Source organism: Comamonas sp. wu1-DMT (assembly GCF_040187805.1).
Classification (GTDB): Bacteria; Pseudomonadota; Gammaproteobacteria; order Burkholderiales; family Burkholderiaceae_C; genus Comamonas; species Comamonas thiooxydans.
Map to the genome: position 1 here is coordinate 52,937 of NZ_JBANEM010000012.1, position 52,981 is coordinate 105,917.

Here is a 52,981-nt window from a genome sequence, read left to right on the forward strand (position 1 = left end):
GCGCCCTGCGCAATCTGCAGATTGCCGGTGACGACGTCTCGTTCGATGTGGAGATGGGCTATCCGGCCCAGAGCCTGCAGCCTGCGCTGCGCAGCCAGTTCATCGCTGCGGCCAGGACGGTGGCCGGCGTGGGCAATGTCTCGGTCAACATCACCACCAAGGTGGCCTCGCATGCCGTGCAGCGTGGCGTGCAGCTGCTGCCCGGCGTGAAGAACATCATCGCCATCTCGTCCGGCAAGGGCGGCGTGGGCAAGAGCACGACCACGGCCAATCTGGCGCTGGCGCTGGCCGCCGAAGGTGCCCGCGTGGGCATTCTGGACGCCGACATCTACGGCCCCAGCCAGCCCATGATGATGGGTGTTTCGGGCAAGCCCGAAAGCCATGACGGCAAGACCATGGAGCCGCTGGAGAACCATGGCGTGCAGGTCATGTCCATCGGTCTGCTGGTCAACAACGACCAGGCCATGATCTGGCGCGGCCCCATGGCCACCCAGGCCCTGGAGCAGATGCTGCGCCAGACCAACTGGAAGGATCTGGACTATCTGCTGGTCGACATGCCGCCCGGAACCGGCGACATCCAGCTGACGCTGTCCCAGCGCGTGCCCATGACGGGTGCCGTGGTGGTGACCACGCCCCAGGACATCGCCCTGATCGATGCCAAGAAGGGCATTCAGATGTTCGAGAAGGTCGGTGTGCCGATTCTCGGCCTGGTCGAAAACATGGCTGCCCATGTCTGCACCAACTGTGGCCACGTCGAGCATATCTTTGGCGCCGACGGCGGCAAGAAGATGGCCGGCGAGCAGAACATCGACTATCTGGGGGCACTGCCCCTGTCGCTGCAGATCCGCCTGCAGGCCGACAGCGGCAAGCCCACGGTGGTGGCCGAGCCCGAGAGTGAAGCCGCACAGGTCTACAAAAAGGTGGCGCGCGATCTGGCCGTGAAGGTGGCTCTCAAGGCCAAGGACTTCTCCAGCAAGTTCCCCACGATCACGGTTAGCAGCAATACCTGATGAACCTTCTGACCTCCATGCGTTATCTGGTGGCGCTCAATGAGCACCGCCATTTCGCAAGGGCGGCGCAGGCATGCCATATCACGCAGCCTGCACTATCCAATGCGCTCAAGGCGCTGGAGGATGAGTTCGGTGCCGTCATCGTGCGCAGGGGGCGGTCGTTTGCGGGTTTCACGCCCGAGGGCGAGCAGGTGCTGACTACGGCCCTGGCCATGCTGCGCGCAGAGGAAAGTTTGCGCCAGGAACTGAGTGCTGCCGCAGGAGCACTGCGCGGCCAGTTGCACATGGCAGCCGTGCCAACGGCTATGCCCATGCTCACGCGCTTCGCAGCCATGCTGCGTCAGCGGCATCCCGGCATCATGCCCGTGGTGCTGTCCATGAGTTCGGCCGAGATAGAAACCGGACTCGAGGATCTGTCCCTGGACCTGGCTTTGGGATACAGCGCCAGACTGCCGCGGCGTGGCCCGCGCCTGCAGTCCTGGCTGCAGTACCAGGAACATTACTATCTGCTGTGCCGGGATACACAGTGCGACAGCCGCCCCTTTGCTTTTGGGCCCGAAATCGCCTGGAGCGAGGTGGCAGCCCTACCGCTTTGCCTGCTCACGCCCGACATGCACAACCGCACGGTAATCGACGAGGCCTTCGCTACCGTGCAGCGCGAGGTGCTGCCCGCCATGGAAACGAATTCCGTGCTGAGCCTGGTCATGGCCGTGGCCGAGAGTATCCCAGGGGATGGAGGTGCCATGGTCACCGTGCTGCCAGGCGCCATGGTGGCCACGGTGCGTCACATGCCGGGTCTGATCGCACGGCCGCTGCGATCGCCCGAGCTGGTCACTCCTATAGGCTTCATGACTCAACAGGGTATGGCGCCCACGCGGGCTCTGTTGGCAGCGCTGGAGCTGCAGGCTGATGCCGAGTGGCGCTTGCAGTGCCTGCGGCACGCGGGTGCTCTGAAGGAGTAAACGTGATCAGGCGGGCCTGTCCTGTCCGCATGGGGGCGTGGCGTGGAGCACGGCACGCACCGCATCGGGTGTGAACGGGGCCGCATAGAACCGCCGGCCCGTGGCATCGAACAATGCATTGGCCAGGGCGGCGGGTCCTGGCACCGAGGCTGATTCGCCTGCGCCCATGGGTGGTTCCTCCTGGCGGGGCATTAGCACCACTTCGATGGGCGGCAGATCGCGGAAGCCGATGATGGGGTAGCCACCCCATTCGCGGCTGGCCACGCCATGGTCGTTGAAAGCCACCTTTTCCATCAGGCTGCGGCTCAGCGTCTGTATGACGTTGCCGTGGATCTGATGACGTACGCCATCGGGATTGACCATCATTCCCGTGTCCTGGCCCACGACTAGGCGTTGCACGGCGATGCGTCCGCTGGTGGGGTCCACGGTGATGTCGATGACCCAGGCGGCCCAGGCTGCACCAAAGCCGGGAAAGCGGCTGTGGATGTAGCGCGCATAGGCCACGCCGCGCCCGTGCAGCATGCCGTCGGCGCCGGGCCGGCCCCGGCTTCCCGTGTGATTTTGCTGCCAACCTGCGTGGTGGGCCGTGGCCTCGATCAGCTCGATGGCGCGCGTGTCGTCCAGATTGCGAACGCGGTAGTCCACGGGGTCTGCATTGGCTGCATGGGCCAGCTCGTCGATCATGCAGTCATGGGCAAAGGAGTTGGGTAGGGCCGAGACGCCGCGCAGCCAGGACGAACGCACGATGGGCGCCATGTCATGGCAGGTGATGCGCTGACTGGCGTAGCGGTAGGGCGGCACGGCCGTGCGGTCGCCCATCTCCAGCGTGCGCGGCTGGCCCGGGATGCGGCCCGTGAGCAGCAGGGCCAGCAGTGGTGCGTCGTTGGATGGGTAGCGCACGGAAAAGTCGTAGGCCTGCAGTTCGCCCCGGGCGTCGATGGCCGCGCTCACGTCCATGAGCTGGGCTGTGCCCTTGGGTTCCCACTGGTGTTCCTGCTCGCGTGTGAGCTGCACGCGCACTGGCGCACCCACGGCCATGGACAGCAGGGCGGCGTCGGCGCAGACATCGTCGGCGCAGTTGCGGCCATAGCAGCCTGCGGCTTCCAGGCGAACGATCTCGATGCGCTCTTCGCTCAGTTGCAGCAGTCGGTCCAGGTCGGTGCGCAGCATGTGGGGGTTCTGCGTGCCTGCCCAGAGCTTGAGCCGGCCCTCGCTGAAATCTGCCACGGCGCAGGATGGGCCAATGGATGCATGCATCTGGTAGGGCCAGACATAGCTGCGGCGCAGCACGGTGGTTGCGCCGGCGAAGGCGTCATCCACCGGGCCCTGATCGACCAGGGCGCGCTGCTGGGCCGGATTGGCGCGGATGGCCGAGGTGAGGTCGGACAGATCTGGCGCGGCCGGCACGGCCTTCCATTGCACGCGCAGCGCGCGCATGGCGGCAATGGCCTGTTCCTCGCGGTCAGCGACCACGCCGACAAAATCGCCTTCGGTGACGACCTGCACATTGCCGGGCAGGTGTGCCACGGAGTCGTGGTTCACGGTCACCAGGCAGCGGCCGATGAAGTCGCCGCCGTCGCGGCCCGGATGCGGTGGGCGGATCACGCGGCCATGGCGCATGCCCGGCACGCGCACATCGTGGACAAAGCTGAGCTCGCCCGTGGCCTTGGCGGGAATGTCCACGCGCGCTGCGCCTCGGCCCACCAGCCGGTAGTCGCTGGCAGGCTTTAGCTTCACATCCTGCTCGGAGGGCGCCAGTTGCAGCTGCAGTTGCTGGCCGCGCAGCAGCTCGCCATAGTCGAGCTGGCGGGCATCGCTGCCATCGGCAAAGCGCACCAGGCCTTCGCGCGCCTGCAGATGGTCTGCGGCCACATTCCATTGACGTGCAGCAAGCGCGAGCAGTTGCTCGCGCGCCTGGGCGGCCGCGCGGCGCAACGGCACGGCCGAGATCTGGATGCTGGCACTGGCAATGGTCGGCCCCTGGTTGGGGGCGGCAGCCGTATGACCCAGCACCATGTCCAGGCGGTCCAGCGGCACTTCCAGTTCCTCGGCCACGATCTGCGCCAGCGCCGTGCGTATGCCCGTGCCCAGGTCCACATGGCCATTGAAGGCCAGGGTGCGCCAGCCCTGCGGTGCATCTTCGTCGGCCAGCACGGCGACGAAGATTTCGGGGGTGGACTGCACGTAGTCGGTGGCCGTGCCGGGCTGGCCGGGCGCAGGGCGCGGCGGCGCCACTGGCTGGCGCACCACGAGCAGGGTGTCGGCGCGCGTGAGCAGCTGCGCGTGCAGGGCTTGGGGCTGGGGCAGGTTCATGGGGTGGTGTTCTTCGCTGGCAGGCCATGCAGGCATGCCGGGTGCATGTTATGCACTCTGGGGCCTGCTGTGCAGGGCCGGCACCATAGGCACGTTGGCGCGGTGGGATCAGCCTGCGGCGAGAGCGTCGGTATCGGCGATGGCTTGACTCAGCGGCATCACCGCCGCGTACTTCTGGGCCATGTCGAACAGGTTGGCCTCGTGCGGGCCCTGGGCGCGGTCGCCGCAGCAGTCGGTCACCACCAGCGGGCGAAAGCCCGACTGCATGGCATCGACCACGCTGGCTCGCACGCAGCCGCTGGTCACGCAGCCAGCCACCACCAGGGTCTGCACGCCGCGCTGGGCCAGCCAGGGCGCGAGCATGGTGCCGAAGAAGGCCGATGGCGTGCTCTTGCGCACCACGTACTCGCCCGTTGCGGGGGCTAGCTCGGGGACGATGGCGCTCTCATGGCTGTCTTCCTTGAGTGTCAGCATGCCCGGCACCTTCAGGCAGAAGATGTTGTGGTCGGCATCGTCGTCCGAGAACACGATGCGGCTGTGGGCCACGGGCCAGCCGCGATCGCGCGCATGGGTCAGCAGCTGCTGCGTCTGGGCGATGGCTTCGGGGATGTTGCCCCCGCCGAATACGGTCGGGTCGGCAAAGCCGTTGACGAAGTCGATGATGAGTAGGCCGAAGGGCGCCTTCAGCGGCAGCGGCGTGCCGAAGCCCTGGCGGGCGTAGGCAGAGATGTCGCCCTGCACGCCCTCGGTGGGGATGCTCTGGGTGCCGGTGGTCGGCAAGGTGGTGGCTGTCATGCGATGTCCTTTCCAAGCTTGAACCTTTTGGCGGCGCGCGCCAGTCCTTCCTCGTCCTGCACCACGCCGTGAATGACTGTGGGCATGCCGTCCAGGGTCACCGTGCAATGGCGCATGGGAATGTCGATGTGGCAGGCCGTAGTACGACTACCCCCTGCCTCGTTGTTGGGGCCCATGGACCACAGGAAGTTGCCCTCGAAGGCACGCGCGTCCATGCCGATGTGGGTTTCCTTGTTGTAGTGGGCCAGCATGGACCAGTGGGCGCGTGGCTGCAGGCCCCAGCCGATGTGCGAGACGGCATAGGCCTCGGGGTCCTCGTAGGAGGCCATGTACTCCTTGAGGATGTCCGCCTGAAGGCCGCCGCCGATGCGCGTGACATAGCCCTTTTCGATGACCAACTCGATGGGCTCGGTCACGTAGTCCTTCATGGGCAGAAGGATGTCGCCCCGGTCCAGGATCACACGGCCGTTGCTTTCGCCCTCGTCGGGCCAGGTCAGCACGAAACCGCTGGGCCAATGGTCCCAGCGGCCGGGCTGATCCACGAAGCCGTATTCGCAGATGGCGGGGAAGCTGCCCAGGCGGCAGCGCAGGTCGGTGCCCGCAGCTGAGCTAATGTGCATCTGCCCGGCCGCCTCGATGCGCTTGGACGCGGCCTGCACGCGCGCGCGGTCGCCCTCGGTGGGCACCATGCGGCACAGCACCTCGGGCGGCTCCACAGCCAGCAGGATCTTGGTGCCGGTCTGCAGGATCTCGTGCTGCTCGGGTGAGAACAGCAGGGTCATCAGGTCCAGCACCAGGTCGCTGGCCTTGAGTGCGGCGATGGCGGCGGGGTTGCCGGTCAGCGGAGTCGTGCCCAGGTAGGCCAGGGAGTCGCGGCTCAGCGACTTTTCGGCGTTGACGGGCGGCAAGTCCAGGCGATTGACGCGTGCGCCCATTTCGCTGGAGGCAGCGATGGCGCAGCGCAGCGTCTGCGGGTGCGTGTCGGCGCCCGTGAGCACGGTGACGGTCTGGCCGGCTTCGAGACGGGACAGCGTGAGCACCTGCTTCCAGGCGTGGATCAGATCGATATCGCTGACGGACATGGTCGGCTCCTTGGTGTCGCGATGAAAGGGAAGGGGCGGCGGGCGGGCATTCAGTCCACCCGTGCACCCAGGAAATCGCCCAGGGCCTCATAGAACCCGGCCTCGTTGTCCCAGGGAATCATGTGGCCGGCAGCGGGTACGCGCACATGCTCGGTCTGGGGTGCCAGGCCCTGCCACTCAGTCACGTCCTCACCGCGTACCACGTCGCCGCGCTCGGCCGTGACCAGCAGCAGCGGGTGCAGGATGCGAGGCAGATCGGCATGGATGTCGTCGCGGCCGAAGTCCTCGAAGCTCTGCACGATGGCAGGCTCATGGCAGGTGTGCAGCCATTGGGCACGCAACTGGCGCTGCTCTTCTGTCCAGGTGGGGCAGAAGGCGCGCATGGCTTCGGCGTCCATGCCCAACGTGGCCTGGCGGATGGAGTCCACATACCAGGGCAGGGTGGCCGGGTAGGCGCGGCGGCCCGGGCCGGACACCGGCGGATCGACGATGACCAGGCGCGTGAGCCCGGTCGGCTGGCTGCGCGCGGCGCGCACGGCAATACGTCCGCCCATGGAGTGGCCGACCAACGCCCAGCGCGGCAGTCCCAGAGCCTGGGCGAAGGCGGTCACGTCGGCGGCCTGGGCATCGAGTCCATAGTCCAGGCCCGGGCCGGATGAGGACAAGCCACGGCCGCGCACGTCCAGCACATAGGTGTCGAACTGGCGGCCCAGGTGCTCGGCCACGAAGCCCCATGTCACGGCCGGGCTGGTGATGCCGGGGATCAGGATGACGGCGTCGCGTTGCGCGCGCTCGCCGTCGGCGCCGCCGTAGCGCAGATAGTGCTGGCGTATGCCGTTGGAGTGGACGTTGCCGCCGTAGAGAAGCGTGCTGGTCATGCGGTTTCTCCTTAGGCCTTGGCCGCCGTGTCGTAGGGGTAAGCACCCGACAGCAGCGCACCTGCGCCCGGTACCACGGGGTCGAGGCCTAGCTCCTTGAGGATGGCGTAGGTGGTGGCGATGGAGGCGGTCAGCACGGGTTTGCCGGTTTCGGCCTCGACCTGGGCCACGGCCGGCAGCGAGGGCATTTGCACGCAGGCCGACAGCACGATCACGTCGGCGTCGGCGTAGTTCATGTCCGCCACGATGCCGGGTAGTTTGGAGGGGTCGTGGCGGCCCACGTCGAGGTTGTCGGGGATTTCCAGCGCACGCCAGTCCACCACCTCGAAGCCTTCGGCGGCGATGTAGTTCTTGACCAGCTCGGTCAGGGGGACCATGTAGGGGGCGACCAGGGCGATCTTCTTGGCGCCCATGACCTTCAGCGCCTCCACCAGCGCACCCGCGCTGGTTATTACGGGCGCGGTGGCGCCGTTGCTGGCCGTGCGCTCGGTCAGTCGGGCCTGCGAGACGCGGTGGTAGCCGTGGCCCATGGCCATGATGGCCACGAGGCAGGCATAACCCAGAACGTCCACGCGCGCATCGCTCAGCTCCAGTGCGCAGCGGTCGCTTTCGGCATCCATGGCGGCCAGTTCTTCCTTCACCACTTTCTTCATGCGCATGCGGCTGGAGTGGAAGGTGAAGCGGTCCTGGGGGCGCAGCGTGGAATGGGCCTGCAGCATGGCCGGCACTTCGGTCTCCATGGTGGTGTTGGAGCTGGGGACGATCTGGCCGATGCGGAACGTTTGGGTCATGACTTGCCTTTGCAGAGTTTTGAGGGTTTCTGATCAGAATCAAATGAGTGTGTACGCTTTATTCTTGCAAAAGATATGCCGACTTGCAAATGAGATTTTTCTCGGTGTTTGTACTTATTTGGTGCGAAATTTGCACCAAAAATGTTGAATTCCAATTTATTCTGCCGCTCCATGGTGCATGCGTGATTTTGGAAATTTAAGCGCATACACCTGAATTAAATGTTTTGTTGCCTGGCACGCTTCCTGCTCTCAAGCATTTATGGACGCGCCGAAGCAACGGTTGCCCCGTCTGGCTTTCAACATTCCTGCAAGGAGAAAAACTGTGTCCCAATCCCCTCGAATCGCCGTTGTCGGTGCCGGTCTCGGCGGGGCCGCTGCTGCCAAGCTGCTGCTCCAGGAAGGCTTCAATGTCCGCGTCTATGAGCAGGCGCCCAGCTTCTCTCGTCTGGGAGCCGGCATCCACGTCGGTCCCAATGTGATGAAGATCCTGCGTCGCATCGGCATTGAGGACGCGCTCAACGAGCAGGGCTCCCACCCAGACTACTGGTACAGCCGCCACTGGCAGACGGGCGACGTGCTGGCCCAGATCCCGCTGGGCGACTACGCCGTCAAGGAATACGGCGCCAGCTACCTCACCGTGCACCGCGGCGACTTTCATGCGCTGCTGATCGAGGCCTTGCCCGACAGCGTGATGGCCTATGGCAAGTTCCTGACCAAGGTGGAGGATCGGGGCAATGTGGTGCTCATGCACTTCGCGGATGGCTCGACCGAAGAGGCCGACATCGTCATCGGTGCCGATGGCGTGAACTCCCGCATCCGCGAAGAGCTGCTGGGCCCCGAGCTGCCCAAGTACGCCGGCTACCTGGCCCATCGCGCCGTATTCCCCACGCCCGAAGTCAAGGCCGGCATGCTGCCCTTCGATGCCTGCGTGAAGTGGTGGAGCGATGACCGCCACATGATGACCTACTTCGTCACCGGCAAGGCCGACGAGCTGTACTACGTGACCGGCGTTCCGGTCGAAAAGTGGGACCTCGACGACCGCTGGCTGCCCAGCAGCAAGGAAGAGATGCGCGAGGCCTTCTCGGGCTGGCACCCTACGGTGCAGGCGCTGATCGACGCCACCGTGGAAGTGACCAAATGGTCGCTGCTGGAGCGCGACCCGCTGCCGCTGTGGAGCCGTGGTCGTCTGGTGCTGCTGGGTGATGCCTGCCATCCCATGAAGCCCCACATGGCCCAGGGCGCGGCCATGGCCATCGAGGACGGCGCCATGCTGGCGCGCTGCCTCAAGGAAGTCGGTGCGCACAACCATGAGCTGGCCTTCGCGCTGTATGAGGCCAACCGTGCCGAGCGCGCCAGCAAGGTGCAGCGCATCTCGCACGACAACACCTGGCTGCGCACCAACGAAGATCCGTCCTGGTGCTTCGGCTACGACGTGTTCAACGTGCCCCTGGTCGAACCCAGGGTCAAGGCCGCTGCCTGATACTCGCTGCCCTGCCGGACAGGGGGTAGATATCCCTCTCCCGTCTGGCAGCAGAACGCCGACATCCTGAACCGCAGTTGCAAGAGCCTCGTCCCATGGGAATCCCAGTTCATTCAAGCAGTCCCTCTCACCTCATCCTCCTGCAGGTCAATGCACGCGCATGCGAGGTGCCGGCCGCGCCAGGGACGGCGCTGCTGCATGTGCTGCGCAATGACCTGGAGCTGAACGGGCCCAAATACGGCTGCGGCCTGGGTGAGTGCGGCGCCTGCACGGTGCTGATCGACGGTGTGGCCGCGCGTTCCTGCGTGATTCCCGTGAAGGCGGCAGTGGGCCGAGAAGTGACCACGCTGGAAGGCCTGGGATCGCGCCAGTGTCCGGGCACCACGCAGCAGGCCTTCATTGACTGTCAGGCCGCCCAGTGTGGCTACTGTCTCAATGGCATGATCATGACGGTGGAGGCCTTGTTGCGTCGCAACCCGAACCCCACCGAGCAGGAGCTGCGCAACGAGCTGCACCACAACCTGTGCCGCTGCGGCACGCATGTGGAAATCATGCAGGCGGCCCTGCGCGCCGTGCAGCTGCGTGCGGAACGGGCCGCGCTGCAGGCGCCCTCCGGCGTTCCATCTTCAAGTGCGGGCGGGGTCCAGCCATGAACACGGCCAACACCCCCCCCCGCCCTGCCTTCCGACCTGCTGCATGGCCTGGCGCTGCGCCCACCTGTCGCGGCCTGGGACGGGCTGCGCTACCAAGGCAGCGTGCCCGCCCATGCGTGGCTGGACCAGGCGCAGGCCATGACCGGCGTGGTGGCCGCCGTGCAGCGCGAGCATTTTCTGGGCGTGGTTGCCGTGGCGCTCGTCCATGCGCGGCAGGCGCTTGCCAGCCTGGTGCCTGTATGGAAGGACGGGCAGGCGGCCTTGTCGGCTCGCCCCGTCTCTCACGCCTCCAGATCGCAGGAATCGCACGAGTCGATCGATACCGGTCGCTACGTCTGGCGCATGGCCGATGTGAGCGCTGGTTCCGGCACGGCACGCGTGGCCGCGTGGAGCCTGGACGGTCATATCAGCCTCTGGCTGCCGCCGTGTGAAGCCGACGTACGCCAGATGATCGGCCGTGAACTGACCACGCTGCTGCAATGCCCAGAATCCGCGCTGAGGCTGTTCAGCATGCCTGCCATGGGCCCTGGCAGCGTGCATCCGCTGGACCTCATGGATGCAGCCGCCGATGCGGCCCTGCTGTCCCATGCCGTGGGCCGGCCCGTCAGCGTGGCCTGCGAGGCAGGGGCCGCGGGTACAGGCGGTAGCCGCGAGCTGGTGCTGCGCGTGGATGCGCAGGCTTCGCAGGCGCTTGAAGCCGGCACGATGGTGCAGGCCCATGAAGGCAATGCATCGCCGCAGCCCGACCTGCTGCTGTCCGACTCCCCCTGGGCCGTGCGCCCCAGCATGGCGCGCCTGCTGAGCCAGCCCGGTTTGACGCGAGCCGTCGCTCTGGCCACCGTGCTCGATGCCGGCGAAGTGCGCGAGCGCAAGGTGGTCGCCAGTCTGCGGCATGCCGGTGTCGACGATCTGAATGCCGCCCAAGTCTTTGCCCATGAAAGCCATTGGCATGAGCAGGCCCTGGGTCTGGGGCATGACCCACTGCAGTGGCGCCTGCAGCATTTGCCCGAAGGCCCGGTGCGCGATCTCGCGCAGCAGGTGGCCGAGCGTGCGCAGGTATCACCGCAAGACGACATTCCGCAAGACACCGATGGCCGCCTGCTGGGTCGAGGCTTTGCCACTGCCCAGCTGCAGACTCTGGATGCTCAGGGCGCCGACCTGCATGCATGGAGCGCCTGGGTGGCCGAGGTGGCCGTGCATCCGCTCACCGGCGAGATTGAGGTGACCCGAGTGGTGGCCGGCCATGACAGTCGCAGTCTACAAGCGGCCCAGGCGGCCAGTACGCGACCCGAAATCGTGCAGCAGGACCCGCAGTTGCTGGCCGATGCGCGCCGGTTGCTGAGCACGGCTCCCGCCTTCGACGACTGGACTGGTTCCGTCGCTTCCGCTACTGGTTTCGATGTGATCGCCAAACCTGGTTCCGATCTGGCGGAGCATGCGCGCGGCGATGTCGGACCCATCCGTCAGGGTGGTCTGGCGCTGGACGGGGTGGCCACGCTGCCCGCCGCCGCCGCCATTGCCAACGCCATCCACCATGCAACGGGCGTGCGCCTGCGCGAAGTGCCCTTTCGGCCCGAACAACTGCGCCTGGCGCTGGCCGGCGAGGGCGCGGGCAAATCATCCATTGCAAAGTCCGGTCGTGGCTGGGGCTGGCTGGCTGCAGGTGCTGCGGGCCTTGTCGGCATGGCTGCCATGGGCTGGCCGCTGAAACCGGCTCTGCCGCTGACCGACGGGCCCGACGTCTCTCTTTATTCGCCCCAGGCCCTGGAGCGCGGCCGCCTGGTGGCTGCCGCGGGCGACTGTGTGGTCTGCCATACGGCGCCGGGTGGTGCCTCCAATGCGGGAGGCTTGGGGCTGGAGACGCCGTTCGGCACCATTTACTCCACCAACATCACGCCCGACAACGAAACAGGCATCGGCCGCTGGTCTTATGCAGCCTTCGAGCGCGCGATGCGCCACGGCATCCACCAGGATGGACGTCAGCTGTATCCGGCATTCCCGTACACGGCCTTCGCCAAGCTCAGCGATGGTGACCTGCAGGCCCTATATGGCTATCTGATGTCCCAGCCCGCCGTGAAGGCCAAGGCCTCCGAGACGCAACTGGCCTTTCCCTACAACCTGCGCCCGGCCATGGCCGGCTGGAATCTGCTGTTCCACGACGCCACGCCCTTCAAGGCCGACCCCGCGCGCAGCGCCGAATGGAACCGGGGGGCCTATCTGGTCGAGGGCGCGGGCCATTGCGCGGCCTGCCACTCGCCGCGCAATGCGCTGGGGGCCGAAAAGAGCGGCATCCGCTATCTGGGCGGCGGCGAGGCCGAAGGCTGGAGCGCCCCTGCGCTCAACCAGCTGGCCGGCGGCAAGCTGCCCTGGAGTCGCGAGGAGCTGTACCAGTACCTGCGCACGGGCTTCTCGGCCCGCCATGGCGTGGCGGCGGGGCCCATGGCGCCCGTCATCCACGGCTTGGCCCAGTTGCCTGAAGCCGATGTGCGCGCCATGGCCACGTATCTGATGGAACTGCCGGGCCAGGCTGCACAGGATGCGCAGACCGCACCGTCCCAGGCTGCGCCCGTCGCTCCTCTGACTACAACTGTGGCCGCCCCCGTGGCCACGCCGGCCCCGGCGATGGAGCGCCAGGTCAACGGCGAGCGCATCTACCAGAACGCCTGCGCGGTCTGCCATGAGGCGGGCAGCGGGCCCACACTGTTCGGCGTCAAGCCTCTGCTAGCCCTGAATACCAACCTGCATGCCGCAAGCCCGGACAACCTGCTCCAGGTCGTCCTGAACGGTATCCAGACACCCGCCGACGATGCGCTGGGCTATATGCCCGGCTTCAGGGACAGCCTGGACGACAGGCAGATTGCGGACCTGATCGGATATTTGCGTCAACGATTTGCACCGGAGGAAAAAGCTTGGCCAGACGATACGAAGACGATTAAGCGGCTGCGAGCGCAGGTGCAGGCGCATGCGCCCTAGGGGCTGCAGCGGGCGGCGGCATGGGCGATGCCGCGGATATGGATCTCTTGCCCTGGAGTCTCTCCAGGGGCCGGGTCCGGACATCTGATGCTGGGGACAGGGGATGGACAGCCACGGACGGGCTATCGCTATGCCGACCGTACGGAATGTACCCATCGCCTGGATGCAGATACCGACATCTGGAATCTTTTTCATCGGTCCATGGAAATGGCGCCGAGGGAGGGGGTCGCTCTGGATGTGTGATGGGTGGAAAGCGCTGCACGAATAGGCCGAGGCCGAATGGCGGTGCTTGCGAGAAGACAGATTCAACAATTGCGATGACTAAAAAAGGAGTCCCTGCATGTCATCTACATATATTTCAGTGGAAAAAGGCATCCAGACTGCGGGTGTGGGCAAGTTTCAGTACCGGCTGTTCGTGATCTTTGGCCTGGTCTGGCTGGCGGACGCCATGCAGGTGCTGTCCATTGGTTTCAGTGCGCCGTCCATTGCCAAGACTTTCGGCAAGACTGTGCCCGAGGCGCTGCAGACCGGCACCTTCTTCTTCATCGGCATGCTGATCGGTGCCTTCGTCTTCGGCAGACTGGCAGACCGCATAGGCCGCCGCCCGGTGCTGATGATGGCCGTGGTGATCGACGCCCTTGCGGGAGTGGCTTCGGCCTTTGCGCCCGAGTTCGCCTGGCTGCTGGTGCTTCGCTTCATCACAGGCATAGGCGTGGGCGGCACGCTGCCCGTGGACTACACCATGATGGCCGAGTTCCTGCCCAGCGACCGCCGTGGCCGCTGGCTGGTGCTGCTGGAGTCGTTCTGGGCCGTGGGCACCATCTTCCTGGCCATCCTGGCGCTGGTGGCCGTATATTGGGGCGAGGATGCTTGGCGCGTGATCTTTTTCGTGACCGGACTGCCGGCGCTGATCGGCGTGGTGCTGCGCTTCTACATCCCCGAATCGCCCATGTACCTGAATCGCAACGGCAAGTCCGAAGAGGCGCGCAAGGTGCTGCAACGGGTGGCCAAGGTCAACGGAAACACGGTCGACATCCCGGCCCTGCAGCCTGAAAAGCAGGAGCGCAAGTCTCTCTTCGCCCTGTTCTCGCAAGATCTGCGCCGTCGCAGCTTCTCGCTGTTCCTGGCTTGGGCGCTGATCTCCATCGCCTACTACGGCGTCTTTGTCTACCTGCCCGTCAAGCTCAGCAGCGAAGGCTTTGCCTTCATGCGTGGCCAGGTCTTCCTGGTGGTGCTAGCGCTGGTGCAGCTGCCCGGATTTGCGCTGTCGGCTTATGGCGTGGAACGCTGGGGCCGCAAGCCTACGCTGATCGGATTTCTGCTGCTCAGCGCCGTGGGCTGCATGCTCTATAGCCTGGGCTCCTCACCCTTCGTGGTGATCGGATCGACGCTGCTGATGAGCTTCTCGCTGCTGGGCACCTGGGGCGCGTTGTATGCCTTCACGCCCGAGGTCTACCCGACCGACCTGCGCGCCAGCGGCATGGGTATGGCAGGTGCTGTGGCGCGCTTCGGCGGCCTGTTCGCCCCGGCCATCATTGCGCCCATCATGGCCACCCACTTCACCATGGCCCTGGCCGTACTGTCGGCGATGCTGGTCGGTGGTGCGCTGTCGATCTGGGCGGTGGACGTGGAGTCGCGCAATCGGGCGCTGGATTGATGACGGCCTGAGCGGCCGGCTCAGCAAAAAGGCCAGAAGGATTGCTCCTTCTGGCCTTTGCTTTTTTGGGGGCTGCGGCAGCTCATTCGGAGTCGCTGCCTTCCAGCATCTTTCTGAGCAGGAAATCCAGCGCCAGACGCTCCGCGGGATTGAGCTTGCCGTATGTGCTTTCGGTGATCTGCTTGGCAAAGGGCTCCATGTCGTGCACCAGATCCTGACCGGCTTCGGTGAGGTTGATGACGACCTTGCGCCGGTCCATGCGGTCATGCTCCACCTGAACCAGTTCACGCTGCTTGAGTCGGTCCACCACGCCGCGTATGGTGGCCTGATCGATCACCGTAGCCTTGACGATGTCGGCCAGTGAGCTGCCTTTGTTGTCACGCACAGAGCACAGCACCACGAATTGCGCCGCCGTGAGCTGAGAGTCGGGAATGTACTGCTGGAAAAGCGCGGCATGCCTTTGATAGACGCGTCGCAACAGGTGGCCGATCTGGTCCGAAAAGTGATAGCCATCCTGTGGCGTCATGGCTGATGGCTGCTGAATCATGGTTCGCGTGAGCTTACCAAAAATCACGCCAAGTACCGTGATTTGCGACAAGCGCGGTGCATGGGCGAGACGCTGTAAAACTGCTTCAAAGCAGCACGTGCGGCAAGGAGGAGCATCAGGGCTTGCGAGTACATCGGCGCAGGTTGCCAGCTCATTCGCGCATTGAATGGTGCAATCAGGAATATGAATTTGACGGCTTGCCGGTCAGGGCTTGAAATGGCAGGAGAGACAAAGCGTCTGCGGAACAGACCGCGCCGCTTCCACAATGAAAGCCAGTTGGGACACCCATGCCAGCCATTCAAGGGAAGATCATTCCCATCACCTTCGACGGAGCCGCCAGTGCCGGTTCCGCACTCGGTGGCCATGAACGCGAAGCCGTCGAGCACGCCATTGCCAAGCATGCATCGCGCCCCGGTTCCCTGATCGAGCTGCTGCACTCTCTGCAAAATGCGCTGGGCTTTATCCCGCGTGCAGCCGTGCCAGTCATTGCCGAGGCCCTGAATCTTTCGCGTGCCGAGGTCCATGGTGTTGTCAGCTATTACCCGCATTTGCGCGAGCAGCCGCATGGCAGGGCGCTGATCCAGATCTGCCGGGCCGAAGCCTGCAAGTCGCGTGGTGGCGATGCACTGTTTGCCCATGCGCAGGCGACGCTGGGCTGCCAGGCCCATGGCACGAGCGCCGATGGCAGCGTGACGCTGGAGCCTGTTTACTGCCTGGGGCTGTGCGCCCAGTCGCCGGCCGTGATGGTCGACGAGAGCGAAGTCCATGCGCGGATGACTGCGGACCGGCTCGATGCCCTGCTGGAGGAAATACAGCAAAAACGACTTGAAACCAAGGCAGATGAAGCGCAAGCAGCTATTGAAAATGAAGCTGTTGCTGCCACGCGCATCTATGTGCCGCGCGATGCCGCGGCCCTGGCCGTGGGCGCGGATGCGGTGGCCCAGGCGCTGCAGCGCGAGTGCGAGGCGCGAGGCCTGGCGGTGGAGCTGGTACGCAACGGCTCGCGCGGCTTGCTGTGGCTGGAGACCCTGGTCGAGGTCGAGACTGCACAGGGCCGCGTGGCCTACGGCCCGGTTCAGGCGGCTGACGTGCCGGGTCTGCTGGACGCCGGCATGCTGCAGGGCCAGTCCCATGCGCTATGCCATGGGCTGACCGAGCAGATGCCTTATCTGGCACGGCAGGAACGTCTGACTTTTGCACGCGTGGGCATCATCGATCCGCTGAGCCTGCGGGACTACGAGGCCCATGGCGGCTGGCAAGGCCTCAGGGCCGCTGCGGCCATGGCGCCCGAAGCCATCGTCCAGCAGGTGCTGGACTCCGGCCTGCGCGGTCGCGGCGGGGCGGCATTTCCGGCGGGGATCAAATGGAAGACCGTGGCGGCTGCAGAAAGTGCGGGAACAGGGCCGCAGAAATACATTGCCTGCAATGCCGACGAAGGCGATTCGGGCACGTTCGCCGACCGTCTGCTGATGGAGGGCGACCCGTTCTGCCTGATCGAGGGTATGGCGATCGCTGGTCTGGCCGTGGGTGCGACTCAGGGCTATATCTATGTGCGCAGCGAATATCCGCACTCGATTGCGGTGCTGAACGAGGCGATTGCACGCGCCAGTGCGGCGGGCTGGCTGGGCGCCAATGTGGCCGGCAGCGGCAAGGCGTTTTATCTGCAGGTGCGCAAGGGGGCTGGCAGCTATGTCTGCGGCGAAGAGACCGCCATGCTGGAGAGCATCGAAGGCAAGCGCGGCATTGTGCGCGCCAAGCCGCCGCTGCCCGCGATCGAAGGCCTGTTCGGCAAGCCCACGGTCATCAACAATGTGATCACGCTGGCGACCGTGCCCATCATCCTGGCCAGGGGCGCGGCCTTCTATCAGGGCTATGGCATGGGCCGCTCGCGCGGCACGCTGCCCTTTCAGCTCGCGGGCAATATCGCGCGTGGCGGGCTGGTGGAAAAAGCTTTCGGCCTCACGCTGCGCGAGCTGGTGGAGGACTTTGGCGGCGGCACGGCCAGCGGTCGGCCCGTCAAGGCCATTCAGGTTGGCGGCCCGCTGGGCAGCTATGTGGCGCCCGAGAACTGGGATGATCCGCTGGACTACGAAGCCTATGCCGCCAAGGGCAATGTGGTCGGCCATGGCGGTCTGGTCGTGCATGACGACAGCGCCGATATGGCGCAGCTGGCGCGCTATGCCATGGAGTTCTGCGCCATCGAGTCCTGCGGCAAATGCACGCCCTGCCGCATCGGCTCCACGCGGGGAGTGGAGGTGATAGACCGCATCACGCGTCAAGGCGGTGCAGAGCATGCGGCCAATGTGGCGCTGCTCGAGAGCCTGTGCGACACCATGCAGCATGGCAGCCTGTGTGCCATGGGCGGCATGACCCCCTATCCGGTGCGCTCTGCGCTGCAGCACTACCCGGCCGATTTCGGTATCGGGCCCGTGCAGACCGTGAACCCCGCCTGAGGAGAGAGCCATGCTGGAACATCTGAAGAACACCGATTGCGGAACGCCTGCCAGCCTGTCCGAGGAACTGGTCACGCTGCATATCGACGGCCGCGAGGTCACCGTGCCCAAGGGCACATCACTGATGCGCGCCGCCGTCGATGGCGGCATCAAGGTGCCCAAGCTCTGTGCCACGGATTCGCTGGAGCCCTTTGGTTCCTGCCGGCTGTGTCTGGTGCAGATCGAGGGGCGCAAGGGCTTTCCTGCGTCCTGCACCACACCTGCCGAAGCGGGCATGAAGGTGCGCACCCAGAGCCCGCAGCTGCAGGAGCTGCGCAAGGGCGTGATGGAGCTCTATATCTCCGACCACCCGCTCGATTGCCTGACCTGTTCGTCCAACGGCGACTGCGAGCTGCAGGACATGGCCGGAGTGGTTGGCCTGCGCGAGGTGCGCTATGGCATGGATGGCGCCAACCACTTCAAGGGCGAAGCCAGGGCCGAGGTCGATACCTCCAACCCGTATTTCAACTACGACCCCAGCAAGTGCATTGTCTGCAATCGCTGCGTGCGCGCCTGCGAGGAAACGCAGGGCACGTTTGCGCTGACGATCAGCGGACGCGGTTTCGAGTCTCGCATCACAGCAGGTCAGGGCGACGGCTTCATGGCCAGCGACTGTGTGAGCTGTGGCGCCTGCGTGCAGGCCTGTCCCACGGCCACGCTGCAGGAAAAGACCGTGGTCGAGCTGGGGCAGAGCGAGCACAGCGAGATCACGACCTGCGCCTACTGCGGCGTGGGCTGCGGCTTCAAGGCCGAGATGAAGGGCGAGCAGGTGGTGCGCATGGTGCCCTGGAAGGACGGCAAGGCCAACGAAGGCCATGCCTGCGTCAAGGGGCGTTTTGCCTGGGGCTATGCCACGCACAAGGACCGCATCACCCAACCCATGATCCGCGCCAAGATCACCGACCCCTGGCGCGAAGTGAGCTGGGAGGAGGCGATAGGCCATGCGGCCAGCGAATTCCGCCGCATCCAGGCCAAGCATGGCAGGGACTCGATTGGCGGCATCACCTCGTCGCGCTGCACCAACGAGGAAACCTATCTGGTGCAGAAGCTGATCCGCGCGCCTTCGGCAACAACAATGTCGATACCTGTGCGCGTGTCTGTCACTCGCCCACGGGCTATGGCCTGGGCCAGACCTATGGCACATCGGCAGGCACGCAGACCTTCAAGTCGGTCGAGCACTCCGATGTGATCATGGTGATAGGCGCCAATCCCACGGCGGCGCATCCGGTGTTCGGCTCGCGCATGAAAAAGCGGCTGCGTGGCGACTCCCGGCGTGCCGGCGCTGGCCTGATCGTGATCGACCCGCGCGAGATCGAGCTCGTCAGCTCGCCCCATGTCAAGGCCGACTACCACCTGCAGCTGAAGCCCGGTACCAATGTGGCCATGATCACGGCGCTGGCCCATGTGATCGTCACCGAGGGTTGGCTGGCCGATGCCTATATCGACGAGCGCTGCGACGCCAAGTCCTTTGCGCAATGGAAGGAGTTCGTCGCCAGGCCCGAGAACTCGCCCGAGGCCACGGCCGACATCACCGGCGTGGCTCCCGAGCTGGTGCGTGGTGCGGCGCGGCTGTATGCATTGGGCAGTGCGGATCATCCGCAGGGAAGGCAGGTCAACTCCGCCATCTACTACGGCCTGGGCGTGACCGAGCATGCCCAGGGATCGACCATGGTCATGGGCATTGCCAATCTGGCCATGGCCACGGGCAATGTGGGGCGCGAAGGCGTGGGCGTTAATCCCTTGCGCGGGCAGAACAATGTCCAGGGCTCCTGCGACATGGGTAGCTTTCCGCATGAGCTGCCGGGCTATCGCCATATCTCGGACAGCATCACCAGAGCCGAATTTGAAGGCGCCTGGGGCGTGAAGCTCAGTCCCGAGCCGGGCTTGCGCATTCCCAATATGTTCGAGGCCGCGCTGGAAGGCAGCTTCTTGGGCCTGTACTGCGAGGGCGAGGACATCGTGCAGTCCGACCCGAACACCCAGCATGTGACGGCAGCGCTGTCGGCCATGGAATGCGTGGTGGTGCAGGATATCTTCCTCAACGAAACCGCCAAGTACGCCCATGTGTTCCTGCCCGGATCGTCCTTCATGGAGAAAGACGGCACCTTCACCAATGCCGAGCGTCGCATCTCGCGCGTGACCCAGCTCATGCAGCCGCTGGCCGGCTATGCCGACTGGGAGGTGACGCAGCTTTTGTCCAAGGCGCTGGGCTATCCCATGAACTACGGCCATCCGCGTGAAATCATGGCCGAGATCGCGGCCCTGACCCCGACTTTCGCGGGCGTGAGCTACGAGAAGATAGAGCGCCTGGGCAGCGTGCAGTGGCCCTGCAACGAGGGCACCGAAGAGGCGGGCACGGCCATCATGCACCAGGATAGATTTGTGCGTGGCAAGGGCCGCTTCATCATCACCCAGTACGTGGCCACCGATGAAAAGGTCACGCAGCGCTTTCCGCTGCTGCTGACCACGGGGCGCATTCTCTCGCAGTACAACGTGGGGGCACAGACGCGGCGCACGGCCAACAGCCAGTGGCATGGCGAAGACAGGCTCGAGATTCATCCACATGACGCACAGGACCGTGGCATCCGCGATGGCGACTGGGTGGGCATTGAAAGCCGCGCCGGCCAGACGGTGCTGCGCGCCACGGTGACAGAGCGCATACAGCCCGGCGTGGTCTACACCACCTTCCATTTCCCCGAGTCGGGCGCGAATGTGATCACCACCGACAGTTCGGACTGGGCCACCAACTGCCCCGAGTACAAGGTGACGGCCGTGCAGGTATTGCCTGTGGCGCAGCCTTCAAGCTGGCAGCAGGGCTACAGGCGTTTCAATGACCAGCAGCTCGGTCATCTGGCCGCAGCCCAGCTGGAGATGGGAAGTCAGTGATGGATGTGAACAACCTGATCCGTATGGCCAATCGCATAGCCGAGTTCTTCGAGGCCATGCCAGAGCATGACGAGGCGCTCGACGGTGTGGCCCAGCATATCCAGAAGTTCTGGGAGCCGCGCATGAGGCTTCGCATTCTGGCGGCTTTGAATGAGCCTTCGGAGGCTGCGCAGCTGCGGCCTCTGGTGCGCGATGCCTTGCACAAGCATGCCGCGCTGCTGAGGCCTGTGCAGGCATAGCACAGTGCGCCAGACGGTAGCGGCATGCATCCATCCGGAATGTGTTGCGGGTATATTGGGTCTGCAGACCCCTGATCTGAGCCGCTGCCCGCGATCGAATGGCCGCGGCTTTTTTTTTGTTGGCCATCTTCATGACTTCCGAATCCGTCAAGAGCTCTTTGATGAGCGCGCATCTGCGTCTTCTGGGCATGGCCCTGATGTGGGGCGCTTCCTGGCCGGCAGGCCGCATTCTGGCGCTCAATATGCCGCCTCTGGCGGCGTCGGCGCTGCGCTTTTTGCTGGCTGCGACCCTGTTGCTGCCCTGGCTGTATTTCTCGGGCGGGCTGGGTGCTCTCAGGCACTGGTCTGTCAAGACCTGGCTGGGCATGTTTGCCGCAGGCGCGACCGGGGTGTTCGGCTACGCCAGTTTTTTCCTCACGGGTCTGCAGCATCTGCCTGCGGGCAAGGCTGCGCTGCTCATCACGCTCAATCCGGTGGTCACGCTGGCGTTTGCGGTGTGGCTTTTCAAGGAGCGCATCAACGCCACCATTGCCCTGGGCATGTTGCTGGCGGCCTGCGGCGCCGTGGTGGTCATCTCGCATGGCGATCCCATGCAATTGCTCAACGGAACGGTAGGGGTGGGCGAGATGCTGATTCTGGGCTGCGTGGCCTGCTGGGTTTGCTACACGCTGATTGGCCGCGCCATGCTGGCAGGCGTGGATGCGCTGGCTGCGACCACCGTGACTTCCATTTTTGGCGCCTTGCTGCTTCTGGCCGCCAGCCTGGTGCTGGAAGGCCCGCAGGGGCTGGTTTCGGCATTTCAGGCCAGCGGCACTGCCTGGACTGCCATGGTCTTCATGGCCTATGGCTCCACGGCCCTGGCTTATGCCTGGTACTTCGCGGGCGTCAAATCGCTGGGCGCAGGTGCGGCCTCGGGCTATATCACGCTGGTGCCGGTGATCGGCGTGCTGCTTTCGGCCCTGCTGCTGGGCGAGAGCATTGAAGGCTCCATGGTGCTCGGCGGTGCCATGGCGGTGCTGGGTACAGCCGTGATGAACTGGGGGCGTCGGTCAACAGCCTGAGGTTGGACCTCATGTTTGATAGCATAAAGCGCTTGTAAAGAAAGCATTTCAAGCCGATTTTGCTGATATGGGTCTGGCTTGTTCAGGGTGCGAAAGCCGCTGCTGCCTGCGGCTCAAGCCTGGATGATCGTGCCTGCGTTCACGATCATCTGGGAGATCACCTCCAACTGATGTTCGGCTGCTGCATCGTCGATCTCGAACAGACGCATGACGGCCAGGCCTCGCAGCGCAGCAAACACCACAGATGCAAAGTGGCTGGGCTGAGGATGGCGCTCGGCGATTTCCGGGAAAACCTTCACGAAGTGTTCGAAGGAGGCGGGGTCATGCTGGGAGCGGTGCGCGTTGATGCGCTCGAATAGCGGTGTGCTCTTGCAGCCGAAAAACATGCTCCAGGTCGCCACATAGCTGGGTTGGGCATAGACGCTTTGCCAGGCCCTGCGCACGAATTCGCGAGCGCGCGGCTCCAGCGGCAACTGCGCGGCATCTTCGGGCCAGCCTGCGCCCGCAGCCGCCAGCGGCGCCATGATTTCATCGACCACCTGCTCCATCAGCGCCTGGCGGCTGCCGAACTGGTGCTGCACCGCCCCCAGCGTGACTTTGGCACCACGCGCAATTTCCTGCAGATTGGTCTGCTGAAACCCAACCTTCTGTAGCAGCCGTATGGCGGATTTGATGATTTTGCGCTGAGTGGTCTGACTGCGTTCTGCCTGGGTACGGCGGGGGGCGGTTTTGCTTCCTGTTTGATTCATGGGCTGCGTGTGTGATTCATAAGGCGTCGATGACGCACCACACCAGATGCTACACGCTCCGGCACTGACGGCTGGATGGGCCTGCTTGGGTAATTTCACCCTCGGGTAATCCATGATAAATAAAGATTAAACGTTTAATGTTTTATGTTTTAGACTCCGCCTCCATTGTTGTTCATCAGCGACCTTGGAGAGCGAGTCAGCTTCCGAGGGCTCTTATTGGAAACCGCCATGTCACGCTCTGTTTACCGCCTTCCCGCCGACGACCGCACCAATGGATGGAGCGCGCTGCTGGGAACTCGCCAGCCGAAGGCGCCGCTGCAGGGCGATGTGGCGGTGGACTGGGTCATCGTGGGCGCCGGCTATGCGGGGCTGGCGGCAGCACGCCAGCTGGCACAACAGCAACCTGATGCTTCCATCGCCGTGGTGGATGCGGGCGTGGTGGGGGAGAACGCCTCGGGCCGCAACTCGGGCTTCGCGATCGATCTGCCGCACAGCTCGGCGCCATCGGACGCCGCGGTCGAGGCGGGCCGCCGCGTGATCCGCGTCAACCGCTTTGCCGTGGATGCACTGGAGCGGGCAGTGACTGAGCACAGCATCTCCTGTGGCTGGCAAAAGCGCGGCCGCTACCACGTGGCAGTGACGGAGGAGGTGGCGCAGAAGTCGCTCAAGCCCTATGCACGCAATCTGGATGCCTGGCAGGAGTCCCATGAATATCTGGATCGTGATGCGCTGCGCCAGCGCATAGGCACCGATTACTACGCGGCAGCGGTCTACACGCCGGGCACGCGCCTCATGAATCCCGCGGCGCTGGTGCGTGGTCTGGCCGACAGCCTGCCGTCCCAGGTGCAGCTGTTCGAGAACTCGCCGGTCATCGAGGCGAAGCTCGAAGGCGCGACTCCCTTTGTCCGCACGGCCCAGGGCAGCATCCGTGCGCGCAAGGCCATTCTGGCGGTCAATGCGTTCTCGCAGTCATTCGGCGTCTACCAGGAGCGCCAGGTACCGATTCTGCTGTTCGCCAGCCTCACTCACCCGCTCAGCGATGCCCAGATCGCCCAGCTGGGAACGGATGTCGCCTGGGGTGTGACGCCCGCGCATGGCGTGGCGGGTTCCACGGTACGGCTGACGCACGACCGGCGGCTGATGATCCGCCAGGGGTTCGAGTATTCACCCAGCCTGCGCACCACTGACGGGCGCCGCGCCAAGGCCAGGGCCATGAACCAGGCGCTGTTGCGCCGCCGCTTTCCACAGCTCGGGGCCATCGAACTCGAGCATTTCTGGATGGGCTGGCTGGCGGTCTCGCACAACCATGCGCCCGCCTTTGGCCGGATTGGCGACAACGCCTGGGCAGCGTCCTGCTGCAACGGCTCGGGCATCGTGCGCCATACCGCTGCCGGCATGCTGATCGCCGACCTGGCGCTGGGACGCAAGAACCCGCTGATCGACGACTTCCTCGTCGAGGGCACTGCCAACTACATCCCGCCGCGCCCGCTGCGCGACATCGGCGTGGGACTCACGCTGGCATGGGATATGTGGCGCGGCCGGGCCGAGCAGTAAGCGTTTTTCGGATCCGCATAGGTAGATATAGATAACAGGAGACAAACCATGCATACCCCTTCCTCCAACGGGCATCTGGAGCGCAAGCTCAAGAACCGCCATATCCAGCTGATTGCGCTGGGCGGCACCATAGGCACCGGGCTGTTTCTGGGCTCGGCCGGCATCATCGAGCTGGCCGGTCCTGGCGTGCTGCTGGGCTATACCATCGGCGGCCTGCTGATCTTCTTCATCATGCGTTTCTTGGGCGAAATGCTGGTCGAGGAGCCTTCTGCCGGTTCGTTCAGCTATTTCGCCAACCGCTACGTGGGGCGCTTTGCCGGTTTCCTGTCGGGCTGGAACTGCGTGGCCCTCTATGTGCTGGTGGGCATGCTGGAGTTGACTGCCGTGGGCAAGTTCATCCAGTTCTGGTGGCCCGATATCCCGGTCTGGGTGACGGCCGCCGTTTGCTTTGTGCTTATCAACGGCGTGAACTTCATCAACGTCAAGGCCTATGGCGAGTTTGAGTTCTGGTTCGCGCTGATCAAGATCGTGGCCGTGGTGGCGATGATCGCCACGGGCATCTACCTGCTGTCCACCACGCACAACCCCACGCAGACGATCAGCAACCTGTGGACGCAAGGTGGTTTCCTGCCGAACGGCTTCAAGGGTCTGTTCATGGCCTTTGCCTTCATCATGTTCGCCTTCGGCGGCGTGGAAATGCTGGGCTTTGCCGCTGCAGAAACCGAAGAGCCGCGCAAGGTCATCCCCAAGGCGATCAACCAGCTCATGGTGCGCGTGCTGCTGTTCTATGTGGGATCGATGGCCGTGCTGCTGTCGCTGACGCCCTGGACTGATCTGGTGGCCCAGCTCAAGGCCGGTGGCGGCACCTACAGCAGCAGTCCCTTTGTGCTGGTGTTCTCGGGCATGGGCGAGCACCTGGCCGCGCATATGCTGAATTTCGTGATCCTCACCGCTACGCTGTCGGTCTACAACAGCATGGTCTACAGCTCCAGCCGTCTGCTGTATGGCATGGCCCAGGAAGGCAACGCACCGAAGTCGCTGGCTGAAGTCAACAAACGCGGTGTGCCCGTGAAGGCCATCGTCTACCCCGGCATCGTCACTGCCTTCTGCGTGGTGCTGAACTATGTGGCGCCTGCCGGCGTGATCGAGTTGCTGATCTCGTTGATCACGGCGGCGTTGGTGATCATCTGGACCATCATCATCATTTCGCACCTGAACTACCGCAAGCTGCATGATGCCAAGGGCACGCAGCGCAGCTTCAAGGCGCCGCTGTTCCCGCTGACCAACTACATCTGTCTGGCGGCCATGGCGCTGGTGGTGGTCGTGATGCTGCTCACCCCCGGAGTACGTGCCTCTGCCTATGCCATTCCGGTGTGGGTGCTGGCGGTCTATGCCATGTACCGTATGGTGTTTCGCCAGCCCGTCCGGCTGGTGCAGACTGCGGTTTGATTGAATGAGGACTTACGCAAACAAGGATGCGCCAGGACTGTTTTTTGAGGAAAAGCTCTTGTCCGAACCTGATTTGCGTAAGTCGTGTGAATGAGGGCTTGCGCAGACCTTGGCGCCAGCCTGTTGTAACCCCTGAACCTTGAGAGCACTTCGATGAACTCCACTGCAACCTTTTATCCCGCGCCCGGCGGCATGCCCTTCTCTTCCGCAGTCCGCGCAGGCGGCCTTCTGATGCTGTCGGGGCAGATCCCCTTCGGCGAGGACAAGCGCCCGCTCACCGGCCCCATCGAAGAGCAGACACATGCCGTGCTCAAGGCCATCGCGGCGCGGCTGGAGGCTGTGGGCAGCTCGCTGGACGATGTGGTGAAGGCCAATATCTGGCTCAGCGACCTGGCTCATTTCGATGCCTTCAACAAGGTCTATGCAAGCTATTTCAAGGAAGGCCGTTACCCGGTGCGCAGCCTGGTGCAGGCCCAGCTGGTTTTTGGCGTTGGCGTTGAGATCGAAGTCCAGGCGCTGGATAAAACTGCCTGATCGCGCCATCATCAACTTCATTTTTTTCAGGAAACCTCCTCATGACCGATTTGTTTGAAAACCCCATGGGCCTGTGCGGCTTTGAGTTCGTCGAGTTCGCCTCGCCTGCAGACGGCGTGCTGGAGCCGCTGTTCGAGAAGCTGGGCTTCACGCTGGTGGCCAAGCATCGCTCCAAGGACGTGGTGCTGTATCGCCAGGGCGGCATCAATTTCATCATCAACCGCGAGCCCAGGAGTCAGGCAGCCTATTTCACGGCCGAGCACGGTCCCAGTGCCTGCGGCCTGGCTTTCCGTGTCAAGGATGCGCACAAGGCCTACAAGCGCGCGCTGGAGCTGGGCGCCCAGCCCGTGGACATTCCCACCGGCCCCATGGAACTGCGCCTGCCCGCCATCAAGGGTATCGGTGGTGCGCCGCTGTACCTGATCGACCGCTACGAAGACGGCAAGTCCATCTACGACATCGACTTCGAGTTTCTGCCCGGTGTGGACCGCAATCCCAAGGGCCACGGTTTCCAGGTCGTCGATCACCTCACGCACAACGTCTACCGCGGCCGCATGGCCTACTGGGCCGACTTCTACAACAAGCTGTTCAACTTCCAGGAAATCCGCTACTTCGACATCCAGGGCGAGTACACGGGCCTGACCTCCAAGGCCATGACTGCGCCTGACGGCCTGATCCGCATTCCTCTGAACGAGGAAGCCAAGCAGGGCGGTGGTCAGATCGAGGAATTCCTGATGAAGTTCAATGGCGAGGGCATACAGCACATCGCGCTGCTGTGCGAAGACCTGCCCACGGCCATCGACAGCTTGCAGATGGCTGGCATTCCGCTGCTGACTGCCCCCAACGACATCTATTACGAGAACCTTGCCAAGCGCCTCCCCGGCCACGGCCAGCCCGTGGGCGAGTTGCAGTCGCGTGGCATCTTGCTGGATGGCACCACCGAAGGCGGCCAGCCACGCCTGCTGTTGCAGATCTTCTCCGAGCCGCTGTTGGGCCCCGTGTTCTTCGAGTTCATCGAGCGCAAGGGAAACTACCGCGAAGGCTTTGGCGAGGGCAATTTCAAGGCGCTGTTCGAGTCCATGGAACGCGACCAGATCAACCGCGGCGTGCTCGAAACCGCCAAGGAGTGAGCACCATGAAGATCGACCGCTTCCGTACGGTGGGCGACAGCGGCTCGATCGGCAACTAGGGGCTGGACTGCGCACCACCGGCCTCATCGACCATGCGGACATGTATCGACTGATGCGGGCCACGCGGCAAGAGCGCCAGGCCCTGCGCCAGGCGCTTTCCGAAGGCTTGCATTTTCCGGGCGCTACGGTGCCGGGTGTCTGCGGCCGCCATGAACTGGCGGTGGGTGCGCCGTAGCCTGAGCGCTTCAGCGGCTTGCTCAAAGCGGGTCGTAGCGCGCGTGCCTGGGGTTGAACCAGCGCAGTTCCTGCTTGCCCAGGCTTTGCAGATGCTCCCGCGCCTGTTGGACAAGAGGCATTTTCAGATCCTTGGGCTGCAGCGGGCGTGACTTGCCGGCTTCTTCCAGTCGCAGCACGCTGGCTTGCTCCCAGGTATCGCTATAGCTGCGCACCACAAGACTCAGGCCGCCCAGCGTAAAGCGGTAGATGTCGTACTCGTAGTAGTACTCGTAAAAGCCTTCGGCATCAGCTTCGCTGGCGTCGATATGGTGGCTGAACTCCACCTGCATGATGTCCGTGTTCGTGCCTCAGGTGCAATCGGTGTGCAGCCGATGCATGCCGCATTTCACGCAGCGAAACAGGTAGCCGCCCACCGGATCACCGGTCTTGCTGATGGCCTGCAGATAGCGCTCCGGCATGTTGGCTATATCGGCTTGCAACTCGGCCTGCAGGGTCTGGATTTCGGCGTAATCGGTATAGCCAAGAAAGGCACAGGGCTGGTTGCAATGCACCAGCCACTGCTCCTGTTGCCAGCTGTGATAGCTGGGCGTGCGTTCGCAGACTTCCAGCAGCAGCACGTGATCCATGACGATGCTGTCAGGTTCGTCGGGATCGGCGCTCACGCCTTCAATGCCCAGGTAGTCGTTGAATTCACCCTCATATTTCTTGGCCGCGCTGCCGTCGGCAATACACCAGGGGCAGAGATAGTCCGGCTCTTCGCGGCTGTAAAACGAGCTGTTGTACTTGAGCTCACGCGCCTGGCCACAGCAGGAGCAGGTACCGCTTTCAGCCACAAACAGATCCAATGCATAGGCATTGGGGCTGAGTCGGAATTTCGGCAAATCCATGGAGAGGTCCATTCAGGTCTGGCGATTCTGGACGATGTTTTGCAGCAGATTTCGGCAGGCATCTTCCACCAGATCGAGCACATGCTCGAAGCCGCTGTCGCCGCCATAGTAGGGATCGGGCACTTCGCGCTCGTCAAAGCGCTGGCAGTAGTCGGTCAGCCGCTTCATGCGCTGCTGCTGGGCGGGTGTGGCGATGCGGCGCGCAGCGACTTCGTTGGCGCTGTCCATCACCAGTACCAGGTCGAAAGCGTCGAAATCCTGCTTCGTCAGCTGCCGTGCACGCTGTCGGCTGAGGTCATAGCCCCGGCGGCGCGCATGTTGCTGGCTACGGGCATCGGGAGCCTCCCCTACGTGATAGCCGTGCGTGCCGGCGGAGTCCACTTGCACCAGATGCTGAAGACCCGCATCCGCCACCATTTTTTCCAGCACGCCGTGGGCAGTGGGACTGCGGCAGATGTTTCCGGTGCAGACCATGAGAACGCGAAACGTAGTGTTTTCGCGGGCTGCAGAAGGTTGTACCCTAATTGTCACCTAATTTGTCCCCTAATGTGGTCTGTGGATAACTGCCCTTATGAGACCTTGACGCGGATGGGTTCCGCGCCGCGAGGGTCAGCATAAATCGCAGCCGTTTTTTCCGATGTGTGGCCCAGCAAAGCCTTGGTATCCACGTTGCCTTGGGCCATGTAGGTGCGCTTTGCGAGCGAGCGGATTTCGTGAAACGTTGGCGCGTCGTCACCCGTGATTCCCGCGAGCTCGCGCGCCTCTTTGAAAGCCTTGGTGATACGGTTCACATGCACGGCGCTGCCCGCCTTCACTTCGGCGCGATAGGTGCGTCGATGATGGACCACATACCGGCTCACGACATTTGAACGGCAAGCGGCCAGAGCATCTGATAGCGTCATTCCCATATCATCCATGCGTAGGCGCAGTGGAATTTCAATCCACACGCCAGTTTTGGCGCGGCGGATGGTCAGAGCATCTGGGCCAATGCATTTGCGCTCGAGTCCTGCGATGGTGTCACGATCCATGCCGGAAAGAAGGGCGACCAGCATTGCGCCAGGCAGCCATTCCGCGACCTGTGGTGCAACCGCAAGGATACTTTTGAACTGCTCCAGGGTAAGGCGCTGGCGCGTTGTTTTGGCTTGCGGCTTTTTGGTCGGCTCGACAGGGTTGAAATCCAGCCAACCCAGTTGCTGCCCGCGATTGCACACCGTCATGAGTCTTGAGCGCAACGCCTGCGCACTGCGCGCTTTCCCTGCGGCTATCTCGTCCTCAATGAATTTGGCGCAGTGTGCGACAGTCAGACCCATGCAGGCAATGCCACCCAGTGCCTCATTGATCTTCTTGTCGAGTGAGCGATTGCTTTTTGCAGTGTTGTACTTTTCGCTGACTGGCATTTGCTCGAGCAATTCCGCAATGCTCTTTTCCTTGCCCGTAATTCGCTCTAATAGGGTAGGACTGCCTGCGGCCAAGTAATCCAGCGCCTCAAGCACTTGGCGCTTGGCTTGAGCCAGCGGAACGCGCCCAATTGCGAGCTCCTTCCCGTTTTCAGGATTACGCCAAGTGAAATAGCCAGGGCGTGGCTCGCGTAGGCCGGCAGGCCAGTCCCTGCGGACTCTTTCTCTCGGGCGTGCAGCCATGTCAGTGTCCCTTCTTGATGCGCGCCAGTAAGGACGGTTTGCGGTTGGGATCAACAGGCAGCGCGTCTTCAGGCACGAAATACGATTTCCCGACTTTCACGGGTGCTGGCTCAATCCGGCCCTCTCTAGCCATTCTTCTGAGCGTCCAGAGACTGGGCGGTGGATCAAACCTAACTGCTGCCCATGCCATAAGTGTGATCTGCTTGCTCATATTCATCCAATCTTTAATAAAGCCGCTTGCGGGGCTGTTCGTCTTGCTTCGGGCGAACGGCCTGGTTGTAGGCCTCCCAGAGCTGCAGGCCATCGGGGCAGCGCTGCTGTTTGCCCCCTGAGAGGCCGGCGGCGCAGCAGGTAGGGCAGTTGAAGTGGTGGGCTATGTAGGCCTTGTCTTCTGGCAGGCCCACGGTGCTGGCGCTGGTTGCCTGGGTCATGGCTTCATGAAAACGAGCCAGTGAGTCATTCCAGAGCGGACACTGACTTGGCCGAACAAAGGCTTTTCAGATGTCAGGGCTAGGACTTCCTTCACTTTCACCTGCGTTTCGTTCCACTTGAACACTAAAGTTCCACCTGGCTCCAGCACGCGGAAGCACTCGAAAAAGCCTTGGCGCAAGTCTTCGCGCCAGTCTGGTCCCAGCTTTCCGTACTTGGCTCCAAGCCATGATTTCGGCCCTGCATGGACAAGGTGAGGCGGATCAAACGCCACCAGCTTGAAGGCCCCATCCGGGAAGGTCAGAGCGCGAAAGTCCATCAGACAGTCGGGCTCAATGCGCAGCACGCGCTGGCCAGACGCATTGCCGCGTGAGTTGTCGGTGACTGTGATGGTTTCGCTGCGCTGGTCTACGAACACGGCGCGCGGGTCTGCTTTGTCGAACCACATCATTCGACTGCCGCAGCAGGCATCAAGAACCGCTGGGTTCATGCGTTGCTCCAAAAAAGGAACCCCGCTCAGTGGCGGGGCTCGGGGTTGCGGTTTTGCTGCTTCTCTTGGCGAGCGCGGCGGATCTCTCGTTTAGATGGACGGGCCATTTCGTTTCTCCTGCATTCCGAATTCCTTGCCATCGCTGCCCCACATGGGTACGTACCGGCAGCTGTCACACCGGTGAAAGTCGTGGTACCCATTGCCGTCAGCGCGGTACGTCCCTTTCTTGCAGTGCGCGCACTGCAGACCGATGCGTGAGCGATACAGCTCATCCTTGGCCGCGATCAACGCTTCTTGTGCTGCAATGATTTCGCCATCTGTCAGGTGAGTGGGTGCCAGTGGCGCCGCGGCGATCATGGCGTCCAGCATTCGCTGCGGGAGTCCGTCAAGGCCATTTGCGCGGTGCAGAACCTTCACTGCAGCCCTGTGCATTTCTTCCGTGACCTTCCATGCCCGCGGCGCCTGGGCGCGCTGGGTGAGCGAATACTGCAGCGGGATAACGTCTTTGACCGTCTTGCAGCCGGGGCAGACATGGCGGTATCCCTTTCCCGGCGGGATGTAGAGGCCAGTCGGCGGTTCGTGCTCCGGATGGATGCACGTTTTGTCTGAGGGCAAGTCGAAGAACATCACTCGCCCCCTTGCGCTGCCAGGGAGGCGCGCCTGTCAGCCTCCTGGCCCTGTTGCCAGTACATATTCAGGGCCATTTCGATTGCATTCATTGCTGCACCTGCCGCCACGCCGCCATGCTTCCTGTTGTCCAGTGCATAGTGAAAATCGCGCACGGCTTGGCGCACCAATCGCAGCGCATCCTGCTCACTCGCTGCTAGTGCCGCATCCCGCGCGTCTGCCTGCGCCTGGGGTGCTGCGAGCGTGGAGCTTAGGGCTTTAGCTAGATCGCAGGCGAAGTCTGCGGCAAGCTTGTTGGTGATGTAGTTTTCATAGTCATAGCGCTGCAACACATTGGCAAAGTACCAAGCTACGAACCCACGCCCACCTTTCGATGTGCGCAAGTCAAAATCAGGCATCTCCACCGCCTGCGCGGGAAGTCCGGTAGCAGTAGCCAGCAGGGCGCGCAGCTGCTGCTCTGTGAAGAGCGCTATTGGCTGCTCAAACCGCATGCGCTGCCCTGCCTCAGAAGCCCGAGCCCACACATAGCATTCATCGTTGCAGTGCAAAGTAGCCACAGGCTCTGGCAGCACCACTGGCGCGGCTGCTGTGGACAGCAGGCGCTGCACCTCGGCAACTGGATCGCCTTCCTCTTCCATCCCCAGAGCGGCCAGGATGCGGCAATAGTTGTTAGCGTCCTCTTTATTGACGCTCACCATGTCGGGCGCGGCTGCCGGGGTGGCGGCAAGCGCGGCGCGAAGTGCATCAGCTTCGACTTGGCAAACGGCGCGGCCCAGGTGTTGCTGCAATCCATCCATACATGCGAGAGCCTGCTTGGCGGCGCGAATCAGCTCATCAGGCATTGCCACGGCTGCGGGCGCTGCCTGTGCTCGGCCTTCGTCCAGGCCTGCATGCCATGCGGCTTGTTCTGCTGCGGCTGGCTCCTGAATCTGGTGCAGGCACTGGCCAATTTCTCGCTCATGCGCCAGCAGGGCAGATGCCAGGCGGCGGACTGCATGGGCGCTGCATCCTGCGCCTTCGGCTGTGCTGCAATTCCCGCGATTGCGCTCATCGTTCTCTAAGCCTTCAAGCATGGATGCTCCTTGCTCGAGCAGGGCTGCGTCTTGGTCGGTCAGCTTGATGAAGTTCTTGTCTTGCATATAGGTGGCTCCCAGAATGAGAAAAGCCCGCGGCGGCGGGCTGGGGTGTTGGTGTTCAGGCGACTTTTCGGAGCTGGCCTGCTTCGCTGTAGTTCGCGGCCACGATGGCGCGCGAGAGTGGCGGGCACACGCTGTTGCCGCACATACGGACCTGGGCGGTCTTGGTGATGGCCTCACCGGCGGCGCCGCGGTCGATGATGTAGCTCTCGGGGAAGCCCTGGGCGCGGTAGAGCTCACGCGGCGTGAGCATGCGCAGGCCAATGTCCACGATGGCATAGGGCTCGCCATGGACCATGACTAGGCCCATGCGGTCCTTGGTGGGGATCGTGTGCATGGGATCCGCACAGCTCGCGTCCTGGCCGCCCTCGCTGTAGTACTTCACCAGGAAGGCTCGGACTTCACCCGCATGGCCGCCGCCTGCCGTCAGCGTTGGGAATGGCTCCTCGTGCGACTGGCCGAACTGGTTATTGCGCAGCTTGACCATGTGGCTGGTGACCAGGCCTGCGGTCGCGCCTTGGGCGGTGACGGTGTTGAGCGGCGCGGCCACATCGCGGATGCCATGGCTGAATCGCTTTGTACCGTCCTTGCCCTCGCCGTGGCCCAGGTGCACCAGATTGGCAGTGACCAGGCCCATGGTGTTGCCCGTGCTGGGCCTGGCGGGCGTGCCGCCGGCGGTCACAGTATGCAGAGGCTCGTCCGCTGCAGAGCCGACACTGCCCGCGCGGAACTTGGTCATGTGAGCAGTCACAAGGCTGTGATGGTCCACGCTGGTGACGGTTCCTATGGGGTCCTGCAGGTCACTGCCGACCACGCCCGTGTAGTGCTTTGCCAGGAAGGCCTGCACCAGGGCATGCTTGGGGCTGCCCACCACGGTGCCCAACGGCTTTTCCAGACCGGGCACGCGCGGCGCCTGGCCGGCACGCTCGCCATAGCCGGTTTGCACCAGCGTGGGAACGGCCAGGGCAAAGTGCCCGCCCTTGATCTGGGCCACTTGGGTGCGCAGTGGTTCGTCAGCGCGGAATGTGCGCTGCGTGCTTGCGTTGGCGTGCTCGGTCAGGAATGGCGCGCTGTCTCCCACAATGAAAGGCTTTGCCGTCTTCACCACATAGCGGTCGATGCCCTTGGCAATGCGTCGGCAGGTGGCGTCCGCCAGGGGGCGCTCGCGCTCGAAGATGGACGGCGCGGCAATGCTCCAGTCGATGCACTCGGCTGCAGTGCGCCAGGGCTTGAATCCCTTGGCGACCTTGCCGTTCTCATCGGGCTGGGCATGGGTAGGCTGCGGCCAGGTGATGGGAAGACCATCACGGCGGGCCACCAGGAATAGGCGCTTGCGGATGGTCGGTGCGCCGAAGTCGCAGGCGCGCAGCTCGCGGTGCTCCACCTTGTAGCCCAGGTTTTCCAGTTGCCTTTTCCAGCGCTGGAATGTCAGCCCTTTGCGGTCGGGGCAGGGGCGGCTATCGGCACCCAGTGGGCCCCAGGTCTGAAACTCTTCGACGTTTTCCAAACAGATCACACGAGGCATGGTCAGCTTGGCCCACTTGATCACCACCCATGCCAGGCCGCGAATCTTCTTGCTGACCGGCTTGCCTCCCTTGGCCTTGCTGAAGTGCTTGCAATCCGGACTGGCCCAGAGCAGGCCCACCGGCTGCCCGTCAGTGACTGCCAGCGGATCCACCTCAAACACATCGCTGCAGAAGTGGCGCGTTTGCGGATGGTTGGCAGTGTGCAGGCTGACTGCTTCGGGGTCGTGGTTGACGGCGATATCGACATGGCGGCCGATGGCCTGCTCGATACCGGTGGAGGCTCCACCGCCGCCAGCAAACAGATCCACGACCAGCTCGGTGTGTACGGGCAGCACAAATTGAGGGGTAAGCATAGGGCTCCAGAAAGCAAAAAGCCCGCTCAGTGGCGGGCCGGAAAGTTGTGAAGGTTGAGGTTGTCAGTGGCCGCAAGGAAGTGGCTGACCTTGCTCCTCTTTGAAGTCTTGAGGCAGCGGCGCGCCGCAGCTTCCGCAGCGTTTATCTGGATTGGTATTGCTCATCTCGTTGCTCCTCATAAAAAAGCCCGCACGAGGCGGGCAATGGCAATTGGGTGGAGGGACCTCTAGGTCTTGTTTCGGCCGCGATAGTCGAGGTCGGTCGCGGAGTAGTTCTCGCGCTTGCGCCAGTCCATCTGTACAGGGCCGGCATGTTCGGGAGGATAGGTGATGCGCTCTTTCTCCCGGCTGAGCTCCCATCGCTTGGCCTCCACGACATGGTGGACGGCCGATTTTTTAGTTGTGCTCATTGCAAGGCTCTCGCTAAATTTCCAAACAGTTGCCCCACGGTACAGGCTTACTGCAGACAGGTCTATTGATTTCTTTTTCGAGGGGTATCGTTCGACCGCCTCCAAGGACCGCGTCCTTCAGTGAGGCTGAATGTTGTGATCCCAAGGTCTTTCAATTCACCTATACTGGTTTCACTCGCTGTTCAGGCCGTTCGCCCCAACAGCGCCTGTCTGACACCTATGCCGCCCCTTGGCCGCAGGTAGCCGCTCTTTCTTGCAAAGCACGCGGTGGTCACTCCCCTCTAGGCGAACTCCCCCAGATCCTGAACATCCTTATGGATCTGCGTTGCCCCCTGCATTCAGAGCGGGCCTTCCCTATCTCATTTGACGGTCTGCGCAATCGTGCGTGCGGCCGTCCGTTTCATGCTGCACAAAAACATTACAGAGCAGATTGGCCGCTACGCGGTCACGCCTCTGACTCAGCCGAGCTCCAGCGGCCAATTTCTGGCTGCCGTTTCCATTCGCCGCGGTGCATATGACCGCGTCATTCGATTTGTTCCCCAGTTTTCTAACGAGTCGCTCGCCTCTAGCTATGCCCTGACTGAAGGGCGAAACATGGTGTTGGACCAAAGGCTGAATTGAGCGGCTGAATCCTTCACTCACAGGAGACACTTTGGCTAAAGAAGAACTAATCGAGATGTTGGGCCGAGTTGACGAAGTACTGCCAGATGCGCGATTTCGCGTGACTCTGGAAAACGGCCATCAGCTCATTGCTTACAGCGGCGGAAAGATGCGCAAGCATCGTATTCGTGTGCTGGCTGGTGACAAAGTGACCGTCGAAATGTCGCCCTACGACCTGAACAAAGGGCGTGTGACCTTTCGCCATCTTCCTCCTCGTACTGGTGCTGCTACTGGGGCCAAACCTGCCTTCAAGCGCCGCCGCTGACCCTTATCAATCTTGTAACCGCTCATCGCTGACATGCGTGAGCAATCTTTGAAAGAACACAATGCAATCCAATCTCTACGTTACCAATCTCGGCTATTCCATCGACAGCGAAGCCCTGCGCACACATTTCGGCAGCTGCGGTGATGTGGTCGCTGCAGACGTCATCATTGATCGTGACACCGGCCGTTCGCGCGGTTTCGGCTTCGTTGAAATGGGCACTCAAGAGCAGGCCCAGAAAGCGATCGAAACACTGAATGACCAGCCGCTTGGTGGTCGCGCACTGGGAGTGGCTTTGGCCCGTCCACGCAAATAATCTTCTTCGATCTGTAAGAAGGGCTCACGCCAAAAGCGTGAGCTTTTTTCTTTTGCAACCTGTCTTCCCGCAAGAGCAACTCAAGAGACAACCTTCTTGATTTCCTGAAGCTGAACCTCAAGCCAACCCGTCTTGATGGCCAACTCTTTGCAGAGCTGGGCGGCTTCTTGAAGGGGGTAGGGCTTGCTGCGCACAGCAGTGCGCTTGGCGGTGCGCAGCCAGGCAGTTTCATCGAAGGGGTTCCGGCGGCTTGCCGCCCGCCTTCTGTGCCATCTGGCAAAGCCGCTCGTGTGCCTGCTTTGCCTCATCCAGCAGACCAGGCGCGATACCTGAGACGCGCCAGCCTTTGTGCACGGACACAGGGTCAGCCTTGGCCGCCAGTCGGCGCATGCGCTCGAGCTCTGCGCCTTGGGCGCGCATGGCGGCCATGCGGGAATCGGTGATGGGGTCGCCGTTGTGATTCACGAAAGTCAGACTCATGGGAGCCTCCAAAGAAAAAAGCCCGCGGTATGGCGGGCAGTTGATTCATTGATGTGGGCGCACGGCCCGGTTCATACAAACCTATGAATAGGTGACTATTTGCTGGCGCTGGCAGCCAACGAGGCGGGCAGGTCGCCCGGGCCGGTGCGGCCTTCACCGCCCAGGGCTTCGATCAGATCAGGGATCAGGCGCGACAACTCGCCGGTGGTAATCGCCACATCGGTATCAAAGCCGCTGTCGTCCTGGCTGTTGCCGTCCATGACCGCATCCAGCAGCGTGATGTTCTTGAGCTGCAGGCCTTCGGTCAGCACAAAGCTCACCCGGTCGTCCCAGGTCATGGCCAGCTTGGTGGGCAGCTTGCCCTGCTCGATGTGCTTGCGGACCTCATCAATATCCAGCGGGTGGCGGGCGTAGCGCACGACAGCCTTGGATTCATCAGCAGCTTTCAGTTCTGTCTCGCGGTCGGCGCTGAAGCCTGCGGGCGGCTCCTGGGTCATCAGCCAATGTGCCATGGCGGCCTGTGGACTGGTCTGGGTGTCCAGCAGTGCCAGGGCGAAGCCGGGCAGGCCTTCGACTAGCAGCGTTACCACCTCGTCGGCGCGGCCCTGGGCGCTGGTATCGAGCACCAGCGTGCGGGCCTGCGGGTCGATCCAGACCCACATGGCTCCCTGCTTGGTGAAGGCCATGGGCAGCAGATCCAGCTTGGCCTCGTCCTTGAGGTCGCGCTTTTCCTTCTTGCCAGGCTTGCGGCCCTCGGTCTTTTCGATGTGCTCGGCCTTCTCGTTGACCTTGCGATTGAGCACGCTGGCTGGCAGCACCTTGGCCTCGGTCATGAAGCGCATGACCCATTGACCGGCCACGGACTCGACCAGAGGACCGTGCGGCTCGCCGCGCGGCGGCACCCAGCCCACGGAGCGCTCCTGTGTGGCGCCGCACTCTTCAAACACCGTCTTTTGCAGGGCATCCTCCAGCGCCTGCAGATCGCCTTGCCAGCTCTTGGCAATGCGGTAAATGATCATGCTCTTGAACATCAGGACTCCTGAAGTGGAAAAGCCCGTGACTGCAGGCCGCGGGCAAATTAGGGGATGTGGTTCCAGGTCTCACGACTAAGAACCTTTTCGATATTTCTGACATGCACGCCGAACTTTTCAGCCAAGGCGGCATTGCTCAGGTTCTTGTTGATGTGCTCGCGTAGCCTGTCGCGCTGCCTGGCTGCCGACCGGATCTCGGCTACATCCAGCGGCATAAGCTTGCTTTGTGGCAACTCCGTTCCGCGCGGCACGAATTCGGTTCTGCGCTGCTCCCAGTCGCTGCGAGAGAGGCCGTGTTTTGATCCGCGCCCCATATCAGTGATTGACGTTGGCTGCCACGGCTTCAGCCCATGACATGCCCTGGGCGACCATTGCGGCGGTGCGCCAGCGGCCAGGAGCCGTCATCGTCGGATGGGTGTGCAGACAGCAATCTGCTGCCTCTTCGTAGCTATCTGCCTTTAACAGACAGACCGGGCACTGAATAGGTTGCGCGCTGGTCTTGCCGCAGCACTTCTCTGCGTCGCGCAATTCACCATGAGTTTCAGAGCACACAGGGCACTGGTACTCTGAATAAACCTCTGGGGGGCAGCATTCTTCTGCCGCCGTGTGACTGCCATGGCTGGTGTCGCAGTTCCCGCAGATGTAGACCTTTCTCGGTGACTCGCTGCAGCAGGATCCGCCAGCTGAGATCATGTTCGGGCCTACGCTATTCGCTGCAATGATGCGAGTGAAGAATTCATGTGTCTGCATTTCGCTCTCCGGTTTCTGCGTTGAGTCCGTTGGTCTACGGTGTTTCTTTCAGGCATTGAACGGTGCTTTCATCCAGCCACTCCGCATGCATGCCTGGGCACGCGAACTCATCGCGCAGGCTTTGGGTGATGGATTGGGGTTCATCGGCTTGGGCATCAGGCGCGGACAGCCAGGCTGCGAGAAGTAGGGCGCCAACGATGACCAGCACGGAATCAACAATCGTTTTCAGCATGAGGATCTCCTGTTCAATAAAGCGCTTGTTGTTCAGAGGGGCCATGCTTCGGGCGTGAGCGCCATCACCACGACCGCGCCGACCAGGCAGAAGAGGCCGAAGCCGGTGAGAGCCCATTGCGCCGCGATCAGCAGCTTTGTCGTTGAGGCGGTGGCGGGAGCGGGATGCATGGAATCTCCTGTGGGCAAAGAAAAAGCCCGCGAGCGGTTGCTGCGGGCTTGAATAAAGAGCCGGTGACCCTTTCGGGCCCTGCCTGGGGAAGAGGTCAGTAAGGGAGGGAGGAGGGATCCCAGGCCCGGCATAACAGGTAGATGGGGCCGAATTCTGCATGACGCTTTTCGAGCGATCAATAGGAGCTCGTCTTACAGTAAAGAGGTGTAGAACCATCTGGCGTGACCACTGTCGCCACGACGCAAGCGCCGTGTTCCTAATTGACGGTAGCCCAGGCCCATTCCTGAACTGCCGTACCTGCTCGAGTGGTCACGCCGGATGGCTTCCGCTTACGGCGGCAAGGCGGATATGTGAATGCGCGATTGTTACGATGAGCGCATCAACGCAACTTGAAGCACCACACAGACAATGAGCAGAGCCAGGATTGAGAGGTTCAAAACCAGGGCGATGTCCTCGCTGGGGTTGAAAAAGAAGTCGGCACTCCAGGCCCCTGCCACGACGAAAAGAATCCTGCGTTGGGCGATTCGCAACCGGTTGGAGTTTGCGTACATCGCCTTCTTGTCCTGGCCGTTTACGTTTGGCTTCATGTTCCTTCTGTACTCCTTTGCCACCGCAACCCCGAAGGGCGACGTTTCTCTATCGCTTTTGAGGTTCAAGATTGGCGCGGCGGCGTTGTTGGCCTTTCTCAAGATGCTTATGTGCTGGCGTGATGCCCATAGGTCTTGGCGCAGGCGAGGTCGATAGACAAACCGGAGCCCTGCCAGCAAGACTCTGGTTTGCGCCCTGATGTCGCTCAGGGGCTGGCGCTGCTTGCGCAGTCATATTCGTGTGGCGGCGTCATCTGGTGTAAGAGGGCGGGCGACTCCTCAAACCATCGGCCAACTCTGATCCCGTGCCGGCTTTCGTGCGGCTTTAACGCTGCTTCGGCAGTTGCTGGGCCGGGGCATCCGGCCTATTCATCTCGCATGCGTTCTCCTTCGCAGCGCGCGGCTGCCTGGTTGGGATGCTTTCGCTGGCATCGATTCAGCAGTGCTCTGGTCTCACGCGTTGCACTTCTTTCCGCGTGCAGTCCCCTCTCGGCGTGAACATGCAGGAGTGACCCCACATGCCCGGACTGCTTGCCCCGTGTACCGACTCGCTCGGCTTGGGGACGGGTTTAACCCGCGCCAGACGCTGTTGATCACTGCGGCCGGCCATTTCCTCTTTGGCTTTTTAAAGACCCGTGGCACGCGGCTCGATCGCTTGGCACCCATCGCTGCCGTTTGTTGCGGCGATGATGTATCTTACCCATGGGTAATAATTGATGCAATACCCATGGGTAATTTATTTTTCGAAGTGAGGTAATATTTCTTCATGACCACACACCACACAGACGAAAAAAAAGCCCGCTGATGGCGGGCTTGATGCAATAGTCCTTGAGGACTTTGATGCGCTGATTTTTAGGCGCTACGGTAATACTGTCTTCGTGAGTACTCTAGGCGCGAGCTATTCAAAGCCACCGCGCTGCTGCGACGCTGTCGATGCAGCGGTATCCTGGGTGGCCAGCTATCCGCGCGATCAACTGGGGGTTGAGTTGAGTTTGGGCCATGCAGAAGAGGCGCAGGGTGTGCACCACATCTTGGCCTTTATGCAGGCAATGGAGTCTAGCTATTGGCAGCAGGGCGAGCCTGCATTTGTCGTCGAAGTGCCCGGTCTAGGGCATTGGACTTATCGGCCTTTCGCAGCTGCTTGTCACGTATCACCAGTAGACCAGCCAAGTTAGATGGCTCAAAGAATTGGTCTACCCGATCGGTGAATTGCTCTGCATCACGCAAGATGTTGCGCACTGCTGAGGCTTTGTCTGCAACGATCTTAAGTTTTTTCAGATCGTCGCCGGCCTGTTCAATTTCAGGCGCGATATCAGTCCTCAGCCAAGCTATCACCTGAATTCTCAAGCTCCTCGAGTAAATGGTGGTGTCTTGGTCTAGGAGATCCAAATGCCTGATCGTTGCGCCAGCGGTGACGTCTTGCTTCCCATTGGACTCCACCCAGTCCGAGCGCTCAACCGCAACCAGTACTCGCCCGCCTTGCCGCGCTGCATCACCAAGTCGCTCCCAAAAAGTTGCGTACTTGGAGAGATCGTTCCGGAAGTGGCTGAATCGATCGTGAGAAGCCGTGACCCGTGGGAGCAAGTTTTCGGCTTCAGCGATCAAGTTTTCTCGGGTCGAGCGGATGTCCTCGATAAGCTGCTGACGGGCTTGTCTGGTTTCTTCTGCCTTAAAGGTGGCCTCAATTTCATTGAAGATGGCCCCCACGTTACGCCTACCGCAATCCTGGCCAATGATCGTTTCCCGGCCGTCGACTAGCTTTAACAGGAACCCTCGGTAATGCAACTCGTTGCACCCATTCAGACCGCAGCGGACCATTCCCGTCCCATGCGGTGACCCTGCAGCAGCCCGTGGAAGGTCGTACTTGCCGACGATGCGATCCAGGTCTTCCGGACTAGCCAGCACTGAACTAGTGAATCTCGGCCTAGTTTCCCAGTCCGCAGGGGGCTCTCAGGTGCAAAACTTCAGGCATTACTCTCCTTTGGAATTAATACTGCTCGCTGCGCCAAACCGTAAGGATCTTCCCGATTACATGGAAGTCGGGATGCTTTGATGAAATGTCGTATGGCGGGAAATCGTCTTTGTTCTTCGAGATGATGCGCAGCACAAACCCTGGTTTATCGAAGTTGGGCACGCGCTGAATGATCTTGATGAATCCTTCATCTCCAATGCGGAAAAAGTAGATCCCCTCGTGGTCTACATGATTCACTCCGCGATCCATGAGTAGTGGGTCGCCGGGGTTGAAGATGGGCTTCATTGAAGGTCCGAATCCGGTAACGATGCACAGATTGCCGACACTGGTGTAGGTCGGCACATTGAGGCGCAGCCAATCTTGGTCGACCCGCCAACTCTTGATCACACCAGGCTGTTCTGCCTCAAGGATCAGCTTTCCACCATTGCCCATCGCGCCGCCTACGTCGTACTGGGTGATGATCAGGTCGCGCCCCTCCCCATTGGCGGCTGGCGCCTCATAGGGAGAGGATGCGGCTTCATGACCGAAGGGCGTGGCGCCCCCTCCCAAGAGGGCGAGTTCACCGATAAAAAAAGTAGGGAAAGCGCCCTGCAAGAGCACTGCGGTGTCTTCGCCTATCCGCTTGGAGCCATTCTTGTCGGCGGGGTAAAGCATTCGAGACACATAGCTCGCATCCTTGCCAATTTTCTGAGCAATGCTGGCAATGCCGCCACGGCCAAGAGAGTCAACAAGTCTCTGCAGCGCGTTACGCCGCTGTTCGTACATATCCATCCATAGATTCCAGCAAACGATTACCTGTAAGTAAATGACCCATGGGTATTGATTAATGCCTTACCTATGGGTAATATATGGGTATGGAAAAACTACTCGCCTACCTAAACAGCCTGCAAAAGGCTGATCGTCTGAGTCTTGCAACGCGATGCCAAACGTCTGAGGGCTACTTGCGCAAGGCAATCAGCAAGGGTCAGCGCCTTGGCGAGAGCCTTTGCATCAACTTGGACCGCGAATCTGGCGGCGCTATCCGTTGCGAGGACCTGCGCCCTGATGTTGACTGGGCATACCTGCGCACCGCCAGGGAGCTGGCGCAGTCATCCACTACCAAGGAGGCCAGCAATGGATAAGTGGCTGCTGCTCTCTTTTGCTCTTGCGCAGTTTGGCCAAACATTGATGTTGGTAGGTTTGTTGTTCAAGCGTCCTGCGCGCCCCGCCGGAGTCATGGATTTCGATGCCCTCAAGGTAGAGCCAGGATCGACGGTAATGCTTCGTTCGGAGGAGTTCCTCACAGGCGGCAAGCGCGAAGCATTTGAAAAATGGGCTAGCGAAGCCACAGCGCGCACAGGCATCAAGTTTGTGTATTTGCCTACGGTCAATTGGGATGCGGTGGTTATCGGAGCAGCTGAATGAGCGCGACGAATCCACCTATGAGTACGCCCAATCCTCCCAGAGCTGAGCCGAAGGCAATAAGGAACTGCATCGGGTCCTTTTGCCAGTGCCTTTCGAGCCAGTACCACGTTCGACGTAACGGCGGAATGTACCAATTCGGGCCGAAAGAGTCTGTTTCGTCCCAATGCTTCGCTTTCCAGCGTTGCCACCAATTCATGTCCGCCCTCCCTGGCGCTGGTTGTGTAGGAGCTCCCAGCATAGCCCAGGGTGTGGCGGGCAACTTTCCCTCTCTTCTGGCCTGTTTTCGTTTTCATGCAGCCAGTGTCCAACCTCTGCCTTCCCAGCGGTAGGCGAATCTCACGAGGCATTCGCTATGCGTAGAACCATTAAGCAAACCCATCGCGCGCTGTTCCTGGCTCTCCAGGCCGACGCCAAAGAGTATCCCGGCGGTATCCGTGCGCTGGCTGAAATTGCCGGTCTGAACGGCAATACCCTGGCCAACGGCATCAACCCTGACCATGAAGCGGCGCCGCCCTCATTTGGTGTTGTGATGGAAATCATCGTGCTGGCGCAGGCCCGCCGCGCGGTGTTCGCCTTGGCTCATCTGGTTGGCCAGGTGCCAATGGATTTCCAGATGGATGACCGCAGCCCATCTGACTCCATTCGCCTGTTTATGGAGCTGGTCAGCACTGCCAGCAAGTCCCTGGCAGAAGGCTCTCCCCGAGCTCAGGACGGCCACTTTTGCGCAGACGACCGCCGCGCTCTTGAGCCTTTGCTGCTGGCGCTGATGAAGTGCACGGCCGAGTTGTTGCAGTCCATCCGAGGAGGTGCGCAATGAATGCCATCACCACACCCACGGCCCTGACCATGAGCAGTCGCGACATTTCGGAGCTGACGGGCAAGCGCCATGCCGACGTGATGCGCGACATCCGCAGCATGATGGACGCGCTGCAGCAAAACGCAGAATTGCGTTCTGTTTGTTTTTCAAGCACTTACGTGGGCGAGAACGAGCAGAGCTATCCCCAATACGAGCTGGACAAAGACACCAGCCTGACGCTGCTGCTGGGCTACGACCCTGTGGCACGCATGAAGGTGGTCAAGCGCTGGCAGGAGCTGGAGGCCCAGCAGCCTGCGCCAGCACAGCTGACACGCATGGACATTCTCAAGCTGGCCATGGACTCGGAGCAGGCCCGCATCGAGGCTGAGGCACGGCTGGCGCTGGTCGCCCCCAAGGCAGAGTTTGTCGATCGCTACGTGTTGCCCGGCACTGGCAGCATGGGCGTTCGTGAGGTATGCAAGCTCCTCGGCGCCAAGCTGAACGCATTCACTGATTTCCTGCTGAAGCGCGGGCTGATGTACCGCACCACACCACATGGCCCGCTCACGCCGCGCGCAGAGCACATGCACAACGGTCGCTTTGAGGCCAAGACGGGGACGGCAGAGCATGGCGAGACCTCGCACGCCTTCGTTCACTACAAGTTCACCGCCAAGGGTGTTGAGTGGATTGCAGGCCTGTGGTGCCAGCACCAGGTGCGCGAGAAGATGAGCAGCGAGGTGGCTGCATGAGCGTCAAAGTGATGAACGCTGTGTTCGAGCGCTACCCCAATGGTGGCGGCGAAATGCTTCTGGCGCTGGCGCTGGCCGACCATGCCAGCGATGACGGCACCCGGGTCTATCCGAGCATCAAAGCCTTGGCCGAAAAGACCCGTCAGTCCGAACGCTCCGTCCAGTACCAGCTGCGCCGCATGCAGGAATCCGGCTGGCTGATCCTGGTCAATGCGGGTAATGGTGGGCGCAGCATGCACTCGGAATACCGCATTTCCCTCGACTGGATAAAGGGTGCAGAAATTGCACCGTTAGAAAAGGGTGCAACTGACGACGCAAACGGTGCAAACGACAGCACTAAAGGGCGCAATCCAGAGCAGGAAAGGGTGCAACCGGTTGCACCCGCAAATAACCGTCATAGAACCATCAATGAACCATCAGGAATCGTTGATGCTGGCGCAGAAAAAAAACCAAACGGGCCGTGCAACCGCATTGCCAGACAACTTCGAGCCGAACGAAACCGCTGATCGACTGGCCGGTGAGCTGGGCTTGGTTGTGACTGCAGAGCTTGAGGCGTTTGAGGACCATCACATGGCCAACGGTTCCACCTTCAAGGACTGGCAAGCCGCATTTCGCACCTGGCTGCGCAACTCTGCCAAATTCGCCCAGCGCCAGCTGACCCCCGGCCGCCCAGCGTTGGCCCGCCGCCCGCCAGCTTCAGAAGGCTTTTCAGCCCGCACCTACACCGGAGGGAAACTGTGATGACCACCAGCCTTTCAAGTCTGGCCAGCATGCCGCGCGCCGAGCCCCGCCAGCAGGTCTGCGAGACCCACGGCGCCTACGAGTCCATCAACTTCATCGGCCGCATCTGGTCGAAGTGCCCAGGCTGCACCGCTGATGCTGCCGCCAAGGAAAAGGCGGCGCAGGAAGCCCGTGAGCACCAGGCGCGCAAGGCCGCTTGGGAGCAGCGACTGGGAGAGTCCTGCATTCCTCCGCGCTTCACCGATCGCACGCTGAACAACTTTGTTGCCAGCACTCCGGAGCAAGAGCATGCACTTGCTTTCGCGACGACTTACGCAGATGGCTTTGCGGAGGTGATCAAGACCGGCCGCAGCGCGCTTTTTGTGGGCAACGTGGGCACCGGAAAAACGCATTTGGCCGCGGGCATTGCGCTGCGCCTGATGCGCCGCGATGGGCGTCCTGTGCTTTTCACCACGGTGATGCGCGCGGTGCGCAGCGTCAAGGACACATGGAGCCGTGGTGCTGACAAGACCGAGGCCCAGGCAGTGGCCGCCCTCGTGTTCCCCGACCTGCTGATTCTGGATGAGGTGGGCGTGCAGTTCGGCAGCGAAACCGAAAAGCTGGTCCTGTTTGATGTGCTCAACGAGCGCTATGAGAAGCGCCGGCCAACCCTGCTGCTGTCGAACTTCGGCGTTGATGAGGTTCGAGCTTACCTGGGTGACCGCATCTTTGATCGTCTGCGCGAAGACGGCGGGGAGGCCATTCCCTTCGACTGGGAAAGTCAGCGCGGAAAGGTGCAGGCATGAGCAAGGGCATGAAGTTGACAGGACACGCGCTGAAGCTGGTGCCTCTGGCCGCAAACCCCAAGTACGGCAACAGGAAGATAACGGCAGCGGATGGCGGCAAGTTCGACAGCCTGGCCGAGTTCAATCGATGGGCTCACCTGCAGATGCTGCAGCGTGGCGGCCACATCAGCGATCTGCGCCGGCAGGTGGTGTTTGAGATGGTTCCATCGGTGAAGTTTGCTGGCGCTGCGCGCGCCCGGCCGGCGATTCGCTACATCGCTGACTTCGTGTACCTGGAGCAGGGCATCGAGGTGATCGAGGATGTGAAGGGCGTAGAGACCCCCGAATTCAGGATCAAGCGCCACCTCATGAAGGCTCTGCTGGGGCGGGAAGTGCGGGTGATCAAATGACCCAGGCACTCAACCCCGCATTCTTTGGCAAGGTCGTGCCGCTGGCTGGCCAGCGCAAGCCGCCCAGCACATCGCGCATCACGCGGCTGGTGTGGCCGACCTATGAGCGGCTGAGCGATGGCCGCTACCTGATCGAGCACTGGATGGAGAACCGCTGCTGCAACCGGGTGCAGGTGGGCAGCAGCACTGTCTGCGTGGTCGACGACTACGGCAGCCTGGTGGCGGTCGAGGACAGGGGGTGCGCATGGTGGTGAAAAGCGCTCTGGACACCCAGGCCGGCGGCAGCCATTACAAGGACTGCCGGATTCAGCCCATCGAGTTCATTCATGCCAATGGACTGGACTTCTTTCAGGGAAACATCATCAAGTACGCGACCCGGCACAAGGCCAAGAACGGTGCCGAGGATCTGCGCAAGGTGATCCATTACGCACAGCTGGCGCTGGAGTTGCAGTACGGCGAAAAGCCCGAGGAGGGCGGCAATGCTCAATAGGCTGAATGACAAAGAGCGCGCCCACCTGGCAGCGGTCAAGGAGCTTCCCTGCAGTGTCTGCGACCAGACCGGCCCTAGCGAGGCGCACCACATCGAGCAGCGCCAGCAATACACGGTCGTGGCCTTGTGCGAGAGCTGCCACCGTGGCCCGCTGATGGGGCTGCACGGCCAGCGCCGTATGTGGGCAATCAAAAAGATGAGCGAACTGGACGCGCTGAACGTGACCGTGTGTCGTCTGTTGGGTAACTGAAGCAATCAAAGAAAGAGAGGGGCTGATGCGTAGAGACTTGAATTTGAATGTGCCCCAAGACTTGCAGCAGGCCGAGGAGCTGCTGGAGAGGTACGGGCGATGGGCCCAGGATCGGTACAAGAAGCAGCGCTGTGCCAGCGCGGAGGGGAAGTATCGACCGCCGCCACAGGCCCGGAGTGATGACGAACCCCTGATCCCCTTCATGCCGGACTGGAGCGCGCGGCATGTCCAGCTGGCGCTGCAGTCCGTGCCAATGCAGTTTCGACGCGTGCTGTTTGCGATCTACATCCCCCAGAAGGAGCACCCGATGGAGGCCCGTCGACGCATGCGCCTCAAGAGTGATGTGTGGGACGGCAGTCGAATTGAGGGCTTGCGGCACTTCTGGAACATCTACCGCTTGCGCTACTTGACAAAGGGTGTCACAATCGCGCCTATTCTCCGCGACACTGAGTCGTGTGCCCTGGCTGCCTGAAGGTAGCCAGCGGCGTGACCAAAGCCCCAAGCCTGACCCGCTGGGGCTTTTTCTTTTCTGACTCTCCAAATATCCTTGGGTCTTTTGCAAGGAGAGGTCATGGAAAAAGGCGTTATTTATGACGTGGTGCCGCAAGAGGGAAATTGGGGCGCGATTGGATACTTTCTCGACGGCAAGTACTTCACGCCCTGGAATGGTGGAGAGAGACTGTCTGGAGAGGTTGTAGGGGGAGAATTTAAAGGCACAGATGGTGCATCAGGAAAGGTCACTGGTCTCGTTCTGATTAGAGACAATCCCGATGTGTCTTTGCCAATGAACACATTCCACCTTGTGCCGCGTGAGTAGTACTTTCTCCGGATGCTGCCGGATTTTTTGATTCGCCAAATACTTACACACGTATAGCAACTGCCGCCCAGGTTCGCCTCGGCGGCTTTTTTCATTCCCGGTTCACTGCCACCGAGCACGCCCGACGATCACGCACATTGCAGTAGGGGCGGATCACTCGGTGGCGGCACCTATCCCGAGGAGGGCGAAATGCTCTACACAGCAGCAAACGCCCGTGGCGCGTCGATCATCGACGTGGACACTGGCGAGCGCTTTTCTCGCGTGTCTGAGGTCAGCACCTCGGGCGGCTGGATCAAGGTTCACGACAACCCGAGCCGCATTGACGCCCAAGGGCGCATTGCTGGCCGGCGCATTCGCTTCGCTTCGATCTACGCCATCCAGGGGCTGGAGCGCATGCCCTGCCTGTTCCACTGCTACGGTCGGCGTGCGTGATGGCCAAGCTTCAGACGCTCAAGAACGGTGTGCCAATGCTGGACACCAAGCGTGTGCAGACCATCCAGGCCGGCAGCTGGCGCACGAGTGACCAGACATCCACACAGCGCGGCTATGGCTACAAGTGGCAGCAGGCCAGAGCGCAGTTCCTGCGTGAGCATCCCCTTTGCGTGATGTGCGAGGCGGCTGGTCGTGTGGAGGACGCGACTGTGGTCGACCACATAACCCCGCACCGAGGTGATCAGTCACTTTTCTGGAGGCGCAGTAACTGGCAGTCGCTGTGCGCCACTCACCACTCCCGTGACAAGCAGCGCACGGAGCAAAGGATGTGACCCATGGACCGTATGCAGCACCCGTCAAACAATGCTGTGCTTGGCGCGCCGGCAGGCTGGGATCAGGAGACCCTGCCATGCAACGCGCTGCCCATCACCCGTACCGACTGGGATGGCGTGCCGGCAGTCGTTTCGTTCTGGAAGCCTACGCCTGCAGAGATTGAGGCGATCAAGGCGGGTCAGCCTGTCATGTTGTGGGTGGCCGGCAGCACCATGCCGCCGGTTGCGTTGATGGTGGAAGGTGAGTCATGAACGGAGCCCAGGAAAAGCTCGGCGTACTGATTGACGAGCTCGACTCTCTCAGTGCTGCGCTCGGCATGCCCATACCAGACGCGACGCACGTACAGGCACTTAGGGCTTCGCTGCCTGCGAAGGTAAGCGCGCTCAAGGATGCGTTCGTTGAGATGACGGGCGAGAACCCTTGGGGCTGAGATTGCAGCGCCAGTCGCCTCCTGACGCGGCCTGATGGCATCGAAAGGGGGAGGGGGGAGGTCAAAGCCTGGGGGCGCTCGGCCTCTAGACCGCCCTGTTCCGCACGCGCAGAAAATTTCCCCCGTGGAGAAAAATGTTAAAGGCTGGGTCAGTGCGTTAACTCGCCCGAAGGCCGCGCCAGTCATGGGTTTGCGCGATTTTTAACACGCGCCGAATGTTAAAGGGATGTTAAAGATCGGAAGGGTTTGATCATGGCGCTGACAGGCAAGAAGCGGCTGTTCGCTGAAGCCTTGTTGGCGGGCAAGTCAAACAAAGAGGCGGCACTGGCTGCTGGGTACAGCGCGGCATCTGCTTCGGCGGCTGGCTCGCGGCTGGCAAAGGACAAGGATGTGCTGGCGCACCAGCAGCGGAAAGCTGCGGCGGTCGAGAAGCCCGAAGAGGTGGCGCCTAAGGCAGATGCACCGCTTGGTAGTTTCGATTTGAGCCAGGCGCTCGCGCACCGCGACCCCCGGGCTTTCCTGCTCGCCGCCATGAACGACGTGCTACTGGAGCCGAAGCTGCGGATTGACGCGGCCAAAGCCCTGATGCCGTTTGAGTTCGCCAAGAAGGGCGAGGGCGGGAAGAAAGAGCAACAGGCTGATGCAGCGAAGAAAGTGGCCAGTCGATTTACGCCGGCCGCTCCGCCGAAGTTGGCGACCGCTAACGGAAAGAAAGTGTAGATATGGAATGGAGCACCGCTTGCATCGACTGGGAAGAACGGTTGGTGCAGCGGAAGTCCATCATTCCGCCGCCGATCTTCCGGGACCAGGCCGAGCAGGCCTTGGCCATCTTCAAGGAGCTCAAAGTCGTCGACCTGCCCAAGGTATGGGATGCTGAGCTCGATGATTACCGGCCTCCGACTTTCGGGGAGTGCTCGGAAGAGTGGGTCTTCGATTTTGTGCGCGTCATCTTTGGCGCATACGACGCCGAGACGGGTAAGCAGCTGATCCGTGAATACGGCCTGCTCATCAGCAAGAAAAACACGAAATCCACCATCGCCGCGGGCATCATGCTCACGGCGCTGATCCTGTGCTGGCGCGAGGATGAGGAGCACCTGATTCTGGCGCCGACCAAGGAAGTGGCTGATAACTCCTTCAAGCCGGCGGCCAGCATGGTGCGCGCAGATGAGGAGCTGTCTGCGCTGTTCCACATTCAGGACCATATTCGGACCATCACCCATCGGGTGAACCGCAACAGCCTGAAGGTGGTGGCCGCCGACACGGACACGGTCTCCGGCAAGAAGTCGGGCAAGATCCTGGTGGACGAGCTCTGGCTGTTTGGCAAGCGTGCCAATGCCGACGCCATGTTTCAGGAGGCGCTGGGCGGCCAGGTGTCGCGCGAAGAGGGCTGGGTCATTTTCCTGACCACGCAGTCGGACGAAGCGCCTGAGGGCGTTTTCAAGGCCAAGCTGGATTACTGGCGCGATGTGCGCGACGGCAAGGTGGTCAGCCTCAAGACGCTGGGCATTCTGTATGAGTTCCCTGAGGCGATGATCAAGTCCAAGGCGTACTTGGATCCGGAGAATTTTTACATCACCAATCCGAACTTGGGCCGGTCGGTCAGCAAGGAATGGCTCACCGACGAGATGCAAAAGCGCTCTCCGGAGCAGGATGGTGGCTTCCAGCGCTTCCTCGCCAAGCACTTGAATATCCAGATCGGCCTGAACCTGCGGGCCAACCGCTGGACCGGCGCCGACTTCTGGGAGAAGCGCGGCGACAAGCGCATCAACCTGGACTTCATCCAGGCCAAGTGCGAGGTGGTGACCATAGGAATTGACGGCGGCGGGCTGGATGACTTGCTGGGCTTTGCCATTGATGGGCGCTTGCGAGACTCGCAAAACTGCGCTCTGTGGAACAAGGCATGGATCCATCCCATTGCGATTGAGCGGCGCAAGTCCGAAGAGGCGAAATACCGGGATTTTGAGAAGGATGGGGACTTGGTTGTCGTGGAGCGACCGGGCCAGGACTTGGAGGAACTCGCCGCGCTGTGCAAGCAGATCTTTGATTGGGGCCTGCTGGCCAGGATCGGCCTGGACCCCGAGCGCACGCACAAGGTTGTTTTCCAGGCATTGATTGATGCCGGCATCCCCGAGGATCTGATCATTGGTATCTCGCAGGGCTGGAAGCTCACCGGCGCGATGGCGGTGGCTGAGCGCGGCTTGCTGGACGGAAGCCTGGTGCATGCCGCGCAGCCGCTCATGGCCTGGAGCGTTGGCAATGCCAAGGTCGTGCCTTCTGGCAACGCCTCCCTCATCACCAAGCAGGCCAGCGGCACAGCCAAGATTGACCCGCTGATGGCCTCGCTGAACGCGGTCACTTTGATGGCCACGAATCCAGAGGCTAAAGGCCCCTCTGTTTACGAGACGCGCGGCATGCGCTTCCTATAGGGCACGACACATGAAGTTTTTCGACAGATTCCGGAGCTCTCCGGAGGCTCAGTCGCGCCCGCCCGAGGAAGGTGGGCGAAAGGAGCCAGGGTTGGACGAGGCTCCGTTGCGCCCAATGGCAAGTGCTTCTGGGCCCATTTTTGAAAGCCTGAGCGATCCGGCATTGCTGGAGTTCATCCGCAATGGGCAGACGACCTCCGCAAACCGAATGGTGCGCAACATGGCCGCGCTGCGCAGCCTTTCGCTCATCAGCAATGGCCTGGGCATGCTTCCCATCAGCCTCTATGAGGCAGGGTCGAACAAGAAGGTGATGCGCGAGCATCAGGCGCACAAGTTGATTCGGGTCAAGCCGAACCCCTGGCAGACGCCCATGGAGTTCAAGAGCCAGATGCAGTTGCTGCTCGAGACCGAGGGCAATGCCTATGCACGCATCATCCGGTCAGGCACTCGACCTATTCACCTGATCCCCTTTGAGAAAGGCCGGGTGCAGGCCAAGTTGGGCAGCAACTACCGCATGCAGTACACCTGCACCACGGAAAACGGCGGTCAGCTCACGCTGGACCAGGACGAAATCCTGCACATCCGCGAGATCTCGTTTGATGGTGTGCTGGGCCTGTCCAAGCGCCAACTGTCAGAAGAGGTGTTCGAGCTCGCAGCATCCGCTCAGCGCGCAGCAGTCAATGTGTTCAAGACCGGCGTCATGGCCGGCGGCTCGATCGAGGTGCAGAACGCGCTGTCTGACCGGGCATTTGACCGGATGAAGCAGTCGCTGAACGACGAATACAGCGGCGCTGAGAACATGGCCAAGTGGATGATCCTGGAAGAGGGCGCGAAGGCCAACCAGTTCAGCTCCACCGCAAAGGACGGTCAGCAGATCGAGAACCGCAATCATCAGATTGAAGAGGTTGCCCGCCTTTACGGTGTGCCGCGTCCCTTGCTGATGATGGATGACACCAGCTGGGGCTCGGGCATCGAGCAACTGGCCATCTTCTTTGTGCAGTTCACCATGGCGCCGCGTTTCGTGTGCTGGGAGCAGGCGCTGGCCCGCTCTCTGCTCACCGACCGCGAGCGCGAGACGCTCTATTTCAAGACCAACGAGCGCGCACTGCTGCGCGGCACGCTCAAGGACCAGGCGGACTACTTCGCCAAAGCACTTGGCTCCGGCGGCCACCAGCCGTGGCACACCGCCAATGAAATCCGCGATCTTGCCGAATACCCGGCAGATCCCGACCCCAAGTTCAACACCCTGGGCGATCCCTCGGGGAAGAAAGCAAGCAATGAGCCTCAAAAAGCTACCTGAAATCCGGGCCGATCACCGCCTGGCCAAGGCTGGTTTTGACCTGCGGCCTGATGCTGTGGATCGCTGGGAACCCGCCGTGTGCGCGAAGGCTGGCGATGACGCCGAAGCCAGCATCTCCATCTATGACTCCATCGGGGAGAACTGGGAGGGCACGGGCATCACTTCTAAGCGCATCAGCGCGGCCCTGCGCTCCATCGGCGCCAAGGAT

62 protein-coding genes and 1 pseudogene (2 of these 63 cut by a window edge) are annotated in these 52,981 nt (G+C 62.0%); 36 read left to right on the forward strand and 27 right to left on the reverse strand.

The features are described 5' to 3' along the window. Together apbC and V8Z78_RS17375 are read left to right on the forward strand one after the other, a co-directional pair. Positions 1–1,010 carry the 3' portion of an iron-sulfur cluster carrier protein ApbC gene (gene apbC / locus V8Z78_RS17370; RefSeq protein ID WP_003065831.1) on the forward strand. The gene continues 82 nt to the left of window position 1, outside the view, so only the last 1,010 of its 1,092 coding nucleotides appear in the window; the start codon falls outside the window, past its left edge; the stop codon is at positions 1,008–1,010. Continuing rightward, entirely contained in the window at positions 1,010–1,972 is a 963-nt protein-coding gene (locus V8Z78_RS17375; RefSeq protein ID WP_148748159.1) for a LysR family transcriptional regulator, read from the forward strand. The genes apbC and V8Z78_RS17375 overlap by 1 nt, the downstream gene beginning before the upstream one ends. Positions 1,973–1,978: 6 nt before the next feature. Here the strand turns inward: V8Z78_RS17375 and V8Z78_RS17380 are convergent, their stop codons facing one another. The 5 genes from V8Z78_RS17380 to V8Z78_RS17400 form a co-directional block, all read right to left on the reverse strand. After that, positions 1,979–4,285 (reverse strand): xanthine dehydrogenase family protein molybdopterin-binding subunit, encoded by a 2,307-nt coding sequence (locus V8Z78_RS17380; protein ID WP_148748166.1) that lies wholly within the window; start codon positions 4,283–4,285, stop codon positions 1,979–1,981. A 108-nt stretch (positions 4,286–4,393) separates the two neighbouring features. Continuing rightward, a complete protein-coding gene (locus V8Z78_RS17385) occupies positions 4,394–5,080 on the reverse strand; it encodes an N-carbamoylsarcosine amidohydrolase (protein WP_003065837.1) in 687 nt (228 codons plus the stop codon). Next, positions 5,077–6,162 (reverse strand): 2,5-dihydroxypyridine 5,6-dioxygenase NicX family protein, encoded by a 1,086-nt coding sequence (locus V8Z78_RS17390; RefSeq protein ID WP_148748158.1) that lies wholly within the window; start codon positions 6,160–6,162, stop codon positions 5,077–5,079. Before V8Z78_RS17390 ends, V8Z78_RS17385 begins: the two co-directional genes overlap by 4 nt. Positions 6,163–6,212: 50 nt before the next feature. Beyond that, complete coding sequence (locus V8Z78_RS17395) at positions 6,213–7,040, reverse strand: alpha/beta fold hydrolase (protein WP_003065841.1); 828 nt, start codon at positions 7,038–7,040, stop codon at positions 6,213–6,215. Between the two features lie 11 nt (positions 7,041–7,051). Continuing rightward, positions 7,052–7,831, reverse strand: coding sequence for a maleate cis-trans isomerase family protein (locus V8Z78_RS17400; RefSeq protein WP_003065844.1), 780 nt, complete (start codon positions 7,829–7,831; stop codon positions 7,052–7,054). Positions 7,832–8,153: 322 nt separating this feature from the next. Here V8Z78_RS17400 and V8Z78_RS17405 point away from each other — a divergent pair, with 322 nt between their 5' ends. The 4 genes from V8Z78_RS17405 to V8Z78_RS17420 all read left to right on the forward strand — a co-directional run bounded on the left by V8Z78_RS17405 (position 8,154) and on the right by V8Z78_RS17420 (position 14,594). Continuing rightward, positions 8,154–9,311: an FAD-dependent monooxygenase gene (locus tag V8Z78_RS17405; RefSeq protein WP_003065846.1), complete on the forward strand. Its 1,158-nt coding sequence runs from the start codon at positions 8,154–8,156 to the stop codon at positions 9,309–9,311. Positions 9,312–9,406: 95 nt separating this feature from the next. Next, positions 9,407–9,964, forward strand: a complete 558-nt coding sequence (locus tag V8Z78_RS17410) for a (2Fe-2S)-binding protein (protein WP_034362124.1) — start codon at positions 9,407–9,409, stop codon at positions 9,962–9,964. Between the two features lie 102 nt (positions 9,965–10,066). Next, positions 10,067–12,937 carry a c-type cytochrome gene (locus V8Z78_RS17415; protein ID WP_349731793.1) on the forward strand — a complete coding sequence of 957 codons (2,871 nt, stop codon included), beginning with the start codon at positions 10,067–10,069 and terminating at the stop codon, positions 12,935–12,937. 340 nt (positions 12,938–13,277) lie between these two features. After that, the gene (locus tag V8Z78_RS17420) at positions 13,278–14,594 is read left to right on the forward strand and encodes an MFS transporter (RefSeq protein WP_148748156.1); all 1,317 of its coding nucleotides are present in this window, start codon (positions 13,278–13,280) and stop codon (positions 14,592–14,594) included. Between the two features lie 82 nt (positions 14,595–14,676). Here the strand turns inward: V8Z78_RS17420 and V8Z78_RS17425 are convergent, their stop codons facing one another. Further along, complete coding sequence (locus V8Z78_RS17425; RefSeq protein WP_003052004.1) at positions 14,677–15,120, reverse strand: MarR family winged helix-turn-helix transcriptional regulator; 444 nt, start codon at positions 15,118–15,120, stop codon at positions 14,677–14,679. A 308-nt stretch (positions 15,121–15,428) separates the two neighbouring features. Between V8Z78_RS17425 and V8Z78_RS17430 the strand changes: the two genes are divergently transcribed. The 4 genes and pseudogenes from V8Z78_RS17430 (at position 15,429) to V8Z78_RS17445 (ending at position 21,819) form a co-directional block, all read left to right on the forward strand. Beyond that, entirely contained in the window at positions 15,429–17,594 is a 2,166-nt protein-coding gene (locus tag V8Z78_RS17430; protein ID WP_349731794.1) for a formate dehydrogenase subunit gamma, read from the forward strand. A 10-nt stretch (positions 17,595–17,604) separates the two neighbouring features. After that, positions 17,605–20,519, forward strand: a pseudogene (gene fdhF, locus V8Z78_RS17435) (formate dehydrogenase subunit alpha). Then, a complete protein-coding gene (locus tag V8Z78_RS17440) occupies positions 20,519–20,758 on the forward strand; it encodes a formate dehydrogenase subunit delta (RefSeq protein WP_034377791.1) in 240 nt (79 codons plus the stop codon). The pseudogene fdhF and the gene V8Z78_RS17440 overlap by 1 nt, the downstream one beginning before the upstream one ends. A gap of 131 nt (positions 20,759–20,889) precedes the next feature. Beyond that, entirely contained in the window at positions 20,890–21,819 is a 930-nt protein-coding gene (locus tag V8Z78_RS17445; RefSeq protein ID WP_171832544.1) for a DMT family transporter, read from the forward strand. 113 nt (positions 21,820–21,932) lie between these two features. Here the strand turns inward: V8Z78_RS17445 and V8Z78_RS17450 are convergent, their stop codons facing one another. Continuing rightward, the gene (locus tag V8Z78_RS17450) at positions 21,933–22,568 is read right to left on the reverse strand and encodes a TetR/AcrR family transcriptional regulator (RefSeq protein WP_012839619.1); all 636 of its coding nucleotides are present in this window, start codon (positions 22,566–22,568) and stop codon (positions 21,933–21,935) included. A 228-nt stretch (positions 22,569–22,796) separates the two neighbouring features. On the opposite strand from V8Z78_RS17450, the gene V8Z78_RS17455 reads away from it, so the two are divergent. The 4 genes from V8Z78_RS17455 to hppD all read left to right on the forward strand — a co-directional run bounded on the left by V8Z78_RS17455 (position 22,797) and on the right by hppD (position 27,235). Continuing rightward, a complete protein-coding gene (locus V8Z78_RS17455) occupies positions 22,797–24,122 on the forward strand; it encodes an NAD(P)/FAD-dependent oxidoreductase (RefSeq protein WP_003065867.1) in 1,326 nt (441 codons plus the stop codon). Between the two features lie 48 nt (positions 24,123–24,170). Next, positions 24,171–25,571 carry an amino acid permease gene (locus tag V8Z78_RS17460; protein WP_003065869.1) on the forward strand — a complete coding sequence of 467 codons (1,401 nt, stop codon included), beginning with the start codon at positions 24,171–24,173 and terminating at the stop codon, positions 25,569–25,571. A 153-nt stretch (positions 25,572–25,724) separates the two neighbouring features. After that, positions 25,725–26,105 (forward strand): RidA family protein, encoded by a 381-nt coding sequence (locus V8Z78_RS17465; RefSeq protein WP_003065871.1) that lies wholly within the window; start codon positions 25,725–25,727, stop codon positions 26,103–26,105. Positions 26,106–26,146: 41 nt separating this feature from the next. After that, positions 26,147–27,235 (forward strand): 4-hydroxyphenylpyruvate dioxygenase, encoded by a 1,089-nt coding sequence (gene hppD / locus V8Z78_RS17470; RefSeq protein ID WP_003065874.1) that lies wholly within the window; start codon positions 26,147–26,149, stop codon positions 27,233–27,235. 257 nt (positions 27,236–27,492) lie between these two features. Here hppD and V8Z78_RS17475 read toward each other — a convergent pair whose 3' ends face one another. The 11 genes from V8Z78_RS17475 to V8Z78_RS17520 form a co-directional block, all read right to left on the reverse strand. Then, on the reverse strand, positions 27,493–27,801 hold the full coding sequence (locus V8Z78_RS17475) for a hypothetical protein (RefSeq protein ID WP_012839617.1): 309 nt from the start codon (positions 27,799–27,801) through the stop codon (positions 27,493–27,495). Positions 27,802–27,819: 18 nt separating this feature from the next. Then, on the reverse strand, positions 27,820–28,359 hold the full coding sequence (locus tag V8Z78_RS17480) for a CbrC family protein (protein ID WP_057094788.1): 540 nt from the start codon (positions 28,357–28,359) through the stop codon (positions 27,820–27,822). Positions 28,360–28,371: 12 nt separating this feature from the next. Next, positions 28,372–28,833: a low molecular weight protein-tyrosine-phosphatase gene (locus V8Z78_RS17485; RefSeq protein ID WP_057094787.1), complete on the reverse strand. Its 462-nt coding sequence runs from the start codon at positions 28,831–28,833 to the stop codon at positions 28,372–28,374. A gap of 95 nt (positions 28,834–28,928) precedes the next feature. Next, entirely contained in the window at positions 28,929–29,999 is a 1,071-nt protein-coding gene (locus V8Z78_RS17490) for a tyrosine-type recombinase/integrase (RefSeq protein WP_349731795.1), read from the reverse strand. Position 30,000: 1 nt separating this feature from the next. Continuing rightward, positions 30,001–30,303: an excisionase gene (locus V8Z78_RS27165; protein WP_370545636.1), complete on the reverse strand. Its 303-nt coding sequence runs from the start codon at positions 30,301–30,303 to the stop codon at positions 30,001–30,003. After that, positions 30,224–30,430: a hypothetical protein gene (locus tag V8Z78_RS17495; RefSeq protein ID WP_349731796.1), complete on the reverse strand. Its 207-nt coding sequence runs from the start codon at positions 30,428–30,430 to the stop codon at positions 30,224–30,226. Before V8Z78_RS17495 ends, V8Z78_RS27165 begins: the two co-directional genes overlap by 80 nt. Beyond that, on the reverse strand, positions 30,427–30,918 hold the full coding sequence (locus V8Z78_RS17500; RefSeq protein ID WP_349731797.1) for a class I SAM-dependent methyltransferase: 492 nt from the start codon (positions 30,916–30,918) through the stop codon (positions 30,427–30,429). The genes V8Z78_RS17495 and V8Z78_RS17500 overlap by 4 nt, the downstream gene beginning before the upstream one ends. A gap of 90 nt (positions 30,919–31,008) precedes the next feature. Further along, positions 31,009–31,545, reverse strand: a complete 537-nt coding sequence (locus V8Z78_RS17505; RefSeq protein WP_148728241.1) for a hypothetical protein — start codon at positions 31,543–31,545, stop codon at positions 31,009–31,011. After that, on the reverse strand, positions 31,545–32,684 hold the full coding sequence (locus tag V8Z78_RS17510) for a hypothetical protein (protein ID WP_349731798.1): 1,140 nt from the start codon (positions 32,682–32,684) through the stop codon (positions 31,545–31,547). Before V8Z78_RS17510 ends, V8Z78_RS17505 begins: the two co-directional genes overlap by 1 nt. 55 nt (positions 32,685–32,739) lie before the next feature. Further along, positions 32,740–34,560: a DNA cytosine methyltransferase gene (locus V8Z78_RS17515; RefSeq protein WP_063663380.1), complete on the reverse strand. Its 1,821-nt coding sequence runs from the start codon at positions 34,558–34,560 to the stop codon at positions 32,740–32,742. A gap of 227 nt (positions 34,561–34,787) precedes the next feature. Beyond that, positions 34,788–34,970: a hypothetical protein gene (locus tag V8Z78_RS17520; RefSeq protein WP_003061314.1), complete on the reverse strand. Its 183-nt coding sequence runs from the start codon at positions 34,968–34,970 to the stop codon at positions 34,788–34,790. Positions 34,971–35,622: 652 nt separating this feature from the next. Between V8Z78_RS17520 and infA the strand changes: the two genes are divergently transcribed. Then, complete coding sequence (gene infA, locus V8Z78_RS17525; protein WP_034361186.1) at positions 35,623–35,895, forward strand: translation initiation factor IF-1; 273 nt, start codon at positions 35,623–35,625, stop codon at positions 35,893–35,895. 61 nt (positions 35,896–35,956) lie between these two features. Next, positions 35,957–36,208 (forward strand): RNA recognition motif domain-containing protein, encoded by a 252-nt coding sequence (locus V8Z78_RS17530; RefSeq protein WP_034383899.1) that lies wholly within the window; start codon positions 35,957–35,959, stop codon positions 36,206–36,208. Positions 36,209–36,436: 228 nt separating this feature from the next. Here V8Z78_RS17530 and V8Z78_RS17535 read toward each other — a convergent pair whose 3' ends face one another. The 9 genes from V8Z78_RS17535 to V8Z78_RS17575 all read right to left on the reverse strand — a co-directional run bounded on the left by V8Z78_RS17535 (position 36,437) and on the right by V8Z78_RS17575 (position 42,202). Beyond that, a complete protein-coding gene (locus V8Z78_RS17535) occupies positions 36,437–36,688 on the reverse strand; it encodes a hypothetical protein (protein WP_349731799.1) in 252 nt (83 codons plus the stop codon). 95 nt (positions 36,689–36,783) lie between these two features. Beyond that, complete coding sequence (locus V8Z78_RS17540; protein ID WP_349731800.1) at positions 36,784–37,719, reverse strand: recombination-associated protein RdgC; 936 nt, start codon at positions 37,717–37,719, stop codon at positions 36,784–36,786. Between the two features lie 47 nt (positions 37,720–37,766). Beyond that, complete coding sequence (locus V8Z78_RS17545) at positions 37,767–37,934, reverse strand: hypothetical protein (protein WP_165572380.1); 168 nt, start codon at positions 37,932–37,934, stop codon at positions 37,767–37,769. 100 nt (positions 37,935–38,034) lie between these two features. After that, positions 38,035–38,469, reverse strand: coding sequence for a hypothetical protein (locus tag V8Z78_RS17550; protein WP_349731801.1), 435 nt, complete (start codon positions 38,467–38,469; stop codon positions 38,035–38,037). Between the two features lie 34 nt (positions 38,470–38,503). Further along, a complete protein-coding gene (locus tag V8Z78_RS17555) occupies positions 38,504–38,701 on the reverse strand; it encodes a hypothetical protein (protein WP_349731869.1) in 198 nt (65 codons plus the stop codon). A gap of 32 nt (positions 38,702–38,733) precedes the next feature. Then, entirely contained in the window at positions 38,734–38,871 is a 138-nt protein-coding gene (locus V8Z78_RS17560; RefSeq protein ID WP_349731802.1) for a hypothetical protein, read from the reverse strand. A 366-nt stretch (positions 38,872–39,237) separates the two neighbouring features. Beyond that, entirely contained in the window at positions 39,238–39,561 is a 324-nt protein-coding gene (locus V8Z78_RS17565; protein WP_349731803.1) for a hypothetical protein, read from the reverse strand. A 954-nt stretch (positions 39,562–40,515) separates the two neighbouring features. Next, entirely contained in the window at positions 40,516–41,166 is a 651-nt protein-coding gene (locus tag V8Z78_RS17570) for a hypothetical protein (RefSeq protein WP_349731804.1), read from the reverse strand. A 280-nt stretch (positions 41,167–41,446) separates the two neighbouring features. Continuing rightward, positions 41,447–42,202 (reverse strand): S24 family peptidase, encoded by a 756-nt coding sequence (locus tag V8Z78_RS17575; protein WP_059441692.1) that lies wholly within the window; start codon positions 42,200–42,202, stop codon positions 41,447–41,449. 342 nt (positions 42,203–42,544) lie between these two features. Between V8Z78_RS17575 and V8Z78_RS17585 the strand changes: the two genes are divergently transcribed. The 20 genes from V8Z78_RS17585 to V8Z78_RS17680 all read left to right on the forward strand — a co-directional run. Next, the gene (locus V8Z78_RS17585; protein WP_349731806.1) at positions 42,545–42,835 is read left to right on the forward strand and encodes a hypothetical protein; all 291 of its coding nucleotides are present in this window, start codon (positions 42,545–42,547) and stop codon (positions 42,833–42,835) included. 352 nt (positions 42,836–43,187) lie between these two features. After that, complete coding sequence (locus V8Z78_RS17590; protein WP_349731807.1) at positions 43,188–43,652, forward strand: phage regulatory CII family protein; 465 nt, start codon at positions 43,188–43,190, stop codon at positions 43,650–43,652. Continuing rightward, the gene (locus tag V8Z78_RS17595) at positions 43,649–44,380 is read left to right on the forward strand and encodes a phage antirepressor KilAC domain-containing protein (protein ID WP_349731808.1); all 732 of its coding nucleotides are present in this window, start codon (positions 43,649–43,651) and stop codon (positions 44,378–44,380) included. Before V8Z78_RS17590 ends, V8Z78_RS17595 begins: the two co-directional genes overlap by 4 nt. Continuing rightward, the gene (locus V8Z78_RS17600) at positions 44,377–44,886 is read left to right on the forward strand and encodes a helix-turn-helix domain-containing protein (protein WP_349731809.1); all 510 of its coding nucleotides are present in this window, start codon (positions 44,377–44,379) and stop codon (positions 44,884–44,886) included. The genes V8Z78_RS17595 and V8Z78_RS17600 overlap by 4 nt, the downstream gene beginning before the upstream one ends. Before the next feature lie 64 nt (positions 44,887–44,950). Then, positions 44,951–45,121, forward strand: coding sequence for a hypothetical protein (locus V8Z78_RS17605; RefSeq protein ID WP_349731810.1), 171 nt, complete (start codon positions 44,951–44,953; stop codon positions 45,119–45,121). After that, positions 45,121–45,906 (forward strand): ATP-binding protein, encoded by a 786-nt coding sequence (locus V8Z78_RS17610; protein ID WP_349731811.1) that lies wholly within the window; start codon positions 45,121–45,123, stop codon positions 45,904–45,906. The genes V8Z78_RS17605 and V8Z78_RS17610 overlap by 1 nt, the downstream gene beginning before the upstream one ends. An 8-nt stretch (positions 45,907–45,914) precedes the next feature. After that, complete coding sequence (locus V8Z78_RS17615; protein WP_349731812.1) at positions 45,915–46,295, forward strand: DUF1064 domain-containing protein; 381 nt, start codon at positions 45,915–45,917, stop codon at positions 46,293–46,295. After that, on the forward strand, positions 46,292–46,549 hold the full coding sequence (locus tag V8Z78_RS17620; RefSeq protein WP_349731813.1) for a hypothetical protein: 258 nt from the start codon (positions 46,292–46,294) through the stop codon (positions 46,547–46,549). The genes V8Z78_RS17615 and V8Z78_RS17620 overlap by 4 nt, the downstream gene beginning before the upstream one ends. After that, entirely contained in the window at positions 46,540–46,785 is a 246-nt protein-coding gene (locus V8Z78_RS17625) for a DUF3310 domain-containing protein (RefSeq protein ID WP_325800456.1), read from the forward strand. The genes V8Z78_RS17620 and V8Z78_RS17625 overlap by 10 nt, the downstream gene beginning before the upstream one ends. Continuing rightward, complete coding sequence (locus tag V8Z78_RS17630; RefSeq protein ID WP_349731814.1) at positions 46,775–47,035, forward strand: hypothetical protein; 261 nt, start codon at positions 46,775–46,777, stop codon at positions 47,033–47,035. Before V8Z78_RS17625 ends, V8Z78_RS17630 begins: the two co-directional genes overlap by 11 nt. 49 nt (positions 47,036–47,084) lie before the next feature. Then, entirely contained in the window at positions 47,085–47,507 is a 423-nt protein-coding gene (locus V8Z78_RS17635) for a hypothetical protein (RefSeq protein WP_349731870.1), read from the forward strand. 99 nt (positions 47,508–47,606) lie between these two features. Next, positions 47,607–47,852 (forward strand): hypothetical protein, encoded by a 246-nt coding sequence (locus V8Z78_RS17640; RefSeq protein ID WP_349731815.1) that lies wholly within the window; start codon positions 47,607–47,609, stop codon positions 47,850–47,852. Positions 47,853–48,041: 189 nt separating this feature from the next. Next, positions 48,042–48,284: a hypothetical protein gene (locus tag V8Z78_RS17645; RefSeq protein ID WP_349731816.1), complete on the forward strand. Its 243-nt coding sequence runs from the start codon at positions 48,042–48,044 to the stop codon at positions 48,282–48,284. After that, complete coding sequence (locus V8Z78_RS17650) at positions 48,284–48,616, forward strand: HNH endonuclease signature motif containing protein (protein WP_349731817.1); 333 nt, start codon at positions 48,284–48,286, stop codon at positions 48,614–48,616. The genes V8Z78_RS17645 and V8Z78_RS17650 overlap by 1 nt, the downstream gene beginning before the upstream one ends. Before the next feature lie 3 nt (positions 48,617–48,619). Further along, positions 48,620–48,868 carry a hypothetical protein gene (locus V8Z78_RS17655; RefSeq protein ID WP_349731818.1) on the forward strand — a complete coding sequence of 83 codons (249 nt, stop codon included), beginning with the start codon at positions 48,620–48,622 and terminating at the stop codon, positions 48,866–48,868. Then, positions 48,865–49,047: a hypothetical protein gene (locus V8Z78_RS17660; RefSeq protein ID WP_349731819.1), complete on the forward strand. Its 183-nt coding sequence runs from the start codon at positions 48,865–48,867 to the stop codon at positions 49,045–49,047. The genes V8Z78_RS17655 and V8Z78_RS17660 overlap by 4 nt, the downstream gene beginning before the upstream one ends. A 252-nt stretch (positions 49,048–49,299) precedes the next feature. Beyond that, on the forward strand, positions 49,300–49,767 hold the full coding sequence (locus tag V8Z78_RS17665) for a terminase small subunit (protein WP_349731820.1): 468 nt from the start codon (positions 49,300–49,302) through the stop codon (positions 49,765–49,767). Between the two features lie 2 nt (positions 49,768–49,769). Then, positions 49,770–51,473, forward strand: coding sequence for a terminase large subunit (locus tag V8Z78_RS17670; protein WP_349731821.1), 1,704 nt, complete (start codon positions 49,770–49,772; stop codon positions 51,471–51,473). A gap of 115 nt (positions 51,474–51,588) precedes the next feature. After that, positions 51,589–52,773, forward strand: a complete 1,185-nt coding sequence (locus V8Z78_RS17675; protein WP_349731822.1) for a phage portal protein — start codon at positions 51,589–51,591, stop codon at positions 52,771–52,773. Then, a protein-coding gene (locus V8Z78_RS17680) for a head maturation protease, ClpP-related (RefSeq protein WP_349731823.1) crosses the window boundary here: on the forward strand, positions 52,751–52,981 show its start. Its footprint extends 612 nt past the window's final position; 231 of the gene's 843 nt are visible here — the first part of the coding sequence; it begins with the start codon at positions 52,751–52,753; its stop codon lies beyond the right edge, outside the window. The genes V8Z78_RS17675 and V8Z78_RS17680 overlap by 23 nt, the downstream gene beginning before the upstream one ends.

Excerpts from the sequence above, each read along its gene's own strand:
- V8Z78_RS17375 (WP_148748159.1), top strand. The coding sequence starts at position 1,010 with ATGAACCTTCTGACCTCCATGCGTTATCTGGTGGCGCTCAATGAGCAC.
- V8Z78_RS17380 (WP_148748166.1), bottom strand. The coding sequence starts at position 4,285 with ATGAACCTGCCCCAGCCCCAAGCCCTGCACGCGCAGCTGCTCACGCGC.
- V8Z78_RS17385 (WP_003065837.1), bottom strand. The coding sequence starts at position 5,080 with ATGACAGCCACCACCTTGCCGACCACCGGCACCCAGAGCATCCCCACC.
- V8Z78_RS17390 (WP_148748158.1), bottom strand. The coding sequence starts at position 6,162 with ATGTCCGTCAGCGATATCGATCTGATCCACGCCTGGAAGCAGGTGCTC.
- V8Z78_RS17395 (WP_003065841.1), bottom strand. The coding sequence starts at position 7,040 with ATGACCAGCACGCTTCTCTACGGCGGCAACGTCCACTCCAACGGCATA.
- V8Z78_RS17400 (WP_003065844.1), bottom strand. The coding sequence starts at position 7,831 with ATGACCCAAACGTTCCGCATCGGCCAGATCGTCCCCAGCTCCAACACC.
- V8Z78_RS17410 (WP_034362124.1), top strand. The coding sequence starts at position 9,407 with ATGGGAATCCCAGTTCATTCAAGCAGTCCCTCTCACCTCATCCTCCTG.
- V8Z78_RS17420 (WP_148748156.1), top strand. The coding sequence starts at position 13,278 with ATGTCATCTACATATATTTCAGTGGAAAAAGGCATCCAGACTGCGGGT.
- V8Z78_RS17425 (WP_003052004.1), bottom strand. The coding sequence starts at position 15,120 with ATGACGCCACAGGATGGCTATCACTTTTCGGACCAGATCGGCCACCTG.
- V8Z78_RS17430 (WP_349731794.1), top strand. The coding sequence starts at position 15,429 with ATGCCAGCCATTCAAGGGAAGATCATTCCCATCACCTTCGACGGAGCC.
- V8Z78_RS17440 (WP_034377791.1), top strand. The coding sequence starts at position 20,519 with ATGGATGTGAACAACCTGATCCGTATGGCCAATCGCATAGCCGAGTTC.
- V8Z78_RS17445 (WP_171832544.1), top strand. The coding sequence starts at position 20,890 with ATGACTTCCGAATCCGTCAAGAGCTCTTTGATGAGCGCGCATCTGCGT.
- V8Z78_RS17450 (WP_012839619.1), bottom strand. The coding sequence starts at position 22,568 with ATGAATCAAACAGGAAGCAAAACCGCCCCCCGCCGTACCCAGGCAGAA.
- V8Z78_RS17455 (WP_003065867.1), top strand. The coding sequence starts at position 22,797 with ATGTCACGCTCTGTTTACCGCCTTCCCGCCGACGACCGCACCAATGGA.
- V8Z78_RS17460 (WP_003065869.1), top strand. The coding sequence starts at position 24,171 with ATGCATACCCCTTCCTCCAACGGGCATCTGGAGCGCAAGCTCAAGAAC.
- V8Z78_RS17465 (WP_003065871.1), top strand. The coding sequence starts at position 25,725 with ATGAACTCCACTGCAACCTTTTATCCCGCGCCCGGCGGCATGCCCTTC.
- hppD (WP_003065874.1), top strand. The coding sequence starts at position 26,147 with ATGACCGATTTGTTTGAAAACCCCATGGGCCTGTGCGGCTTTGAGTTC.
- V8Z78_RS17475 (WP_012839617.1), bottom strand. The coding sequence starts at position 27,801 with ATGCAGGTGGAGTTCAGCCACCATATCGACGCCAGCGAAGCTGATGCC.
- V8Z78_RS17480 (WP_057094788.1), bottom strand. The coding sequence starts at position 28,359 with ATGGATTTGCCGAAATTCCGACTCAGCCCCAATGCCTATGCATTGGAT.
- V8Z78_RS17485 (WP_057094787.1), bottom strand. The coding sequence starts at position 28,833 with ATGGTCTGCACCGGAAACATCTGCCGCAGTCCCACTGCCCACGGCGTG.
- V8Z78_RS17490 (WP_349731795.1), bottom strand. The coding sequence starts at position 29,999 with ATGGCTGCACGCCCGAGAGAAAGAGTCCGCAGGGACTGGCCTGCCGGC.
- V8Z78_RS27165 (WP_370545636.1), bottom strand. The coding sequence starts at position 30,303 with ATGGCCTGCAGCTCTGGGAGGCCTACAACCAGGCCGTTCGCCCGAAGC.
- V8Z78_RS17495 (WP_349731796.1), bottom strand. The coding sequence starts at position 30,430 with ATGACCCAGGCAACCAGCGCCAGCACCGTGGGCCTGCCAGAAGACAAG.
- V8Z78_RS17500 (WP_349731797.1), bottom strand. The coding sequence starts at position 30,918 with ATGAACCCAGCGGTTCTTGATGCCTGCTGCGGCAGTCGAATGATGTGG.
- V8Z78_RS17505 (WP_148728241.1), bottom strand. The coding sequence starts at position 31,545 with ATGTTCTTCGACTTGCCCTCAGACAAAACGTGCATCCATCCGGAGCAC.
- V8Z78_RS17510 (WP_349731798.1), bottom strand. The coding sequence starts at position 32,684 with ATGCAAGACAAGAACTTCATCAAGCTGACCGACCAAGACGCAGCCCTG.
- V8Z78_RS17515 (WP_063663380.1), bottom strand. The coding sequence starts at position 34,560 with ATGCTTACCCCTCAATTTGTGCTGCCCGTACACACCGAGCTGGTCGTG.
- V8Z78_RS17520 (WP_003061314.1), bottom strand. The coding sequence starts at position 34,970 with ATGAGCACAACTAAAAAATCGGCCGTCCACCATGTCGTGGAGGCCAAG.
- V8Z78_RS17530 (WP_034383899.1), top strand. The coding sequence starts at position 35,957 with ATGCAATCCAATCTCTACGTTACCAATCTCGGCTATTCCATCGACAGC.
- V8Z78_RS17535 (WP_349731799.1), bottom strand. The coding sequence starts at position 36,688 with ATGAGTCTGACTTTCGTGAATCACAACGGCGACCCCATCACCGATTCC.
- V8Z78_RS17540 (WP_349731800.1), bottom strand. The coding sequence starts at position 37,719 with ATGTTCAAGAGCATGATCATTTACCGCATTGCCAAGAGCTGGCAAGGC.
- V8Z78_RS17545 (WP_165572380.1), bottom strand. The coding sequence starts at position 37,934 with ATGCCGCTGGATGTAGCCGAGATCCGGTCGGCAGCCAGGCAGCGCGAC.
- V8Z78_RS17550 (WP_349731801.1), bottom strand. The coding sequence starts at position 38,469 with ATGCAGACACATGAATTCTTCACTCGCATCATTGCAGCGAATAGCGTA.
- V8Z78_RS17555 (WP_349731869.1), bottom strand. The coding sequence starts at position 38,701 with ATGCTGAAAACGATTGTTGATTCCGTGCTGGTCATCGTTGGCGCCCTA.
- V8Z78_RS17560 (WP_349731802.1), bottom strand. The coding sequence starts at position 38,871 with ATGCATCCCGCTCCCGCCACCGCCTCAACGACAAAGCTGCTGATCGCG.
- V8Z78_RS17575 (WP_059441692.1), bottom strand. The coding sequence starts at position 42,202 with ATGGATATGTACGAACAGCGGCGTAACGCGCTGCAGAGACTTGTTGAC.
- V8Z78_RS17585 (WP_349731806.1), top strand. The coding sequence starts at position 42,545 with ATGGATAAGTGGCTGCTGCTCTCTTTTGCTCTTGCGCAGTTTGGCCAA.
- V8Z78_RS17590 (WP_349731807.1), top strand. The coding sequence starts at position 43,188 with ATGCGTAGAACCATTAAGCAAACCCATCGCGCGCTGTTCCTGGCTCTC.
- V8Z78_RS17595 (WP_349731808.1), top strand. The coding sequence starts at position 43,649 with ATGAATGCCATCACCACACCCACGGCCCTGACCATGAGCAGTCGCGAC.
- V8Z78_RS17600 (WP_349731809.1), top strand. The coding sequence starts at position 44,377 with ATGAGCGTCAAAGTGATGAACGCTGTGTTCGAGCGCTACCCCAATGGT.
- V8Z78_RS17605 (WP_349731810.1), top strand. The coding sequence starts at position 44,951 with ATGGCCAACGGTTCCACCTTCAAGGACTGGCAAGCCGCATTTCGCACC.
- V8Z78_RS17610 (WP_349731811.1), top strand. The coding sequence starts at position 45,121 with ATGACCACCAGCCTTTCAAGTCTGGCCAGCATGCCGCGCGCCGAGCCC.
- V8Z78_RS17615 (WP_349731812.1), top strand. The coding sequence starts at position 45,915 with ATGAAGTTGACAGGACACGCGCTGAAGCTGGTGCCTCTGGCCGCAAAC.
- V8Z78_RS17620 (WP_349731813.1), top strand. The coding sequence starts at position 46,292 with ATGACCCAGGCACTCAACCCCGCATTCTTTGGCAAGGTCGTGCCGCTG.
- V8Z78_RS17625 (WP_325800456.1), top strand. The coding sequence starts at position 46,540 with ATGGTGGTGAAAAGCGCTCTGGACACCCAGGCCGGCGGCAGCCATTAC.
- V8Z78_RS17630 (WP_349731814.1), top strand. The coding sequence starts at position 46,775 with ATGCTCAATAGGCTGAATGACAAAGAGCGCGCCCACCTGGCAGCGGTC.
- V8Z78_RS17640 (WP_349731815.1), top strand. The coding sequence starts at position 47,607 with ATGGAAAAAGGCGTTATTTATGACGTGGTGCCGCAAGAGGGAAATTGG.
- V8Z78_RS17645 (WP_349731816.1), top strand. The coding sequence starts at position 48,042 with ATGCTCTACACAGCAGCAAACGCCCGTGGCGCGTCGATCATCGACGTG.
- V8Z78_RS17650 (WP_349731817.1), top strand. The coding sequence starts at position 48,284 with ATGGCCAAGCTTCAGACGCTCAAGAACGGTGTGCCAATGCTGGACACC.
- V8Z78_RS17655 (WP_349731818.1), top strand. The coding sequence starts at position 48,620 with ATGGACCGTATGCAGCACCCGTCAAACAATGCTGTGCTTGGCGCGCCG.
- V8Z78_RS17660 (WP_349731819.1), top strand. The coding sequence starts at position 48,865 with ATGAACGGAGCCCAGGAAAAGCTCGGCGTACTGATTGACGAGCTCGAC.
- V8Z78_RS17665 (WP_349731820.1), top strand. The coding sequence starts at position 49,300 with ATGGCGCTGACAGGCAAGAAGCGGCTGTTCGCTGAAGCCTTGTTGGCG.
- V8Z78_RS17670 (WP_349731821.1), top strand. The coding sequence starts at position 49,770 with ATGGAATGGAGCACCGCTTGCATCGACTGGGAAGAACGGTTGGTGCAG.
- V8Z78_RS17675 (WP_349731822.1), top strand. The coding sequence starts at position 51,589 with ATGGCAAGTGCTTCTGGGCCCATTTTTGAAAGCCTGAGCGATCCGGCA.